The sequence below is a fragment of the Streptomyces sp. NPDC046866 genome, assembly GCF_040704625.1.
GTDB lineage: Bacteria > Actinomycetota > Actinomycetes > Streptomycetales > Streptomycetaceae > Streptomyces.
The window spans coordinates 57,672-111,777 of record NZ_JBEYXN010000007.1; the positions used below are offsets into that span (position 1 = coordinate 57,672).

57 protein-coding genes and 2 pseudogenes (2 of these 59 only partly in view) are annotated in these 54,106 nt (G+C 74.3%); 24 read left to right on the forward strand and 35 right to left on the reverse strand.

Features of this window, described 5'->3' with window-relative positions; translation table 11 throughout:
• A protein-coding gene (locus AB0953_RS13225) for an MFS transporter (RefSeq protein WP_366859548.1) crosses the window boundary here: on the forward strand, positions 1–357 show its end. 873 nt of this gene lie to the left of the window's left edge; the window shows 357 of its 1,230 coding nt (coding positions 874–1,230); the start codon falls outside the window, past its left edge; the stop codon is at positions 355–357.
• 163 nt (positions 358–520) lie between these two features.
• Here AB0953_RS13225 and AB0953_RS13230 read toward each other — a convergent pair whose 3' ends face one another.
• The gene (locus AB0953_RS13230; RefSeq protein ID WP_366859549.1) at positions 521–1,174 is read right to left on the reverse strand and encodes a CE1759 family FMN reductase; all 654 of its coding nucleotides are present in this window, start codon (positions 1,172–1,174) and stop codon (positions 521–523) included.
• Positions 1,171–2,268: an LLM class flavin-dependent oxidoreductase gene (locus AB0953_RS13235; protein WP_366859550.1), complete on the reverse strand. Its 1,098-nt coding sequence runs from the start codon at positions 2,266–2,268 to the stop codon at positions 1,171–1,173. Before AB0953_RS13235 ends, AB0953_RS13230 begins: the two co-directional genes overlap by 4 nt.
• Positions 2,269–2,739: 471 nt before the next feature.
• On the opposite strand from AB0953_RS13235, the gene AB0953_RS13240 reads away from it, so the two are divergent.
• Entirely contained in the window at positions 2,740–3,765 is a 1,026-nt protein-coding gene (locus AB0953_RS13240; RefSeq protein ID WP_366859551.1) for a glycosyl hydrolase, read from the forward strand.
• Positions 3,766–3,775: 10 nt separating this feature from the next.
• On the opposite strand, the gene AB0953_RS13245 is transcribed toward AB0953_RS13240, so the two are convergent.
• Complete coding sequence (locus AB0953_RS13245; RefSeq protein WP_366859552.1) at positions 3,776–4,888, reverse strand: ABC transporter substrate-binding protein; 1,113 nt, start codon at positions 4,886–4,888, stop codon at positions 3,776–3,778.
• A gap of 193 nt (positions 4,889–5,081) precedes the next feature.
• Here AB0953_RS13245 and AB0953_RS13250 point away from each other — a divergent pair, with 193 nt between their 5' ends.
• Positions 5,082–5,981, forward strand: a complete 900-nt coding sequence (locus AB0953_RS13250; protein ID WP_366859553.1) for an NAD-dependent protein deacetylase — start codon at positions 5,082–5,084, stop codon at positions 5,979–5,981.
• Between the two features lie 39 nt (positions 5,982–6,020).
• Here AB0953_RS13250 and AB0953_RS13255 read toward each other — a convergent pair whose 3' ends face one another.
• The 5 genes and pseudogenes from AB0953_RS13255 to AB0953_RS13275 form a co-directional block, all read right to left on the reverse strand.
• Positions 6,021–6,458: a glutaredoxin domain-containing protein gene (locus AB0953_RS13255; RefSeq protein ID WP_366859554.1), complete on the reverse strand. Its 438-nt coding sequence runs from the start codon at positions 6,456–6,458 to the stop codon at positions 6,021–6,023.
• Between the two features lie 111 nt (positions 6,459–6,569).
• Entirely contained in the window at positions 6,570–7,178 is a 609-nt protein-coding gene (locus tag AB0953_RS13260) for a CAP domain-containing protein (protein ID WP_366859555.1), read from the reverse strand.
• A 786-nt stretch (positions 7,179–7,964) separates the two neighbouring features.
• Positions 7,965–8,309, reverse strand: a pseudogene (locus AB0953_RS13265) (GntR family transcriptional regulator); the annotation flags it as partial.
• Between the two features lie 108 nt (positions 8,310–8,417).
• Positions 8,418–8,798, reverse strand: coding sequence for a peptidase inhibitor family I36 protein (locus AB0953_RS13270; protein ID WP_366859556.1), 381 nt, complete (start codon positions 8,796–8,798; stop codon positions 8,418–8,420).
• Positions 8,795–9,409: a hypothetical protein gene (locus AB0953_RS13275; protein ID WP_366859557.1), complete on the reverse strand. Its 615-nt coding sequence runs from the start codon at positions 9,407–9,409 to the stop codon at positions 8,795–8,797. Before AB0953_RS13275 ends, AB0953_RS13270 begins: the two co-directional genes overlap by 4 nt.
• A 170-nt stretch (positions 9,410–9,579) precedes the next feature.
• Here AB0953_RS13275 and AB0953_RS13280 point away from each other — a divergent pair.
• Positions 9,580–9,672: pseudogene (locus tag AB0953_RS13280) on the forward strand (NADP-dependent oxidoreductase); the annotation flags it as partial.
• A 148-nt stretch (positions 9,673–9,820) separates the two neighbouring features.
• Here AB0953_RS13280 and AB0953_RS13285 read toward each other — a convergent pair.
• Positions 9,821–11,452, reverse strand: a complete 1,632-nt coding sequence (locus tag AB0953_RS13285; RefSeq protein WP_366859558.1) for an FAD-binding oxidoreductase — start codon at positions 11,450–11,452, stop codon at positions 9,821–9,823.
• Between the two features lie 67 nt (positions 11,453–11,519).
• Here AB0953_RS13285 and AB0953_RS13290 point away from each other — a divergent pair, with 67 nt between their 5' ends.
• Positions 11,520–12,158 (forward strand): helix-turn-helix domain-containing protein, encoded by a 639-nt coding sequence (locus AB0953_RS13290; protein ID WP_366859559.1) that lies wholly within the window; start codon positions 11,520–11,522, stop codon positions 12,156–12,158.
• A gap of 106 nt (positions 12,159–12,264) precedes the next feature.
• On the opposite strand, the gene AB0953_RS13295 is transcribed toward AB0953_RS13290, so the two are convergent.
• Both AB0953_RS13295 and AB0953_RS13300 read right to left on the reverse strand, forming a co-directional pair.
• A complete protein-coding gene (locus tag AB0953_RS13295) occupies positions 12,265–13,314 on the reverse strand; it encodes a M4 family metallopeptidase (protein WP_366859560.1) in 1,050 nt (349 codons plus the stop codon).
• A 241-nt stretch (positions 13,315–13,555) separates the two neighbouring features.
• Positions 13,556–14,794: a hypothetical protein gene (locus AB0953_RS13300; protein ID WP_366859561.1), complete on the reverse strand. Its 1,239-nt coding sequence runs from the start codon at positions 14,792–14,794 to the stop codon at positions 13,556–13,558.
• A gap of 304 nt (positions 14,795–15,098) precedes the next feature.
• On the opposite strand from AB0953_RS13300, the gene AB0953_RS13305 reads away from it, so the two are divergent.
• Positions 15,099–15,872 carry a maleylpyruvate isomerase family mycothiol-dependent enzyme gene (locus tag AB0953_RS13305; RefSeq protein ID WP_366859562.1) on the forward strand — a complete coding sequence of 258 codons (774 nt, stop codon included), beginning with the start codon at positions 15,099–15,101 and terminating at the stop codon, positions 15,870–15,872.
• A 45-nt stretch (positions 15,873–15,917) separates the two neighbouring features.
• Here AB0953_RS13305 and AB0953_RS13310 read toward each other — a convergent pair whose 3' ends face one another.
• The 5 genes from AB0953_RS13310 to AB0953_RS13330 all read right to left on the reverse strand — a co-directional run bounded on the left by AB0953_RS13310 (position 15,918) and on the right by AB0953_RS13330 (position 19,892).
• Positions 15,918–16,847, reverse strand: coding sequence for a hypothetical protein (locus AB0953_RS13310; protein ID WP_366859563.1), 930 nt, complete (start codon positions 16,845–16,847; stop codon positions 15,918–15,920).
• Positions 16,844–17,671 (reverse strand): hypothetical protein, encoded by an 828-nt coding sequence (locus AB0953_RS13315; protein ID WP_366859564.1) that lies wholly within the window; start codon positions 17,669–17,671, stop codon positions 16,844–16,846. The genes AB0953_RS13310 and AB0953_RS13315 overlap by 4 nt, the downstream gene beginning before the upstream one ends.
• Before the next feature lie 188 nt (positions 17,672–17,859).
• A complete protein-coding gene (locus AB0953_RS13320; RefSeq protein WP_366859565.1) occupies positions 17,860–18,213 on the reverse strand; it encodes a hypothetical protein in 354 nt (117 codons plus the stop codon).
• A gap of 51 nt (positions 18,214–18,264) precedes the next feature.
• Positions 18,265–19,248, reverse strand: coding sequence for a 5'-nucleotidase (locus AB0953_RS13325; protein ID WP_366859566.1), 984 nt, complete (start codon positions 19,246–19,248; stop codon positions 18,265–18,267).
• A 29-nt stretch (positions 19,249–19,277) separates the two neighbouring features.
• The gene (locus AB0953_RS13330; RefSeq protein WP_366859567.1) at positions 19,278–19,892 is read right to left on the reverse strand and encodes a 2'-5' RNA ligase family protein; all 615 of its coding nucleotides are present in this window, start codon (positions 19,890–19,892) and stop codon (positions 19,278–19,280) included.
• Positions 19,893–20,049: 157 nt separating this feature from the next.
• On the opposite strand from AB0953_RS13330, the gene AB0953_RS13335 reads away from it, so the two are divergent.
• Positions 20,050–20,637, forward strand: coding sequence for a GNAT family N-acetyltransferase (locus AB0953_RS13335; RefSeq protein ID WP_366859568.1), 588 nt, complete (start codon positions 20,050–20,052; stop codon positions 20,635–20,637).
• 9 nt (positions 20,638–20,646) lie between these two features.
• Here the strand turns inward: AB0953_RS13335 and AB0953_RS13340 are convergent, their stop codons facing one another.
• A complete protein-coding gene (locus tag AB0953_RS13340; protein WP_366859569.1) occupies positions 20,647–21,534 on the reverse strand; it encodes a methyltransferase domain-containing protein in 888 nt (295 codons plus the stop codon).
• Between the two features lie 156 nt (positions 21,535–21,690).
• Entirely contained in the window at positions 21,691–22,131 is a 441-nt protein-coding gene (locus AB0953_RS13345; protein WP_366859570.1) for a nuclear transport factor 2 family protein, read from the reverse strand.
• Positions 22,132–22,262: 131 nt separating this feature from the next.
• Between AB0953_RS13345 and AB0953_RS13350 the strand changes: the two genes are divergently transcribed.
• Complete coding sequence (locus tag AB0953_RS13350; RefSeq protein ID WP_366859571.1) at positions 22,263–22,838, forward strand: TetR family transcriptional regulator; 576 nt, start codon at positions 22,263–22,265, stop codon at positions 22,836–22,838.
• Positions 22,839–22,863: 25 nt separating this feature from the next.
• Here AB0953_RS13350 and AB0953_RS13355 read toward each other — a convergent pair whose 3' ends face one another.
• Positions 22,864–24,108, reverse strand: a complete 1,245-nt coding sequence (locus AB0953_RS13355) for an enoyl-[acyl-carrier-protein] reductase FabV (protein WP_366859572.1) — start codon at positions 24,106–24,108, stop codon at positions 22,864–22,866.
• A 654-nt stretch (positions 24,109–24,762) separates the two neighbouring features.
• Positions 24,763–25,926 (reverse strand): hypothetical protein, encoded by a 1,164-nt coding sequence (locus AB0953_RS13360; protein WP_366859573.1) that lies wholly within the window; start codon positions 25,924–25,926, stop codon positions 24,763–24,765.
• Between the two features lie 328 nt (positions 25,927–26,254).
• Between AB0953_RS13360 and AB0953_RS13365 the strand changes: the two genes are divergently transcribed.
• Positions 26,255–26,758, forward strand: a complete 504-nt coding sequence (locus AB0953_RS13365; RefSeq protein ID WP_366859574.1) for a C40 family peptidase — start codon at positions 26,255–26,257, stop codon at positions 26,756–26,758.
• Between the two features lie 312 nt (positions 26,759–27,070).
• Positions 27,071–28,141 carry a helix-turn-helix domain-containing protein gene (locus tag AB0953_RS13370; protein WP_366859575.1) on the forward strand — a complete coding sequence of 357 codons (1,071 nt, stop codon included), beginning with the start codon at positions 27,071–27,073 and terminating at the stop codon, positions 28,139–28,141.
• Here the strand turns inward: AB0953_RS13370 and AB0953_RS13375 are convergent.
• Complete coding sequence (locus AB0953_RS13375) at positions 28,130–28,567, reverse strand: hypothetical protein (RefSeq protein ID WP_366859576.1); 438 nt, start codon at positions 28,565–28,567, stop codon at positions 28,130–28,132. The genes AB0953_RS13370 and AB0953_RS13375 overlap by 12 nt on opposite strands.
• A gap of 148 nt (positions 28,568–28,715) precedes the next feature.
• Here AB0953_RS13375 and sigJ point away from each other — a divergent pair, with 148 nt between their 5' ends.
• From sigJ to AB0953_RS13390, 3 genes are all read left to right on the forward strand, one after another.
• The gene (gene sigJ / locus AB0953_RS13380) at positions 28,716–29,666 is read left to right on the forward strand and encodes an RNA polymerase sigma factor SigJ (protein ID WP_366859577.1); all 951 of its coding nucleotides are present in this window, start codon (positions 28,716–28,718) and stop codon (positions 29,664–29,666) included.
• A gap of 110 nt (positions 29,667–29,776) precedes the next feature.
• A complete protein-coding gene (locus AB0953_RS13385) occupies positions 29,777–30,232 on the forward strand; it encodes a hypothetical protein (RefSeq protein ID WP_366859578.1) in 456 nt (151 codons plus the stop codon).
• A gap of 59 nt (positions 30,233–30,291) precedes the next feature.
• Positions 30,292–31,290 carry a glutathione S-transferase C-terminal domain-containing protein gene (locus AB0953_RS13390; RefSeq protein WP_366859579.1) on the forward strand — a complete coding sequence of 333 codons (999 nt, stop codon included), beginning with the start codon at positions 30,292–30,294 and terminating at the stop codon, positions 31,288–31,290.
• Between the two features lie 120 nt (positions 31,291–31,410).
• On the opposite strand, the gene AB0953_RS13395 is transcribed toward AB0953_RS13390, so the two are convergent.
• Positions 31,411–32,619, reverse strand: a complete 1,209-nt coding sequence (locus tag AB0953_RS13395) for an aromatic acid exporter family protein (RefSeq protein ID WP_366859580.1) — start codon at positions 32,617–32,619, stop codon at positions 31,411–31,413.
• Positions 32,620–32,700: 81 nt separating this feature from the next.
• Complete coding sequence (locus tag AB0953_RS13400; RefSeq protein WP_366859581.1) at positions 32,701–33,618, reverse strand: SigB/SigF/SigG family RNA polymerase sigma factor; 918 nt, start codon at positions 33,616–33,618, stop codon at positions 32,701–32,703.
• Between the two features lie 172 nt (positions 33,619–33,790).
• Here AB0953_RS13400 and AB0953_RS13405 point away from each other — a divergent pair, with 172 nt between their 5' ends.
• Together AB0953_RS13405 and AB0953_RS13410 are read left to right on the forward strand one after the other, a co-directional pair.
• On the forward strand, positions 33,791–34,186 hold the full coding sequence (locus AB0953_RS13405; protein WP_366859582.1) for a helix-turn-helix domain-containing protein: 396 nt from the start codon (positions 33,791–33,793) through the stop codon (positions 34,184–34,186).
• 99 nt (positions 34,187–34,285) lie between these two features.
• A complete protein-coding gene (locus tag AB0953_RS13410) occupies positions 34,286–34,498 on the forward strand; it encodes a hypothetical protein (RefSeq protein ID WP_366859583.1) in 213 nt (70 codons plus the stop codon).
• A 153-nt stretch (positions 34,499–34,651) separates the two neighbouring features.
• Here AB0953_RS13410 and AB0953_RS13415 read toward each other — a convergent pair whose 3' ends face one another.
• Together AB0953_RS13415 and AB0953_RS13420 are read right to left on the reverse strand one after the other, a co-directional pair.
• Complete coding sequence (locus tag AB0953_RS13415) at positions 34,652–35,101, reverse strand: DUF2267 domain-containing protein (RefSeq protein WP_366859584.1); 450 nt, start codon at positions 35,099–35,101, stop codon at positions 34,652–34,654.
• 166 nt (positions 35,102–35,267) lie between these two features.
• A complete protein-coding gene (locus tag AB0953_RS13420) occupies positions 35,268–35,696 on the reverse strand; it encodes an Hsp20/alpha crystallin family protein (protein WP_366859585.1) in 429 nt (142 codons plus the stop codon).
• Between the two features lie 183 nt (positions 35,697–35,879).
• Between AB0953_RS13420 and AB0953_RS13425 the strand changes: the two genes are divergently transcribed.
• The 6 genes from AB0953_RS13425 to AB0953_RS13450 all read left to right on the forward strand — a co-directional run bounded on the left by AB0953_RS13425 (position 35,880) and on the right by AB0953_RS13450 (position 41,986).
• On the forward strand, positions 35,880–36,560 hold the full coding sequence (locus AB0953_RS13425; RefSeq protein WP_366859586.1) for a hypothetical protein: 681 nt from the start codon (positions 35,880–35,882) through the stop codon (positions 36,558–36,560).
• Positions 36,561–36,680: 120 nt separating this feature from the next.
• On the forward strand, positions 36,681–37,736 hold the full coding sequence (locus AB0953_RS13430) for an SDR family NAD(P)-dependent oxidoreductase (protein WP_366859587.1): 1,056 nt from the start codon (positions 36,681–36,683) through the stop codon (positions 37,734–37,736).
• Between the two features lie 57 nt (positions 37,737–37,793).
• Positions 37,794–38,240 carry an SRPBCC family protein gene (locus AB0953_RS13435; protein ID WP_366859588.1) on the forward strand — a complete coding sequence of 149 codons (447 nt, stop codon included), beginning with the start codon at positions 37,794–37,796 and terminating at the stop codon, positions 38,238–38,240.
• Positions 38,227–39,858 carry an NAD(P)/FAD-dependent oxidoreductase gene (locus AB0953_RS13440; RefSeq protein WP_366859589.1) on the forward strand — a complete coding sequence of 544 codons (1,632 nt, stop codon included), beginning with the start codon at positions 38,227–38,229 and terminating at the stop codon, positions 39,856–39,858. Before AB0953_RS13435 ends, AB0953_RS13440 begins: the two co-directional genes overlap by 14 nt.
• Positions 39,859–39,867: 9 nt before the next feature.
• Complete coding sequence (locus AB0953_RS13445) at positions 39,868–40,389, forward strand: DUF6098 family protein (protein WP_366859590.1); 522 nt, start codon at positions 39,868–39,870, stop codon at positions 40,387–40,389.
• Positions 40,390–40,522: 133 nt separating this feature from the next.
• Entirely contained in the window at positions 40,523–41,986 is a 1,464-nt protein-coding gene (locus tag AB0953_RS13450) for an ornithine decarboxylase (RefSeq protein WP_366859591.1), read from the forward strand.
• A gap of 74 nt (positions 41,987–42,060) precedes the next feature.
• On the opposite strand, the gene AB0953_RS13455 is transcribed toward AB0953_RS13450, so the two are convergent.
• The 7 genes from AB0953_RS13455 to AB0953_RS13485 form a co-directional block, all read right to left on the reverse strand.
• Positions 42,061–43,482: a M20/M25/M40 family metallo-hydrolase gene (locus tag AB0953_RS13455; protein WP_366859592.1), complete on the reverse strand. Its 1,422-nt coding sequence runs from the start codon at positions 43,480–43,482 to the stop codon at positions 42,061–42,063.
• Positions 43,479–43,889, reverse strand: a complete 411-nt coding sequence (locus AB0953_RS13460) for a hypothetical protein (protein WP_366859593.1) — start codon at positions 43,887–43,889, stop codon at positions 43,479–43,481. The genes AB0953_RS13455 and AB0953_RS13460 overlap by 4 nt, the downstream gene beginning before the upstream one ends.
• A gap of 136 nt (positions 43,890–44,025) precedes the next feature.
• Positions 44,026–44,328 carry a WhiB family transcriptional regulator gene (locus AB0953_RS13465; protein ID WP_366859594.1) on the reverse strand — a complete coding sequence of 101 codons (303 nt, stop codon included), beginning with the start codon at positions 44,326–44,328 and terminating at the stop codon, positions 44,026–44,028.
• 115 nt (positions 44,329–44,443) lie between these two features.
• Positions 44,444–44,974 carry a flavin reductase family protein gene (locus AB0953_RS13470; RefSeq protein ID WP_366859595.1) on the reverse strand — a complete coding sequence of 177 codons (531 nt, stop codon included), beginning with the start codon at positions 44,972–44,974 and terminating at the stop codon, positions 44,444–44,446.
• Between the two features lie 20 nt (positions 44,975–44,994).
• Complete coding sequence (locus tag AB0953_RS13475; protein WP_366859596.1) at positions 44,995–45,561, reverse strand: DUF6328 family protein; 567 nt, start codon at positions 45,559–45,561, stop codon at positions 44,995–44,997.
• A gap of 211 nt (positions 45,562–45,772) precedes the next feature.
• Complete coding sequence (gene glpK / locus AB0953_RS13480) at positions 45,773–47,290, reverse strand: glycerol kinase GlpK (protein ID WP_366859597.1); 1,518 nt, start codon at positions 47,288–47,290, stop codon at positions 45,773–45,775.
• A gap of 72 nt (positions 47,291–47,362) precedes the next feature.
• A complete protein-coding gene (locus AB0953_RS13485) occupies positions 47,363–48,211 on the reverse strand; it encodes an MIP/aquaporin family protein (protein WP_366859598.1) in 849 nt (282 codons plus the stop codon).
• A gap of 194 nt (positions 48,212–48,405) precedes the next feature.
• Between AB0953_RS13485 and AB0953_RS13490 the strand changes: the two genes are divergently transcribed.
• Positions 48,406–48,927, forward strand: a complete 522-nt coding sequence (locus tag AB0953_RS13490; RefSeq protein WP_366859599.1) for an HAD domain-containing protein — start codon at positions 48,406–48,408, stop codon at positions 48,925–48,927.
• A 45-nt stretch (positions 48,928–48,972) separates the two neighbouring features.
• Here the strand turns inward: AB0953_RS13490 and AB0953_RS13495 are convergent, their stop codons facing one another.
• A complete protein-coding gene (locus AB0953_RS13495) occupies positions 48,973–49,752 on the reverse strand; it encodes a M4 family metallopeptidase (protein WP_366859600.1) in 780 nt (259 codons plus the stop codon).
• Positions 49,753–49,875: 123 nt separating this feature from the next.
• On the opposite strand from AB0953_RS13495, the gene AB0953_RS13500 reads away from it, so the two are divergent.
• Both AB0953_RS13500 and AB0953_RS13505 read left to right on the forward strand, forming a co-directional pair.
• Complete coding sequence (locus AB0953_RS13500) at positions 49,876–51,084, forward strand: low temperature requirement protein A (protein WP_366859601.1); 1,209 nt, start codon at positions 49,876–49,878, stop codon at positions 51,082–51,084.
• Between the two features lie 576 nt (positions 51,085–51,660).
• Entirely contained in the window at positions 51,661–52,707 is a 1,047-nt protein-coding gene (locus AB0953_RS13505; protein ID WP_366859602.1) for an alpha/beta hydrolase fold domain-containing protein, read from the forward strand.
• Positions 52,708–52,732: 25 nt separating this feature from the next.
• Here AB0953_RS13505 and AB0953_RS13510 read toward each other — a convergent pair whose 3' ends face one another.
• Both AB0953_RS13510 and AB0953_RS13515 read right to left on the reverse strand, forming a co-directional pair.
• Positions 52,733–53,881: an agmatine deiminase family protein gene (locus AB0953_RS13510; RefSeq protein ID WP_366859603.1), complete on the reverse strand. Its 1,149-nt coding sequence runs from the start codon at positions 53,879–53,881 to the stop codon at positions 52,733–52,735.
• Positions 53,882–54,036: 155 nt separating this feature from the next.
• Positions 54,037–54,106: the final stretch of an APC family permease gene (locus tag AB0953_RS13515; protein WP_366859604.1), read on the reverse strand. The gene runs 1,499 nt beyond the window's last position; only the last 70 of its 1,569 coding nucleotides appear in the window; the start codon falls outside the window, past its right edge; the stop codon is at positions 54,037–54,039.

A 54,106-nucleotide genomic window follows, 5' to 3' on the forward strand; every position in this document is an offset into this window, starting at 1 on the left:
CTCTGGCCCGTCGGCCTGGCCTTCGTCCGGCCGGGCACCGGAGGGCTGCTGCTGGTGATGGGCGTCGAGCTCGGGCTCATCCTCTGCTGCGGGGTCTTCAACCCCGTCCAGGCCACCTGCCGCCTCGAGCGCACCGCGGCCGACCGGGTCGCCCGCGCGCTGTCCGCCTGGGCGGTGACGACCAAGGCCGCGTCCGCGCTCCTGACGGCCGCATGGGGGGTGCTGGGCGGCCTCCTCGGCCCGCGCACGGCCATCGGCCTGGCCGGGGTGCTCGTGCTGGCGACGCCGCTGCTGCTGCCGTGGCGCACCCCCGCCGCCGGGCACCTGGACCCGGAGCCGGCCCGTTCCCGTGCCTGACACCCCGCGGGCGCGGCCGCACCGGCCCCGGGAATCGCCTGCGCGCGGACGGGCCCGCCCGCGGCACGCCGGGGCGCGGTGGTGCGCCGATGGGGCCCGGGCGTCCGGCACCAGAGGGGCGCGGCGCCGCGCCCCTCGGACGCCCTGCCGCCGCACGGCGCGGCTACGGGACCCGGAGCGCCGCCAGCCGTTGTTCGAAGGGCACCACCTCGAAGCCGTCCGCCGGATCCACCGACGTGATCGCCCCCGTCAGCGACCGGGGTGCGATCGCGGCGGCCGTGTCGACGGACAGCGCGGTGTTGTGTGCGGCGGGGGCCATGAAGCGCGCCAGTTCCGCGCCCGCGCGGGCGATCCGCTGCGCCAGCCCCTCCTCGCCCCAGTCCTCCGAGGCCGCGTACACGGCCGTCGGCAGGACGAGGGCGCGCAGGTAGGTGAAGAGCGGTCGCAGGGCGTGTTCGGTGACCAGCGAGTGCCGGGCCGTGCCGCCGGTGGCGCCGAGGAGCACCGGCTTGCCCGTGAGTGCGTCCTTGTCGATGACGTCGAAGAACGACTTGAACAGGCCGCTGTACGAGGCCGCGAACACCGGCGTCACGGCGATCAGGCCGTCCGCGGCCGCCACCGCGTCGAGCGCCGCGGCCAGGCGGGCGGGCGGGAACCCGGTGACGAAGTGCTGGGCGATCTCGGTCGCCAGGTCCCGCAGCTCGATCACCTCGGGCTCGGCGTCCACGTGGGCGAGCGTCGCCGCCGCGAGCCGGTCGGCGAGCAGGCGGGTCGAGGAGGGCGAGCTCAGGCCCGCCGATACGACGACGATCTTCATGCCTGCGCCTTCTCCTTCGGGGTCTGCGCCGCCGCCACGCGGGCGGCGTGCGTGGGCGCGTCCGGCACGCCGGCCGGACGCAGGTTCGCGAACTCCTTGCGCAGCACCGGTACGACCTCCTCGCCGAGCAGGTCCAGCTGCTCCAGGACGGTCTTCAGGGGAAGGCCCGCGTGGTCCATCAGGAACAGCTGGCGCTGGTAGTCGCCGACGTAGTCCCGGAAGGACAGGGTCCGCTCGATGACCTGCTGCGGCGAGCCGACGGTCAGCGGGGTCTGGGAGGTGAACTCCTCCAGGGACGGGCCGTGGCCGTACACCGGCGCGTTGTCGAAGTACGGACGGAACTCGCGCACCGCGTCCTGCGAGTTCCTGCGCATGAACACCTGGCCGCCGAGGCCGACGATGGCCTGCTCGGGGGTGCCGTGCCCGTAGTGGGCGTAGCGCTGCCGGTACAGGTTCACCATCTGCTTGGTGTGGGAGGCCGGCCAGAAGATGTTGTTGTGGAAGAAGCCGTCGCCGTAGTACGCGGCCTGCTCGGCGATCTCCGGCGAGCGGATGGAGCCGTGCCACACGAAGGGCGCGACTCCGTCCAGCGGGCGCGGGGTGGAGGTGAAGGACTGCAGCGGCGTACGGAACTTGCCCTTCCAGGTGACGACGTCCTCGTCCCACAGGCGGCGCAGCAGCGCGTAGTTCTCGATGGCGAGGTCGATGCCGTCGCGGATGTCCTTGCCGAACCAGGGGTAGACCGGGCCGGTGTTGCCGCGGCCCATCATGAGGTCCACGCGGCCGTCGGCCACGTGCTGGAGCATCGCGAAGTCCTCGGCGATCTTCACCGGGTCGTTCGTGGTGATCAGCGTCGTCGACGTGGAGAGGATCAGGTGCTCGGTGCGCGCGGCGATGTAGCCGAGCATCGTCGTCGGCGAGGAGGGGACGAAGGGCGGGTTGTGGTGCTCACCGGTCGCGAAGACGTCGAGGCCGACCTCCTCGGCCTTCTGGGCGATGGCCAGCATCGCCTTGATGCGCTCGTTCTCGCTGGGCGCGCGTCCCGTCGTCGGGTCGGGTGTGACGTCACCGACGGTGAAGATCCCGAACTGCATGGCTCCCCTTCCTAAGTTGTTTAGAATTCAACTATACCCGGGAACGGGAGGTGCGCCCGGGGTATTCCCGCCTGCAGGAACGGGGAGGGGCGCGGCGGCCGACACCCCGGGGCGTCGGCCGCCACTCGCCGATCGGCCACGTCCCGAGGCGGCGGCCGCCTCCGCTCCCCCACGTCTCAGGACAGTGACCTACCAGCCCCTGGCCAGCGGAAACACACCCCCGCCCGCGGTCTGTCACCTCCGTGGCGCGAACCGGCCACACCGGCGCGGGCGTGCGGCCGTGCGGGCCCGCGCCCCGAAGAGGCCGCCCCGCCCGGTGGGCGCCGGGGCGCTGCCGCCCGGTCGGCCCAAGCGGAGGCGGACCGGGTACCGCGAACGGCCCAGCAGCGGGGCACCGGGCGGGCCGCGGGCCGCAGGGGGCACCTAGCGTCGCTGCCGAGCACACCCGTTCCCGAGGCCCGTGGAGACGTCATGCCCGGTAGAGGCCGCTGGATGGCCGGATTCTGCATCGCTGCGGCGGTGGCCGGGCTGCCGGCCGGCGGTTGCGCCCACGCGCCGGCGCCGCACGGGGCGGCCTCCGCAGGCGGCTCCGGCACCGGGACCGCAATCGGCGCCTACCTCCACTACGGCTCGCCCGGCGTCGACCGGATGCGGGAACTCTCGCGCTGGCTCGGCGGCACCGAGCTGCGCGCCGGGCACACGTACCTGCCCGGCGACACGTGGGCGAACATCGAGGGCGCCCCCGATTCCCTGCTCAGCTGGGCGCGGTGGCGCAAGGAGAGGTCCGACCGGCTGTTCGTCCTGAACGTGCCCATGCTGGAGGGCAACGAGGCCGGCGTCCCCGACGAGCGGGTCGCCGAGCTGCTCCGCGCCGGGGCGCAGGGCCGGTACGACCAGCACTTCCGGCGGCTGGCCGAGCGCCTCGTCGGCCTCGGGCTGCCGGACACCGTGATCGTGCTCGGCTGGGAGATGAACGGCTACGACTACACCCACCGGTGCCGGCCCGACCCCGAGAACTGGAAGCGCTACTGGCGGCGCATCGTCGACGCCATGCGCTCCGTGGAGGGCGGCCGGTTCCGCTTCGACTTCGCCCCCGACCGCGGGCCCGACGCGATCCCCTGGACCGCGTGCTACCCGGGGGACGACGTGGTCGACGTCATGGGCATGGACTCCTACGACCAGCCGCCGGGAGACACCTTCGACGAGCAGGTCACCCAGCCGTACGGGCTCCAGCAGCAGGTCGACTTCGCGAAGGCGCACGGCAAGCGGATCTCGTACCCGGAGTGGGGGCTCTTCCGGCACGGCGACAACCCCGAGTACATGCGGCGGATGCTGGCCTGGATCGCCGAGCACAAGCCGCTGTACCACAGCATCACCGACTACTGCCCGCACGGGGTGTGGCAGTGCAGCGAGAACCCGCGCTCCGCCCAGGTGTTCCGGGAGTTCCTGGCGCCCGAGCGGGACAGCCGCCGGACGGCTCCCCGCCCGCGCCCGTGACGGGGCCGGCTCAACCGGTGCGGAGCGTCCGGAAGCGGTCGGGGGCCGCGGGGTCGCGGTCGACGACCCGGACCGGCGGGCCGGCCCACTGCCACACGCCGGTGCCCGGCGGGCGGGAGAAGCGGATGGGCCCGCGAGTGCCTTCGACGGCGACGCGCGGCCAGGCCCCGGCGATGCGCGCCCGGTCCGTGCCGTGGGAGCGCAGCACCTCGGCGAGGACGGCGACGGTGTCGTAGCCCTCGAAGGCGACGAAGGACGGTGCTTCGGCCAGCCGCTCGCGCAGGGCCGCCTCGACCCGTGCGCCGAGCGGGCCCAGGCGCTCGGGCAGATAGCGCAGGAACGGGATGCCGGCGCCTTCTCGGCCCAGCAGCGCGGCCCACTCGGGGAACTCCGGCTGCCCGGCCGGGGCGCCCATCATGATCCCGGCGAGGCGCCGGTCGGCGCGCACGGACCGGACGATCGACACGGCCGGCTCCGGGTGGCCGGTCAGGAGGAGCAGGGCCGTTGCGTGCCGGGCGGCGAGTTCGTCGCACAGGGCCGTGGGGGTGGGCGCGTCCGGGTCGACCTCGATGACGGTGCCGCCGCGCGGGGCGAGGCGGTCCCGCAGGATGCGGGTGCCGGCAGCCCAGTAGACGCCGGCCTGGGCCGCCACGGCGATGCGGCGGTGGCCCGCGGCGAGGAGGAAGTCGGCGTAGGCCTGCCAGCCGCGGGACTGGGCGGGGGCGAGGCGTGCGACCCAGGGCGTCGGCGCTTGGGTGAGCGCGTCGAGCACCGCCGATGAGCAGAGGAACGGCAGGCCGAGTGCATCGGCCCGGGCGGCAGCGGCGCGGGCGACGACGCTGTGGTACTCCCCCGCCAGGGCGGCCACGCCCAGGAGCGCCAGTTCGTCCACGGCCGCGGCGGCCCTCTGCGGATCGGCCGCGGTGTCCCTCACCAGCAGCTCGATCGGCCTCCCGGCGATCCCGCCGGCCTCGTTGGCGTCGCGGACGGCCAGCTCCAGTCCGGCGAGCAGGTGCCGGCCCGCGTCGACCCAGCCGGGGCGGGTCAGCGGAACGAGGGCTCCGATCCGGACGGACGGACCGTCAGTCGGGCCCGGTATCGGGGGCAGTGAGGGCGTCGTCATGGGCTGGCCTCTCCGGGTGGCGATCCGGTCGCCGTTCCCCCGGATTCGCAAGGTGGCAGGTTCGGTGGTACGCGTTCGCCTCCCCCGACTGCAGGGGCGGGCGCACGGGTGATCATGCCGGACCTCGCGCGGGGAGAGCGCACCGGGTTGCCGGTCCCGTGCCGTTGTCCCGTCCGTTCCGTACCCTGGCGGCATGCGCATGCGCCCCACTCTGAGCTGGACCCCCGCCGAGGACCCGATCCCGGGCACCACGGATCCCGGGCCGGTCGCCGATGCGCTCGGCGCCGGCGGCGTGCTGGTGCTCAGCGGCGCGGGAATCTCCACGGAATCGGGTATCCCCGACTACCGGGGCGAGGGCGGGAGCCTGAGCCGGCACACCCCGATGACCTACCAGGACTTCACCGCCAGCGCCCGGGCCCGGCGCAGGTACTGGGCGCGCAGCCACCTCGGCTGGCGTACGTTCGGCCGGGCCCGGCCCAATGCCGGCCACCGGGCCGTGGCCGCGTTCGGACGGCACGGCCTGCTCGCGGGCGTGATCACCCAGAACGTCGACGGCCTGCACCAGGCCGCGGGCAGCGAGGGCGTGGTGGAGCTGCACGGCAGCCTGTCCCGGGTCGTCTGCCTGTCGTGCGGGGCCGTCGGCTCCCGCCGCGAACTGGCCCGGCGGCTGGAGGAGGCCAACGCGGGGTTCGATCCGGTGGCCGCCGCCCTGAACCCGGACGGCGACGCCGACCTCACCGACGAGCAGGTGGGTGGCTTCCGGGTGGTGCCGTGCTCGCACTGCGGAGGCGTCCTCAAGCCGGACGTCGTGTTCTTCGGCGAGGCCGTTCCGCCCCGGAGGGTCGAGCACTGCCGGGACCTGGTCAGCGGAGCGAGCTCCCTGATCGTCCTGGGCTCGTCACTGACGGTGATGTCCGGGCTCCGGTTCGTCCGCCAGGCGGCCCAGGCCGGGAAGCCGGTGCTGATCGTCAACCGGGACCCGACCCGGGGCGACCGGCACGCCCTCACGCGCATCGCGCTCCCGCTGGGGGCGGCCCTCACCGCCGTGGCCGACCGGCTGGGCATCCCGGTGGAGGCCCCTACGGCGGCCTGAGGGCACCCTGGGGCCGTGCGGCGCCGGCCCGCGCTCCTCTCAGGCGGACGGGCAGAGCTGTTCGCGCACCCAGGCGGGGTCGGGGTTCGTGTGCGGCCGGCCCGCCACGACGACGGTCGGCACGGTCTCGTTGTCGTCGTTGGCGGCCCTCACCACCGCCGCTCCGTCCGGGTCGCGCCAGATGTTCACCCAGTGCAACCGGTGGGCACTGCGGCCCAACCGCATGCGCAGCCGCAGGCAGTACGTGCAGCCCGGCCGCCAGTAGACGACGGGGCGGCCGTCGACGGCGCTGCGGCGCTGCGCCTCCAGGGCGCCGATCGACCTGGGGAAGACCAGGGGCGAGTTCACCCCTGCGAGCAGCACGAACACCGGCAGGAGCGCCGCGGCCGTACCGGGGCTCCCCTTGAGGAACTGCCCGGCGGCAACGGCCGAGCCGAACAGGACGAGCAGCACGGGCAGGATCCAGGCGCGCATCATGGTGACGCAGGCTAGCGGTGGGTCGAACTCCCCGTCGAACCGGTCCGCCTCCTTCCGGACTTCCCACGCGTGTGGGGCCCCGGGCGCTCACCCGAGCGCCCGGGGGCGGATTCACTGCTGGCAGCGTCCGAAGTCCACGACGTAGGTACCGGCGCTGGACGAGGCGGCGCCGGCCGGGTCCGCCGAGCCGGGCAGGGCCGCCGCGCCGAAGTCGCGCAGGGAGGACTTGAGGATGATGGCGCGGTGACCGGGGCTGTTCATCCACCAGTTGACGGCGGACTGCGGCGTTCCCGACCCGCCCCATCCGGTGTACGTGATCTCGCTGAACTCCCACGACCGGGGGTTGGGGCAGTATCCGGCCGCCTGGATGCGGGTCTGCGGCGTGGAGCCGGTCTGGGGGTTGCGGTGCGAGTCCTTGCCCGGTCCCCACCACTTCAACCGGACGGCGGCGACGGCATGCTGCTGGGCCGCGTTCGTCAGGGGCTGGTTGACGGTCAGGGCGGGCAGCCCGTGCTGCGCGCGCTGCGCGTTGATCAGGCAGATCACGGCGGCCCGCGCCTGGGCCTCCGTCCCGGCGGTCGGCGCCCGGTTGACGGCGGCCGGATCACAGGCCGCGGCCGGTACCGCGGACGTCGCGTCCGTGGCGGCGGCCGGCGTCGGGGCCGCCATGACCAGGCCGCACAGCAGCGCCGCCGCCGTCGTGAAGGATTTCCGCTTCATGGAACACCCCCGTACGGGTTTGGGTGCAGGCCGAACGACCGGGGTGCCGAACCATCGGGGTGCCGAACGTCGCATGCCCGGATCGGCCGCACGCGGAGGGACTCGGCGCGCAGCCGTCCGCTCGCGCGCCGGAGGACGAGATCATCGTCACCCGATCGGCGCACGTCCGCCCGTCCGAAGGCCGCCCGATTGCTCCACTCGGGTGGCATGACGCCCGCGCAGGGCCCGGAAAGCCCCCCTCGGCTCTCTTCACCTCGACGCCCACGGGCGGGCAGGGCGGTGGGCGGCTCTCCGACCCGCCCGCTGCACCTTGGCTCAGGGCCGTCCGGTGCGCTCCAGGGCGAAGGCGGCCCACAGGGCGGCGGCCGCCAGGGCCAGGACCAGGGACGTTTCGATGAGCTGGGTCGGCCAGTAGTGCGAGGCGGGGTGGAACTCCGCGTACCGGGCCGTGACGTTCATGTCCGCGGGGCAGATCCCCGCGTTCATCGTGCGGGCGAAGCAGGCGTCGTAGGAGAGGCGTTCGCCGGAGCCCGTGAGCAGTCCGGAGTCCGGGACCAGCGCGGACCCCGGGTGCCACGGCGGGGCTTGCGGAGAACGGGACGGTGCGGGTCTGCGTGGGGAGGAAGGACCACCGCAGGGAGCCGAGCAGCAGCACCACCAGAGAGGACCTTCGCGCAGAGCCATGCGCGCGGGCCCGTGGACTGGGTGAGGGCCAGCCGCCAGGTGCCCGTCTCCAGTTCGCGGGCGGTCATCGGGCCCGCCACGTAGGCTCCCACGAGCACCGGCGAAGAGTGCGGCCACGTCGTCCCGGTCCATCCCCGCCTCCCGGGCCCGGCGCGCCCAGTCGGCGAGCTCCCCGCGCAGCGGGGATGCGGCCGGGGCGTTGCCCAGGGACTTCCGGATGAAGGTGCCCAGCCCCCGCCTCGCCTCGACGAGGCCTTCGCGTTCGAGCTCGCGGTAGGCCTTCAGGACGGTGTTGGGGTTGATGGCCGTGGCCTCCACGACCTCGCGGGCGGCGGGCAGTTTGTCGCCGGGCTGCAGGAGTCCCAGGCGCAGGGCGTGTTTGGTCTGTTGAACGATCTGCAGGTACGTGGCGACGCCGCTGTGCCGGTCGATGCGGTACTCCAGCACGACAACCCCACCCTTTCACCAATTGACCAGCGAAAGGGTGGGGTTGGAGGGGTGCATGTCAAGCCCTGGCCGATGGGCGCATGGGCAGCGGCTCAGCGGCTCAGCGGCTCAGCAGCTCATCGCCCAGGTGTGGGAGTCTCCGTCGTCGTTGGCGACGCCGTTGTAGTTGACCTCCTGGCCGGGGGTGAGGCAGATGGTCATGTGGCCGCCCTGGTTTGCGCTGGAGTACACCCTCACGTGGTCCTTGACGCCCGGGCCGGAGATGCCGTGGTTGGCCCAGGAGGAGTCCTCGTCGGCGATCCAGCTCTCCCACCAGCCGTCGTCTCCGGACCAGTTGGCGCGCTGCCCCTTGAAGTCGGCGTGCTCCCAGGCGCAGAACTCGCCGCTGGGGCAGTCCGCCGCACCGGCGGGGCCGGCCGCGGCGAGGCCGCCGGTGAGGAGGAGGAACGCCGCGGCTGCGGTGGCGGTGAACAGCCTGGATTTCGTCATGAGGGAACCTGACCTTTCGTGTGGGGGGTGGGAGGGGTCGAGGGGGTGGGTCGGCCGGCCAGCAGGGCGGCCGCCCGGTGCAGCGCGCGGTCGCGCAGCTGGTCGTAGGCGGTGATCTCCTGGCGGTGCGCGGCCCGGACCTCGGCGAGCCGCGCGGGCTCGAGGCGCGTGCGCAGTTCCTCCAGGCCGCTGGCCCGGATGCAGGGGGTGTCGTGCTCCTGGCACGCCGCCCGGCGGGCGAGGGCGGCCCGGTAGGCCGGGTCCTCCCCGAGCCGGGCCTCGGCCTCGGGGCGCAGGTTGTTGACGGTGGCCTCGGCCCGGAACCAGCGGGCCTGGTCGCCGTAGAGGAAGCGGTGGGCCTCGGCGAGGCAGCCGTCGGTGTGGGTGCGGACGGTGTAGCCGGTGGCGAGGGTCAGAGACAGCTCGGCCGGGGCCGTGCCGAACATCGCCGCCTGCTGCTCCTGGGGGTCCAGCGCGCCCCGGGCCGTCATGCACCGGTCCACGTACATCTGCTGAGCGGCCTTGATCAGGTCGCTCCTGGCCTGCTCCGACCGGGGGAGCGCCGGAGGGGACTGCGCGGTGCAGCCCCAGAGGCACAACACGGTCAGCACGACACCTGTCGCCCTGCGGCCGGAAGCCCGCAACCGGGCAGCGCTGTTCCCCACACCACAGGAAACGATCAAGCATCGAAGAGGGCACGGCCCGCACCGCCGCGGCGCCGGCGGGCGCCGTCCTGCCTGCCTGACGCAGGGTGTCGACGCGGTGTTCGACGCCTCGGAGGGCCGGCGCCCTGCCCGACTCCGTCGACCTGGCCGGTGGCCCCGGACGCGTGATCACGGTCGCCGACATGGACGACGCCGCCCGGCACGGGGTGCGCTTCACCGGCATGGCGGGGCATGGACCCCGCCGACCCGACGCGGGTCCCCGTTCGTGTGCCGGAGCGACGCCAGGACCACGGGACTCGGTCTCGGAACCGGACGCATGGGTCCTCCGGGGGAGGCGCAGCGCCGGCCGGCGCGCGGTCAGTCGATCAGGACGCCCGGGTTGAGGATGTTGCGGGGGTCCAGCGCGTTCTTGGCGGCGCGCAGGGCCCGTGCGAACGGCTCCGGGCGCTGGAGGTCGTAGCCGGGGCGGTGGTCGCGGCCGACGGCGTGGTGGTGGGTGATGGTGGCGCGGTGGCGGTGCAGGACCTCGTTCGCGGCGGCCTTGATCTCGGCCCAGACCTGCACCTCGTCGCCGGGCCGGCCGGCCACGGCCACCGTGAAGTAGGGGGCGGCGCCGTCGGGGTAGACGTGCGTGAGGCGGCAGTTGACGGTGGCGGGGTGTCCGGTGGCCTTCGTGGCGGCGGCGCCGACCTCGGTGCGTACGGCGTCGATCAGGGCGGGGACGGTCTCCCAGGTGGCGGCCGTCTCGAAGGTCTCGACGACGGCGCCCATGCGGGCCAGGCCGTCGCGCAGGTAGGGCATGCGCAGGAACGCCGAGCGCCAGGCGCTGACTGCCCCGTCGGCCTCGTCGCCCCCCTCGGCCCGGGCGCCGTGTTCCGCCGTCGGCGTTCCGCGGCGGGCGCCGTGGGAGCGGGCCAGCTCCACGGCGCTCGCCAGGCGGTCCCCGACGGGGGCGGTGGCGGATTCGAAGCCCAGGACCAGGACCGCGGAGCCGTCCTGCGAGGCGCCGGAGAACAGGGCCTCGCCGGAGTCCAGCAGGCGGCAGTTAGCCGGGGCGAGGTCGGACTGGGCAACGGCCCGCACCGCGTCCAGCGCCTGCCGGAAGTCGGCGAAGGCCACGGAGGCGGAGGCCTTGAAGCGGGGGCGCTCCTGCAGGCGCATCCAGGCCTCGGTGATGACGCCCAACGCCCCTTCGGAGCCCAGGAACAGGCGGTCGGGCGAGGGTCCGGCGCCGGAGGCGGGCAGGCGCCAGGAGGTGCTGACACCGGTCGGCGTGACCACGTTCAGCGCCTGCACGAAGTCGTCGATGTGGGTGCGGACGGTGGCGTAGTGGCCCCCGGCCCGGGTGGCGAGCCAGCCGCCGAGGGTGGAGAACTCGAAGCTCTGCGGGAAGTGGCGCAGGGTGAGTCCGTGGGGCCGCAGCTGCTCCTCCAGTACGGGACCGAGCGCGCCGGCCTGGATACGCGCCGCGCGGCCGGCCGTGTCGACCTCCAGGACCCGGTCCATCGAGGTCAGGTCGAGCGAGAGCACGGCGCGGTGGGCGTCCCCGCGGTACTCCACGCCGCCGACCACCGAGGAGCCGCCGCCGAAGGGGATGACGGCCACGCCGTGCCCGCCGGCCCAGTCCAGCAGGTCGGCCACCTCCCGCTCGCAGGTCGGGCGGGCGACCAGGTCGGGGATCCGGCCGGGACGGCCGCGCAGCGCCCGCATGACGTCGCGGTAGGCCTTGCCCATCGCGTGGGCGGCGCGCGCCTCTGGGGCGGCGGTGACCAGGTGGGCGAGGGCGGCCGGGGGCGCCGCGCCGGGAGGGGGCACGGCGAGGTCCGCGACCCGGGGTACCGGCAGCGGGCGGGAGAGGGTGCCGGGCAGCAGGGCGCCCAGGGCGGCGCATGCGGCGTCGTCCGGGTGGGCGTCGGCGTAGCCCCAACCCCACCATGAGCGGGGGCGGGAGGTACGGCAGTCGAGGGGGTCGGACGGGGCGGCAGGCATGGGTGTGCTCCCAGCGAGTCCAGGCAATTTACCCAACGGGAAATTACCCTAGAGTTATGTTGGGTTCATGACAATGCTTCCCTCCAGGGCCGGCACCAAAGGCGTGCCCCGGGCCGCGCGCGAACGACAGGTCCTGGCCGCAGCCACCGAGGAGTTCGGCCGACGGGGCTACGAAGCCACGACCATGGCCGCCGTCGCCGCCCGCGTGGGCGTCACCAAGCCCCTGCTGCACCACTACTTCGGCAGCAAGCAGGACCTCTACCTCGCCTGCCTCGACCCCGTCGGCGAGCGGCTGCTCGAGGGCATCCGCGCCGCGATGGCCGGGCCCGCCCCGGGCTCCGGGCCCACCCCGCTGCGCGTGCTGCGCGCGCTGTTCACCGCACTGGACGGGCAGCGGCAGGCCTGGTTCGTCCTGTACGACGCCACGCTGCCGCCCGACACCGACGCCGCCCGGCGGGCCGCCTCCTACCGCCGTGCCATCGACGGGCTCGCCGCGGCCGGCACCGCCGAGCTCCTGAACGCGGCCGGATCCGGCGACCCGCTCGACGCCGACGCCCTCGCCCACGCCTGGCGCGGACTGTGCACCGCCCTGGTCCGCTGGTGGGTGAACCACCCCGACGAGTCGCCCGAAGCCATGGTGCAGCGCTGTGCCCGGCTGTTCGCGGCAGGCCGCGCCCTCCTCGCCGGCGACGAAGAGGGCGGGTGAGTGGGAGCCCGCCGCCGCACGGGCCGCCGACCGCCCGGGGAAGGGGGAACCCGCACGGGCAGGCGTACCGCCGCCGGTGCGGGTCCGGTCCCCCGGGCAGCGGGCCTCAGATCCCCGGGATCCGGCGCGCCGCGAAGGCCGCGCGGACCTTCTGCGCGGCGGTCGCGCCGTACATCCGCTCGGCGGTCGCGATCGTCGTACGGGCCGCGTCCGCGAAGCTGGTGTCGGGAGCGAAGCCGAACTGCGCGTTCACGATGATCCGGTCGGCCGTACGGGCGCCGAGCGCACCGCGGACGTCGAACAGGGCGCGGGACCAGATCTCGCCGTCCGCGTGCACTTCGCCGACGCGGTCCTCGTACACCTTGTTCCCGTCGATCCGGCGCAGGCAGTGCGGTGCGGCGCTGTACCCGGTGGAGTCCCAGTCCGCCACGCAGCCCACGTCGGTCTTGCGGGTCCAGCCGTAGCGGGCATCGGCGTGCTCCCCGACCGCGACGGCGAGGTAGTCCCCGAAGGCCTCGCCGATCGCCCCGGCCTCCGGCGAGGCGCCGAAGCCGGGCACGTGGGCCTCGTGCACGGCGTGGCCGTACTCGTGGACGATCACCTCCGCGTCCTCGGCGTCGTCGACCCCGCCCTTGCCGAAGCGGATCTCGTCCTTCTTGTCGGTGAAGAAGGAGTTGTCCGCGCCCCACTGGTTGATGCGGACGGGCTGCACCCGGTCGTTGGCGCCCGGCAGCTCGGTGCCGAACCCGAGGGACTGGAGGTACTCCTGCGCCTCGTTGACCCAGAAGTAGGCCATGACCTGCTCGAACTGGTCGTCGTGCCGGGTGTACCCGGCCGCGTCGCCGACCTTCGCCGACGCGCCGGTGTCCGAGCGGACGGAGGCCCAGCGGCCGTTGAGCCCGCCGCTGCCGTCCAGGTTGCGCAGGGCGGCCAGGGCATAGGCGGAGGCGGGGACGGCGGAGTCGGCGTCCTTGCCGTCGGTGAGCCCCTGGTCTCCCGTGGCCTGCACGGGATTGACCATGAACACCCGGCCCTGGGGCAGGGCGGCGCCGGACGCCGGGCCCGAGGCCTGTGCCGTTGCCGGACCGGCGAGCGAGAAGAGCGCCACGGTGGCGGTGGCCGCGGCGATCATGCCGCGGGGTGTGCGGCGAGTCATAGACATCCTCCTGTGGTGGTGCAGGCATGGTGCGGGCGTGATCCTCGCCCAGGCCCGGCCACTTTGAACAGCCCCTGACAAGAATCGGGGGGCGGTGTGAGCGCAGGTGGGCGTGCATGCGGCTTCTGTTCCGGGCCGGGCACCGGGTGCGGCGGGCCACCCGGGAGCGGGGGCGGTGGCGGCTGCCGCGGGGTGCGTCAGCGTCGGCCGCCGCCTGCCGTAGCCGGAGGCCCGGCGGTGGTCACACCAGCACGCCGGCGAAGAACATCGCCCCCAGGAGGGCGTACTGGATCGCGCAGAACGCCAGCAGGGGCACCTGCACCCACCGGGCCATGCGGCTGACCAGGACGAGGCCGACGAACATCTGCGCATGGTTGCGGTACCACGACATCTCCGCGCCGGCGAGGAACGGCAGCAGGAAGACCGCCACGGTCAGGGTCAGGGCGGCCCATTCCTCGGCGGCGAGGCGGTGGTGCCGGACGAGCAGCACGGCGGCCGTCGCCACCACCAGCAGCGCGAAGGCGGCGTTCAGCCAGAACTCGGGCCTGTGCGCGGCGAGGCCGTGCCCCACCAGCCACGGCAGGTCGCCCTTGGGCCTGTACCAGTCGCTGAACGGGAAGTCGTACGCCTTCCTCATCTCCTCGAGGGGCCGGCGCAGGTCTCCTTGGCCGTAACTGACCGCCTGGATGGTCGCGTAGGCGTCCCAGCGGCCTGTCGCCTGCCACATGAGCCACAGGGCCCAGAGCACGCCGCAGGCCGTGACCGCCGCCGCCGACACGGCCTTCGCGAACCGCAGGGGCCGCGCGTCCCCGCGCCATGCGAAGAACGCGCTCGCCAGGAGCATGACGGCGGCGACGGCACCGACGGGATGGCAGGCGGCCGCAGCGAAGCCGCCCGCGGCGGCGAGCGTCCAGGAGCTGCGCTTCACTCCGACCGTGCAGAGCAGCAGGGCCAGCGTCCCGGTGGCGACGGGGAACATCGCGTGCAGGTAGATGCCGCCGGGGAAGACGGTGCCGATGGCCAGGGTGAGGCCGGTGGCCGGAGTGAGCCGGGCCCCGAGCAGCCACCACAGCACCGCGAACATGCCGAGCAGAGACGCCTCGGCGAGGACGACGGCCGACCACTCGTAGGACAGTCCGGTGGCGGAAGCCGCCCGGACCAGCATGGGGTACCCGGGGAACCAGGCGACGTTGCCGCACACGATGTCGGGGAAGTCCGGGTAGCGCTCCCGGCACCGGAACATCTCATAGCCGGTCCTGGCGATCGACAGGTAGTGCTCGGCGTCCCAGCGGCGGCGGCTGCCCGTGGACCAGTAGGCCACCTCGGACCCGTCGCCCGCCACGGATCCGTACGCGACCAGCCAGGTGACGAGGTTGGCGACCAGCCACGCGGCGACCGGCGGCAGCAGCGCACGCAGCCCGGCACGCCGCCCGGCGCGGCGCGCGGCCCGCAGGGGGTCCGCCCGTGCAGATTCCGGCATCCGGCACCCCGCCCCTCGCCCTCTGATCACCCGCCGTGCTCGCCGGCCACCGGGTACCTTGCCCCGCTGCACGGCCGGTGCGGGCGACGCCGCGCGGACCTGCGCCCTCGATGCACCCGACCGGCCGGGCCCCGTTCTGCCCTCGCACGCGCCGGGACCGGCGGGCGGGGGATGCGGCGGTTGACATCTGCGGCGGGAGCGAATTACCTTGCGGATTACTTAATGGCCTGAACTATCCAGGATCTCAAACAACTGGCGCCCGTGTGCCGCAGTCACGGCTCGGCGCCGGAAGAAGGGCACCAGCATGAACCCCGCCGAGCACGGCGCCGCCGTCGCGGCCGAGACCGAACGGTTCGTCTCCGTGGTGAAGGCGGCGGATCTGTCCACCCCGGTGCCGACCTGCCCGGGCTGGACCCTTGCCGACCTCACGCGGCACACCGGCAGCGTGCACCGCTGGTTCAGCGAGCTGCTGCGCCTGCGCATCCAGCAGCCGCCGACCAGCCGTGACGTGGAGCTCCGCCTGCCGGCGCACTCCGAGGGCTACCCCGACTGGCTGGCCGAGAGCGCTGCCGAGGCCGCGGCGGTGTTCGCCGCCACCGACCTGGAGGCCCCGATGTGGGCCTGGGGTGTCGACCAGCACGCCCGCTTCTGGGTGCGCCGCATGCTCTTCGAGACCCTCGTCCACCGGGCCGACGCAGAACTCGCCCTCGGGCTCCCGCCGCACATCGACCGCGCCCTCGCCGTCGACGGCATCGACGAGTTCCTCACGAACCTGCCGTTCGCCTCCTCCTTCGCGCCCCGGACCGCCCGGCTGCGCGCACCGCACCGGACCATCCGCTTCAGCTCCGCGGACGCGGACCGCGACTGGCTGGTCGGCCTGCGGCCCGACGGCTTCGCCCTGGTGGCCGACGACGCCGAGCACCGCACTGCCGACACCGAAACCGACGCCACGGTCCTGGGTGCGGCCGCGGATCTGCTCCTGCTGCTCTACGGCCGCCTGGACCGCCGGAGCGACGCATTCCAGCTGCTCGGCGACCAGGGGCTGCTCGCACACTGGTTCACCCACTCCGCCTTCTAGGGCCGGTCGGCGCGGCAGCCCCCGCGTCCGTCCTCGCGGCGCTCGTCACACCGTGGTGTCGCCCGGACCCTTCGAGGTCAGCCATTGCGCGAGGGCGCGGGAGATGGCGCCGTCCGCGCGGAGGTCGTAACCCTCGTAGCACGGCATCGAGTTGGCCTCCAGGAAGAACCACTCGCCGGTCGCTTCCTCGATCTTGAAGTCCACCCCGAGGAAGGGCACCCGGGTGGCGGCGACCAGGCGCCGGCACCCCTCCCGTATCCCGGCCGGCACGGTGATCGTGGTGTAGCGGTTGGTGCCGCGGGCCGTGCGGTAGTCGAGTTCGCGGGAGTGGATGAGCTCGCCGAAGGCCTGGCCGCCCACGGCGTGGACGCGTACGTCCGGGCCCGCGATCCGCTCCTGGAAGAGGGTCGGTGACCGGACCAGCCGCGGCAGCAGCCGTTCGTGCTCGGCCCGGAAGAGGGTCGCCCAGGTCTTGGCGGCACTGGCCCCCTTGAAGACGGCGCCGTGCGGGCAGTCGCGGACGAAGGCGAGGGCGGTGCCGGGGTCGTTCGTCAGGCAGGACCGCGGGATCCGCCAGCCGGCGACGGGGGCGAGGCTGACGCAGTGCAGCACCTTGCCGGCGTTGGACGCCTCGCGCAGCGGCGGGTTGAGCACCGGCAGCTCCACCGCCTCCAGCAGACGGCACAGCGCCTGGTACTGGCCGTCGGCGCGGTGGGCCGACCGCGGGTCGGGGGCGGCGGCGCAGACGTTCAACGGCCGCGCCCACACCCCGCGGACCTCGGTGAGGGAGATCTCCGGGCCGCCGCCACCGGTGCGGATACGGGTGTTGCGCAGGTCGTCCAGCGGGATGTGGAGGTCGCCGTACAGGGCGAGGGACGGCAGGTCGACCACGTCGAACCGGGCCCCGGCCCGCGCGAGGGCGCGTATGCCGTGGACGAACGTGGGATCGGCGGCCACGCCGACGCAGAGGATCACGACCGGCCTCCCAGCAGCCCGTTCAGGACGGCCCGGAAGACCCGGTGCTCCAGGTGGGCGAACTGGTGGTGCACGGGATGGCAGGAGATGTCGAGCAGCCGCAGCCGCTCCCCCTCCGGCTGGACCACGACCACGGCGAAGGTGGCGCCGAGCGAGCGCAGCCGGGCCAGGAGGGGCGCGAGTCGGGCGCGGTCCCCTGCGGCGAGCGTGCCGGCCGGATCGGAGAGGTCGAACTGCTCGTCGCCGGCGAGCAGGACGTGGCGGGTCCGCTCCGGGTCGAAGCGGGTGAACCGCAGGACCTCGCTCCCGTTGCCGTGGGGCAGGGCGGCGCCGGCGTGTCCGAGGAAGGCACCGTCGCGTACGCGGCTGACGTGGATGCGCTCACCGGGGGGAGCCGGCGGGGGCGCGGCCGATCCGATCGATGACGGCGGCACGGCCATGCCGGGAAGGGCGGCGGCGGTGAGCGCGTCGAGATGCGGTACGAAGCCGGCGGGCGAGGGGCGGTTGGCCACGGGCCCCGGCCACAGGGCCAGGGCGGACCACCACACGGCGAGGGACTCCGCGTACGCGAACGCCGCCTCGGCGGCGGCCGGAGGGTCGGCGGCGGCGTCCGGCGGCGGCAGGCCCCGGTGGAAGACGCCTCGGACGCGCTCGCCGGCCGCCCTCAGCTCCACCGCGGAGCCGGCGTTCCGGTCGGCCGTCACCGTGACCGCCACGTCATCGAACCCGGTGGGCGCGATCACCCGGTGCCCGCCGGCTTCGGCGAACGAGCCGAACCTGAAGGCCGTTTCGTCATCCGGCGGGGCGAGCACCAGGATCGTCACCGCGTACTCCCGACTCGGCCGCTTCGGCCGCTCTGAGCGCGTGCAGGGCCCGGGCGAGCTGCCAGGCCCTGCGGGCGAGGTCCGTCGTCACGTCGGGGCGGGCCTCGGCGGGCAGGAAGGGGCGCGCGGGCGGGCGGCCGTGCGCCGTCCGGGTGCGGCAGAGGGATGCGTCGTCTGGTGGCGGGGGCTCAGGCACGGTCGGGCACCGCAGTGCGGAGGACCGGTCCCCATTCGCCGGCGTGTGCCGCGGTCGGATGCTCCCCTGCCGAGGCTCCTGCCGCGCGTTCGCTGAACTCGCTGAATTCACTGAATTCGCTGCGCTCGGTGTTCTCGCTGTTCTCGCTGCTTTCGCTCCTTTCGCTTCCTTCGCTCCCCTCCTTCGTCTCGCTGCCTTCGCTGCCCTCTTTCATACGGGTGAGCGCCGGCAGGTCCTCGTCTGCCGGAGCTCCCGGTTCCGCCTGAAGGGCGAGGAAGCGGCGGGCCGCGGCCCGGACCTCACTGGGGAACGACTCGAAGGGCGGTGAGAACGGCGCGTTCGACATGGCTGCCCCCTGGACGCGTCACACGTGTGATGACTCATCGTAGTGCGCCCGCTACGCCTGTCCAGGGGGGACGGGGCCCGCCTGGGGTCCGGATCCCGGTTCGCGGACCGGGGCGTTGGCCACTCCGAAAGGGATGTGCACGCTCGGGGTGGAAGGTGCTGTTCCGTTCAGGTGGGACACCTGGTCGTCGAAGAAGATGTGCGGGTCGAGGGTCTTCATCACCGCCGCCTTGTCTATGCCGCCGAGGAAGAAGGCGTCGTTGACCCGGAGTCCCCACTGCTTGAGGCTGGTCAGCGCCCGCTCGTGGGTGGGGGCGTCCCTGGCGGTGACCAGCGATACGCGCAGGCGCGGGCGGTAGGCGGGTTCCTCCTGCCGCCGGTCCTCCTCCCGGCGCTGGATGCGGTTGATCCCCGCGAGGAAGTCCCGCAACGGGCCCGGGTCGTGGGCGGTGGCGGCGTTGCGGACCTCGTGTGCGCGGAACCGGTCGATGCCGTCGGCCCGGTAGATCCGCTCGGCGGTGTCGTCGGCCAGCACCCCGTCGAAGTCGAAGGCGATGCGCAGTTCGGGGTCGCTCTCGTCGTCGGTGCGCGCCGTGGCGAGGACGTGGCCCGCGGGCAGCCCGGCGGCGACGGCGTCGCGGACGTCGGCGCCGTCGGCGGACAGGAACAGCGACATGTTCAGGGCCGGCATGAAGGGGTGCGGGGCCCGGCCCTGGCTGAAGACCGCCCGGCTGATCGGCAGGCCGTGCGCCGTGATCGAGCGCATGACGCGCAGGCCCGTGTCCGGGTCGTTGCGGGAGAGGATGATGACCTCGACCAGGGGGTCGTACCGGTCGGCGAGGTCGTTCAACGACAGCAGGCGTCTGACGAAGGGGAAGGCCACGCCCGGGGCGAGCACGTCGTCCGCGTGCTCCTCCTGGTACGTGCGGTAGGCCTCCTCCCCGTGCTGCCTGAACACGGCATCGGACTCGGCCAGTTCGAACAGGGCGCTGGAGGCGATGCCCACCACCAGGCGGTCGGACAGCTCGTACTTCATGCCCCATGCCTCTCCCGAACGCGCAGGCGCTACTCGGTTCTCCAGTCGATGGTGCCCGCGCCGAGGGCGATGGCCGCCCGCGGGCGCATCGGGTCGTCCGGGCCCCGCCGGGAGAGCAGGACCACCTCGTGGACCCGGGCCGTCTCGGTGCCCAGGCGGGCGGCGCACGCGGCGGCGAGGGGGACGGGGTCGCGGGTGCGGCCCAGGGAGAGGTGCGGGGTGAACCGCGCGTGCCGGCTGCGGCAGCGGGGGAAGGGCTCGGCCAGCGCCTGTTGCAGCCGGGTCCACGGGGCGGCCCCCGCCGCGGCCGGGTCGAGCCACACCGTGGAGTAGGCGCGGTGCCGGAAGTGCCGTACCCCGCTGAGCCGGATCTCGAACGGCTCCTGCGTGGCGGCGGCCTCGGCGAGCAGCGGGGCGGCCGCCCCGAAGTCCGCCTCGGGCACGAAGCCGAAGACCAGGTTGACGTGCGGGGGCCAGCGCCGGATCTGCGGGTCGTGGACCTGCCGGATGCTCTGGACGGCCTCCCAGAGCCGGGCGGGCGGCATCCATGCCACCGCCGTCCACGGTGTCGGCTCCACGTCCAGCCGCCCGGGGATACGGGGCGGCCCGCCCCGGGCACCGTACGCACCGCTGTCTGCGTCCACACTCCATCATGCCGCCGAGCCGCGCGGGAGCGGCGGAGCCCGCCTCTTCCGGGACTCGACCCGTGCGGGATATACCTGCCCGGGATGCGGGGCGGGCAGGCCCGCGCCGCCCCGCATGCCGACCGACCGCCCCTCGCACACCCCCTCGGGAATCGACATGACCCCTGCGCAGCGCCCCGGTACCCGGCCCGTCGAAGGGCTCGGGCAGGTCCTCCTCCGGCCGGTCGAGCCCGCCCGCGACGCGGAGCTGATCCACGGGTGGGTCAGCGAGGAGCGGGCCCGGTTCTGGGGCATGGCCGGCGCGAGCCGCCGGCTGGTGCAGGAGATCTACGAGGACCTCGACCGGCGGGACACCCACCACGCCTTCCTGGCGCTGCTGGACGGGGTGCCCGCCGCGCTGTTCCAGTCGTACGACTGCACGGCCGACCGCGTGTGCGAGTGCTACACGGCCCGGCCGGGCGACGTGGGCGTCCACCTGCTCATCGGCCCCGCCGCGGGGCCGGCCCGGCCGGGCTTCACCGGGGCCCTGCTGGACGCCTTCCTCGGCCACCTGTTCGCGCTGCCCGGCACCCGCCGCCTCGTCGCCGAACCGGACGCCCGCAACGCCAAGGCCGTGGCCCGCCTGGAACGCGCCGGGTTCGTACGGGGACCGGAGGTCGAGCTTCCCGAGATCGACCTCCCGGAGGTGCGCCTGCCGGCGAAGCGGGCCCGGCTGCTCTTCCTCGACGCACCGCCCCGGCGGTGAGGCCCCGGCTCAGGCGCCCTCAGGCGCCGGCAGCCGGCCCCATACGGTGAGCATTCCGGGCCCCAGTTCCGCCAGCCGGGGCGAGTCCAGGTAGGCGAGGGCCTCGTCGAGGGCCGCCGGCTCCAGGCGGCCGTCGGCCAGCAGCTCCGGCCGCATGCGCTCCAGGGTCTCGGTCCAGAACGCGGCGAGCGGGGAGCCCGGGGTCAGCGGCGGGCACACCAGTTCCGCGGCGACGCCCTCCAGGCCGGCGGCGCGCAGGAGGTGGGGGTAGCCGCGTACGGCGGCGATGTCGGTGCCGATCGTCTCCCCGAGGGTGCGCCACATGGCGTCCAGGGTGCGGCGGTAGGGGGAGGACGCGTCCGAGGGGTCGGGGACGTCCACCGCGTCACTGAGGACCAGGTGCCCGCCGGGGTTGAGCAGCTGTGCGAGGCGGCCCACGAGCTCGCGGCGCTCGGGCAGGTGCATCAGGACGAAGCGGGCGTGGACCAGGTCGAACGTGCCCAGCCCCGGCTCGGCGGCGAGCCGGGTGATGTCGGCCGTCCGCACGTGCAGCCGCGGTCCGGCGAACGGGGCGAGGCGGCCGGTGTCGCGGTCCAGGGCGACCACCTCGTCGGCGCCGGCTTCCTCGGCGAGCCAGCGGGCCACCGTTCCCGTGCCCGCGCCGACGTCCAGGCAGCGCCGGCCGGGTCCGGCGCCGAGGGCGTACAGCCGCTCCCGGGTGAACGGGTCGTAGACGAGCGCGGCATGGTCGATGCGGCCGCCCTCCTGCGGGTGCTCGGGCCGGAAGAGGGCCTCGCCGTACCGGCCGGCAGCGCCCGGTTCCGGTGCGGCAGCGCCCGGTTCCGGGTGCTCGTGCGGGGGCGGCGCGGGCGTGTGCTCCTCGGGTGCTGGCGACACCGCCGACTCCTTCCGCCGCGGGGCCCGGCGGCCCGGCGCTCCCAGGGTGGCGGGTACGGCCGGCGGAGCGCCCGGATTGCGCCGGGCGGGGGCGCGGCGTCCGGGGCCGGCGCCGCCGGGCGGCCCTGCGCAGCACGCAGCCGAGGCCCTCGGCTGCTACGGGGCGTTCAGTGCCGCCACCAGCCGGGGCACGTGGCCGCCGGCCACGATGAGGGCCAGGTGGTCGTGGAAGTCGCGGGTGTGGAGGATCAGGCCGTCACGGACCCGCAGCACCTGGATGTTGGCGGCCTCGACGGTCCGACCGGTGTCCCGGTTGTGCACCTCGTAGTCCCACTCGGCGACGATGACCTCCGGGTCGCCGGTCTCCCGGACCACCACGTTCTTCGCGGTCAGCCGGAACGGCGAGACCGCGGCGACCTGCGCGAACCGCTCGTGCAGGGCGGCCCTCCCCTCGAAGCGGCGGGGGCCGACCGGTTCGAAGACGGTTTCCACCACGGCGTCCTCGGCGTAGAGCCGGGCCAGCTCTGCGAACCGTCCTTCGGTGATGCCCTCCAGCAGCATCCGGAAGACCTCGCGCGGCAACGGGGTTTCAGACATGATCAACCTCCGGCAGGGGGCGGGCGCTAGAATCGGACTAGCGACTCCGTTTCCACGACGATACGGACTGGCAACTCCGGTTGTCCAGGGCATTGCGGTCGCCCTGCCGGGCCGGAAAGGGGCAACAGGGGATGAATGCTGCTCAGCAGCGACCGCTGCGGGCGGACGCGGCGCGCAACCGGGCCAAGCTGCTGGACGCCGCCACGGAGGTGTTCACCACCCGCGGCGTCGGCGTACCCACCGAGGAGATCGCCCGGGCTGCCGGGGTCGGGGTCGGGACGCTCTTCCGGCACTTCCCGACCAAGGAGGCGCTCCTGGAAGCGGTGATGGTGCGCAGGCTGGAGGCCATCGCCGCCCGGACCGCGGAGCTGGCCGCCGGCGCCGAACCGGCCGAGGCCTTCTTCGACGCCTTCCGGCTGGTCGTGGAGCAGTCCGCGGGGAAGAACGAGTTCACCCGGGCACTCGCCGCGGCCGGGGTGGACGCGCACGCATCGCTGCAGGAGTCGAGCGCCGCGATCCGGGCGCAGCTGGCCCGGCTGCTGGCCGGCGCGCAGGAGGCCGGGGCGGTCCGTCCGGAATTGGAACTGACGGAACTGATCGCCCTGTTGGTGGGCACCACCGCGACCATGGAGCAGCTCGGAGCGGACCCGGGCGCCCGGGAGCGGATCTACGGCGTGGTCTTCGACGGGCTGCGGCCGCCGCGCTGACCCCGGTCGGCCTGGGGTCTCGGGATCACCGCCGGGTCCCGGACTCCTGGGGGGTCTGCGCACGGCGGCCCGGGCCGGCCGGCCACGGGACCGTGGTCTGGGCGGGGGCGTCGTAGTCGGTGCCGGGGACGTGCCACCCGTAGAGCCGGCCGACCTGCGCCCGGAACCAGTCGGTGTCGGCCAGTGCGGCCAGGGTTTGGGTGGTTGCGGCGGCCCAGCGTTCGCGGACGGCGGCCTGGACCTCGTCGTCCATCTCCCAGTCGTCCAGGCGGATCCGCTGCTCCGGGTCGAGCCGGAGCGGCACCGCGCCGGTGAGCTGCCGCCACAGGGCGGCGGCCTGCCGGGCGGTGCTCTGGAAGTCGTCGCCGAGCACGGCGCGCAGGAGGCTGGTGTAGAGGGCGATGGACGGGATGGCGGTCGAGGCCTGGGTCACGGCGGCGCCGGCGACCACGGTGTGGGCGCGTCCCCCGAGCGGAGCCAGGTCCTGCTGAAGACGGCGCGCGGTGTCCTCCAGGTGCTGCTTGGCCGCGCCGATGGTGCCCGCCCGGTAGATCGGTGCGGTCAGGTCCGAGCCCACGTAGGAGAGCGCCACCGTGTGGAAGCCGTCGTGGACGAGGCCGCGTTCCGCCAGGGCGTCGACCCACAGCTTCCAGTCGGCGCCGCCCATGACCTGCACGGTGGCGTCGCGCTCCGCGTCGTCTGCAGGCCGGAGCTCCAGTGAGCCGACCCGTGCGGTGCCGTCCTCACCGTCGAACTGCAGGGTCTTGGCCCGGTACGCGGATCCCAGCGGCTTGATCACCGAGTTGTGGACCTCACCGGTGAGGGGGTCGGTGCGGCGGGGAGCGGCGATGCTGTAGACGAGGTGGTCGACCCTGCCGTACCGGGCGGCGAGGTGGTCCAGTGCCTGCTCCTTGGCCCCGGTGGAGAAGGCGTCCGCGTTGAGGAAGGCGAAATCACCGTCCGCACCCGCGAGTTCGGCGGTGCGGGCGGTCCGGTACCAGCCGCCGGAGGCGGTGCGGCGCTCGGTCTCGGGGGCCTCGAAGGCGATACCGAGTCCGCGCACGCCGTGGGTGCGCAGCCCGGTGACGGTGGCGGCGAGGCCGTAGCCGGCGCTGGAGCCGATGATCAGGGCAACCGGTCCCGCTCCGGGCGGGCCCTGGGGTGCGGGGGCGCTCTGCCACAACTCGTCGACGACGGCGGCGCAGCCCCCGGGATGCGCATTGACGTACAGGAAGCCGCGGTTGCCGGGCTGGATCTCGCGGAGGGGCATCGATTTCCTTCGTGCTGTCGGGACATGGCCGGCCGGGACTCCATCCTGCGCCGGTCAACGCACGGGCCGATGTGGCGAGATGCGTCAGGGTCCGCCCGGGAATCTTGTCGATGTCGTTCTATCCGCGCCACGGGCTCCGCGCGGCGATGCCGGCGACGCCGTCGGGCGTCGCGGCCAGGCGCCGCGGCGGGAGCGCTGCCGCGGAGCGGCACCGGAGGGCCTCCCGGTGCCCGTGCGCGCGGTCGCCAACTCACCTTCCCCGCAACCGCATGGGAACCACATTCTGCTTTCCCGGCGTACGCGGTGTCCTGGTCTTCGCCGCCACGGGGCCCAGCCCCTTCGGGGGGCGCCGCCGAGGCCGTCCTGTACCGGACCGTCTTCGAGGAGCCCGATCTCGACGGCGTCCCGGCGGAGCCGGCTCCCCTGCTGGGGTCCTGCCTGGCCAAGGAGCCCGCCGGGCGGCCGCGGGTGGAGGAGGTGCCGGCCCGGCTGGCGGGTCCGGGGACGGGGCGCAGTGGCTTCCGCCGGGTGTCAGCGCGATGGTCGGCGAGCGCAGGGCCGCGACACTGCTGCTCGACTGCCGCGGGCGGGGCGGGCCGTTGACGCGGTCGTGCCGAAGCGCTGGTGCCGCCCCCGGCGGGACCGGCAGGCCGGTCACCGGCCGGCCGGCGGCTCCTGGGGCTGCGGCTGCGGGGTGGGGGCCTGGTCGGTGGCGAGCCCGGCGAGGAGGGCCTCCGCGAGGCCCTCACGGCGCATGCGCTGGTCCACGTACAGCAGGGAGCTCACCAGCTGGGTGAAGCCGATCTGGAACATCTGGCCGACGGCGCCGCCCAGGACCGCGATGAGCAGGCCGCTCACCAGGGCGGTGACCGCCCCGGCCGAGGGGCCGGCCCCCTCGGGCACGCCCTGCAGGGCGGCCACCAGCGTGACCGAGCCCACGAGGTTGAACGGCAGTTGGATCAGCCAGGCGATCGCGCTGCCGAGCAGGCCGGCGAGCACGGTGATGCCGAAGACGCGCCACCAGTCGCCCCGGACGAGTGCGGCCGAGCGGCGCAGCGCGGTGATCGGACCCGCGTCCTCCATGACGACGGCGGCCGGGGCCAGGGCGAACCGGGTGGTCAGCCAGACGGCCGGCGGCAAGGCGGCCAGCAGCAGGACCGGCGGGAGGCCCAGCAGCGCGGTCGCACGGTCGGCGGCGGCCGCGGAGACCATCACCGGTACGGCCACCGCCAGGGCGAGCAGCACCGGGAAGGCGGCGATCACGGCGGTGAGGAACAGGGCGCCGGCCACCGCGGGAGCACGCCGGAGCGTGGCTCGCCACAGGGCGCGGAAGCTCGTGGGGCGGCCCATGACGGCTTCTTTCAGGACCGCCGGACAGAGCGCGGCGAGAACCGCCATGCCCAGCAGGCCGATCAGGCCGAGGAGGACCAGCACCACGCAGGCGGCGACGACCAGCGCAACGACGTCCTCGGCCGCCGGTTCCTCGCCCGGCGGGAGGTCGAAGACGGGCCCGATGTGGCGGTGCACGGCTGCCACGGCGACGCCCACGACGAGGGCCATCACCGGCAGGACGCAGGCTTGAACGGCCAGGATCACTCCGGCCAGTTGCTTCCAGTGGCGGCGGATGGTCGCGAACGAGCCGCTCAGTATCTCGCCGAGGGCCAGGGGGCGCAGCGGAACCACGCCCGGCTGCGGTGCCGTGGGCGGTGGCGGTGGCGGCCAGGCTCCCGGCCCCCACTGCGGGGCGCTGCCCCAGCCGCCCCCGTACTCCCCCGCCCCTGGGAACCCGGTGTCTCCCGGTCCGCTGTCGTGCGTCATGCGCGTGCTCCGTACGTCGTCCCCCGATGGAGGCACAACATAACCCAGGCGATCAGGGGCATGACAGCGATGCCCGGTGGCCGCAAGGCCCCCGGGAAGGGCCCGTCGGGAAGGTGCTCCGGAAGGCCGAACCGGCCTGATCCGCCGAGCACATCATCCTTATTTATCCGGGTCTTTTTACCCAACCGAGATATTTGGCGGCGTGTCCGAAAACCTCCTCCACACATCGGCCGAGAACAATGGGCGGTCGTCGCGACCCAGTACACATGTGACCGAAGAGCAACCTTTCCCGGCCGTTCCTGCACCTGAATGCGGAAGGGGATCACGATTGCCCTGCTCCACGAACGACCAGAGCCAGTCCGCCATGACCCTCAAACCGAGAACGGGCAGAACCCGGCGCACGACCCGCGGTCTCACCGTCTTCCTCATAATCGCCCTCGCCACCGTCTCCACCCCCGCCACACCGGCCGAGGCGGCCTCCACCTACGGCGCGAAAGCGGTCGTCATCGCCGCCTCCAAGAAGGGCGCCCCGTACGCGTACGGCGCCACCGGCCCCAGGAAATTCGACTGCTCGGGCCTCACGCTCTACGCCTTCCGAAAGGCGGGGCGGCCGCTTCCCCGTACTGCCGAGCAGCAATACCGGAGCACCCATCACATTTCGCGCCACCAGCGCGTTCCAGGAGACCTGGTGTTCTTCCTCACCGGCTCCGCCATTGCCCACGTGGGCATTTACGCCGGCCACGACAAGATCTGGCACGCACCCCGACCCGGCACCCGCGTACGGCTGGAACACATCTGGACCCGCAACACCCGCTACAGCCGCGCGGACTGATCGCTGTGCTGACGGGCTGCGGCTTTCCGGTGAATTTCGCAGCGCCCTGCGCGCCCCCGTCACGGCCGTCTCCGGCCCGTTCCCCCGCAAAGGCAGGAGCCCGCGACCCCCGTGCGCGGGCCCCCGCCTCACCTCGCGACAGGCGAGAACGATCAACACGCTAGGGCCGGAAGTCCCGCTCGGCCGGGGGCAGTCGGCGCCAGTCGGGGGACCGCGCGCGCCGCAGCGGGACTTTCGGTGCCTCGTGGGGGACATCCGGCGCCATGCGCCCGCGATCATCTTGAAATCGGATCTGGTCTATGCTCACCCGCTGTGGCCTCGCATGCGCATTCGGGGACGACCTCCTCCGCCCTCACCCGACTGAACCTCAACGCCGCACGCCTGATCGGCATACCCCCGGCCGGCTACGCGCACCTGCTGGGCCTCGCGCCCGAGCACCTCAACGACGACCTGTGCCGCACCCCCACCCTGACGAGCATCCGTATCGCGGAGCTGATGACCGCGCACGCTCCCTGGACCGCGGTGGCCTCGGCCCTCGCCCAGCAGGCGGGCATCGGCAGCCTCGGCGTCTGGGACTACCTGATCACCTCTGCGCCCACACCGCTCGAGGGGATGCGGGACGCCTCGGCGTGCTTCGCCGCCGTCGCCGACGTCGGCACGGACAGCCTCGCGATCAGCGAGGACGGGGACCAGATCACGATCAGCCACGTCAACGACGCGGATCTGGCGTACGAGGCCGCCTGCGCGGTGCACGCCGGCTCGCTGGCCGTCTACAACCAGCGGCTGTGTGCGGCCGCACAGCGTCCGCTGGTACCGCTGCGCGTCGCCCTGGCCGCCGAAGCACCGCGCCGGCACCGCGAGCTGACCGAGCTGTACGGCACCCGCTCCATCGACTTCGAGGCACCGGTCAGCTCGATCACGTTCCTCGCCTCGGAGCTGACCGCGGCCTCGCCCCGCGCCCAGCCCGGTCTGTCGGCCGTGCTGCGCAGACACGCCGAGCAGATGCTCGCCGCATCGGTCCCGCTGCACGACTGGCTGGACCTCTTCCGCACCGCCCTGGCCTCCGTCCACGACGAGACCACTCCGACGCTGCCGGCGGTGGCGCGGCGCATGGCCCTCAGCACCCGGACCCTGCAGCGCCGCCTCGACGAACACGGCACCACGTGGAGCGCCGAGCTCGAGGCCGTGCGCCGCGACCGCATCACCCGGCTGCTGCACGACACCGACCTCGGCATCGACGCCATCGCGGCCCGCAGCGGGTACGCCGACGCCCGGGCCCTGCGCCGTGCGGTCCAGCGCTGGTACGGCACCACACCGGCCGCCCTGCGCCGCGCCGGCCGCCCGCCCGCGGCGGCGCGGGAGCCGTCCGGGTCACGGGGCTGAGGACCGCGCCTGCGTCCGGGCCGCACGGCTGCGGCCGGCGGCGGGCCGCGGGGCGGACAGCGCCCGGCCCAGCGCGAGCAGGCTCAGCCCGAACATGAGGACGCCCAGGGGGACGTGGACGGACGGTATGCGCGCGATGCCGAGCACCACCTGGACGGAGGCGAGGAGGAGGAAGCCGGACGCGTGGGCGACGGGTCGGGGGGACCCGCCGCCCGGCCGCCAGGCCAGGATCGCGGCGAGCACGTACAGCATGGAGGCGCCGTACATCACGCGCGCGCCGACGCCGTGCAGGAGCTCCCCGTGGGCGGAGGACAGCAACAGCCCTGCGGTGACCGCCTGGAAGAAGAGCGAGGCGGTCTGCAGGGCCGTCGCGATCTGCACGAACGTGGGTCGGGTTCGCTGTCGGGCCTTCGGCTGGTCGGTCATGGCACGGGTCCCCTCGTCTGCCTTTGCGGCGTCGGTTCGGCGGTCTCTCGGTGGTCCGACGACGCAGGGCCGCGCAATGTGAGGCGACGTGACGACGATCACCCTGCGACGATCGGGCCGGAAGAACGACGAAGGGAGCGGCGCGCGCATGAACACCCCGTCCGATGCGGTGCAGGAGCGGTCCGAGCCGGACCCCGGCGCGGTCACCGGCGAGCGGAGCCGGCTGACCAACCTCGCGTACCGGCTGCTCGGTTCGCTGGCCGAGGCGGAGGACGCCGTGCAGGAGACCTACGCCCGCTGGTACGCGATGCCGCGGGAGCAGCAGGAGGCCGTCGCATCGCCCGGCGCCTGGCTGACGACCGTGGCCGGCCGGGTCTGCCTCGACCTGCTCGGCTCCGCCCGGGTCCGGCGCGAGCGCTACGTCGGCGAGTGGATACCCGAGCCGCTGCCGGACCGTGCGCAGTGGATCGGCGGGACGGCGGGCGGCGGCAGCCGCGAGCCGGCCGATCCCGCCGACCGGATCACCTTGGACGAGTCGGTGGGCATGGCCTTCCTCGTGGTGCTGGAGTCGATGACACCGGCCGAGCGGGTGGCGTTCGTCCTGCACGACGTCTTCCGCTACCCGTTCGCCGAGGTCGCGGCGATCGTCGGCCGCACTCCGGCGGCCTGCCGGCAGCTGGCGGCCTCGGCCCGCCGCCGGGTACGCGCCGTGCAGGGCCCGGCCGCTACCCCGCCGACCGGGCAGGCCCTGCTCGTGGTGCGGCAGTTCAAGGAGGCGTGGGAGGCCAAGGACATCGGGGCCCTGGTCGCCCTGCTCGACCCCGGTGCCCGCATGGTGGCCGACGGCGGCGGGCTGGTCGGCGCCGTCCTGCGCCCGGTCGAGGGCAGCGAGCGCATCGCCCGGTACCTCGTCCACATCGCCGGCCGGTCCCCGGGGCTGACGCTCCTGGAGAGGACGGTGAACGGCCGGCCGGGCCTGGTCGCCCAGCGGGCCGGCGCCACCGTCACCGTGGCGGCGCTCGACCTCGCCGACGGCCGCATCACGCACATCTGGGCGGTCCGCAACCCGGAGAAGCTCCGTCCCTGGGACCTCGGCTAGGTCGGCGAGGGCGGAGCGAGAGTGCGGCGAGAGGGCCGGGGGTGAGCATGTGCAGGCATTTTCCTCCACCCACCCCTCGGAAAGGGACAGCCCCTATGTTGTCTGTGCGCATGCGCCGACGCCTCACCGCCGCCCTCGTCGGCACGCTCGTCGCGGGGGCGGCCGCCGCCGCTCCGGCCCACGCCAAGGACGGATCGACCCGCTTCGGGGACAACACCGTCTCCATCGGCGCCGTCGCGTACGCCCCCAAGTGGGCCATCACGGTCGACGTCACGTACTCCTGTGAGCCTCCGCAGTCCAAGGGCTGGGAGCCGCATCTGGGCGTGGTCTGGCGGCTCGCCGACAAGCGGGATTCGAACGTCCGCAGCCCCCGCGGCGGAGCCCAGGTCAACTTCCCCCAGCTGACCTGCGACAAGAAGCCGCATACCGTCAAGGTGAACGCGCCCGCGGGGTGGCCGGAGGACAGCCTGCCGTTCGGCAAGGGCGACCCGGTGCAGGTCACGGCCCTGCTGAGCCCGCCTGAGGGCGCTCCGCTGGCCGAGATCGTCAAGGTCTCGACCCTCTGACACCGCGCGGGCGGGCGGGCGACGCGTTCGCGGGAGCGGTTTCGGGGTAGGCGCCGCAGGTGAGCTACGTCACGCGCGGCAAGGAGTACTCCCGGGACAGCCGGTACATCCGCACGCGGATCACCGCCGACGGGAGGGACGGCTTCCCGGTCGAGCCCGGGCGGTACCGGCTGGTGGTCAGCCGGGCCTGCCCGTGGGCGAGCCGGGCGGTGGTCGTCCGGCGCCTCCTCGGGCTGGAGGAGGCGCTGCCGATGGCCATCGCCGGGCCCGTGCACGACGAGCGCAGCTGGACCTTCGACCTCGATCCCGGCGGGCGGGACCCCGTACTCGGCATCGAGCGGCTGCAGGAGGCGTACCTCGCGCGGGACCCCGGATACGACCGGGGCATCACGGTGCCGGCGATCGTGGACGTCCCGACCGGCAAGGTGGTGACCAACGACTTCGTGCAGATCACGCTGGACATGTCGCAGGAGTGGAGCGCCCACCACCGGGCCGGTGCGCCCGATCTGTACCCGGCCCGGCTGCGGCCGGAGATCGACGCGGTGAACGACGTGGTCTACCGGGACGTCAACAACGGCGTCTACCGGGCCGGGTTCGCCGGCTCGCAGGAGGCCTACACCGCCGCGTACGAGCGGCTGTTCGCCCGGCTCGACCGGCTCTCCGCCCGGCTCGCGCACGCCCGGTACCTCGTCGGCGACACGATCACCGAGGCGGACGTGCGGCTCTTCACCACGCTGGTCCGCTTCGACGCCGTGTACCACGGGCACTTCAAGTGCAACCGCCACAAGCTGGCCGAGATGCCGGTGCTCTGGGCGTATGCGCGGGACCTGTTCCAGACGCCCGGCTTCGGCGACACCGTCGACTTCGACCACATCAAGCGCCACTACCACCTCGTGCACGAGGACATCAATCCCACCGGCATCGTGCCGGCCGGGCCCGAGCTCTCGGGCTGGCTTGCCCCGCACGGCCGCGCCGCCCTGGGCGGGCGCCCCTTCGGGGAAGGTACCGCCCCGGGTCCCGTGCCCGCCGGGGAACGGGTTCCGGCCCTGTCCCCCTGAGGCGGACCACGTCCTCGCCGCCACCCCGCCCCGCCGCCGTCCCGCCCGGCCCCGCCGTACCAGCGCGGCGAGGCGCCGTGCGGGGCGGCCGCGGGGCGGTAAGCCCGTCCGGTCGGACCGCTAGCGCGACCGCTCGGGGCCGTCCCGTCCGGTGAGGCGCTCGCGCAGCCGGGCCGGGCGGCGGGTGCGGGTGTGGTGGTCGAGTTCCTCCAGCAGGCGCTGGGAGCGCTTGTCGACGCCCAGTTCGTCGAGCACCCGGTCGATGTCGGTGAGCAGCGCGCCGTGGAACTGCCACTGCTCGGGTTCGACGCGGGCGGAGGCCAGCAGCAGCTCCGCGAGCCGGTCGCGGTGGCTGCGCGCCACGTCCAGCTCGGCGGTCAGCCGGGCCTCCGCCTCCTCCGCGTTGGCGGTGACCTGCGCGGTGATCAGCTGGGCGAAGCTCTCCACGGCCACGGCGGTGTGGCGCAGCACCTCGCGCAGCGCCGCCGCGGTCGGGGCGTCGAAGAGCGGGCGGTCGGGGCGGGCCTTGGCCAGGTCGGTCACGGTCCGGCAGGCCACGCGGAGCACCACCGCGCAGATCTCCAGGGTGTCCAGGCCGGTGCGGAGCACCAGCCGGAAGAGCAGTCCCTCCTTGACCCGCGGGTTGAGCCGGAGGCTGTCCTCGGCCTGCCGGAGGGCGGCGTCGACCTGGGCGATGTCGTTGTCGAGCCGCCGCGCCTCGTGGAGGCGGGCCGCTGCCTGCTCGACCTTGGCCGGGCCGAGGGGCTCCTCCCCGAGGTGGTGGAGCAGGCCGCTCATCCGCCGTGCGAGGTCGGTGATGGCGGCTCCGGCCGGGCCGACCCACAGGGGCGGGGCCACGAGGAGGTTGACCAGCAGGCCGATCACGGCGCCGATGACCGTTTCGAGGACCCGGTCCCATGCGGTGTTCGCCACCTGGGTGACGCCGAGGACCAGCATGGCGCTGATCGCGACCTCGGGGACGAACTCGTCCACGCGCACCAGGTGGCCCACGGCCAGGGAGGCCAGGATCAGCAGGCCGAGGCTCCACCAGGTGAGGCCCACCAGCGCGCTGAAGCCGATGGCGATGAGGACGCCGACGACCACGGAGTTCACCCTGCGGATGCTGGTGGTGAGCGTGGAGTAGAGGGTGACCTGGACGACGAGCAGCGCCGTCAGCGGGGCGGTCAGCGGGCTCGGCTCGCTGCTGAGCCGGAGCGCGACCACGTAGCTGATGACGGCCGCCGCGGTGGAGCGCAGGGCTTGGACGGCGACCGGCTCGCGGCGGCGGCGGACGACCCGGAGGGCGAGGCTGCTGATCATTTCCGGCATGTCCGGGCGCCTTCCCGCGGCGGCGCCGGACGACGCCTGGCGGAGCGTTTCTTTCGCCATTTGCCCGTCCAGACGCCCCGGTCAGCCGTGCAGCTGCTCGCGCAGGTTGCTCAGGGTGCGGGAGAGCAGGCGCGAGACGTGCATCTGGGACAGGCCGATCTCGGCGCCGATCTCCGCCTGGGTCAGCTCCTGGCCGAAACGCAACTCCAGGATGCGGGTGCAGCGTTCGTCCAGATCGGCGAGGAGGGGCGCCAGGGCGTGCCGGTTCTCGACCGCTTCCAGGGCCGGGTCGGCTTCGCCCAGGGTGTCGGCGATGGTGCGCGGGTCCCGGCCGGGCGCGGGCGGCAGGGCGCCGCCCGCGGAGTCACGGGGTGCGTCGAGGGATTGCGCGGAGTACCCGTTGGCGGCGACGAGGCCCTGGCGGACCTCCTCCTCGGGGAGGTCCAGGTACCCGGCGAGTTCCCGCGGGGTGGGGGCGTGGCCCAGTACGGAGGTCAGCTCCTCCGTGGCCTTGGCCAGCTGCGAGCGCAGCTCCTGGAACCGGCGCGGGACCCGGACGGCCCAACTGGTGTCGCGGAAGTGGCGCTTGATCTCACCCGTGATGTACGGCAGGGCGAGCGTGGTGAACTGGGTGTTGCGCTCGGGGTCGTAGCGGTCGATGGCCTTGATCAGGCCGATGATCCCGACCTGGACGATGTCCTCGTTCTCGGGACCGCCGGGGCGGTCGCGGAACGGGCGGGCGGCGAAGTGCACCAGGGAGATGTTCATCTCGATCAGCGTGCTGCGCACGTACCGGTACTCCGGGGTTCCCTCTTCGAGGCTGCGCAGCCGTTCGAAGAACACGCGGGTCAGCTCTCGGGCTTCGCCGGTGGGCAGTTCGGACGGGCAGGGCACGTCCGGCAGCCCGCGGAGTTCGGGGGCGTCCGTGACGCCGCCGCTCCGGGGACCGGTGGGGGTCGTCGTCGTGGTCCGGGCCTCGGCTTCGGCCGTGGAAATCATCGTCTGCGCTCCTTGGGCACGGGGGCTTGCGGTGCGTGGGGCCAATGGTCGCCGTACGGAAGGCGTCCGTCCGGCCCTACAGACCCTGCCGCGATCCGGGACACACGTCAAGCAATACCGGAAAAGAAGTTCAGGATTGGCTTTTCTTGAGTCATGGCTCAAGAATGGCGTCGTGGAGAACGAGCACACGGGTTCCCGCAGGAACCGCTGGACCTTCCTGACGAACCACGCCCGGGTCTTGATCGCCATCGCGCGCGATCCGGGTGTCCGACTGCGCGACATCGCGGCAGTCTGCGGTCTCACCGAGCGCACCGTGCAGGCGATCGTCACGGACCTGGAGGCGGACGGCTACCTCACCCGGACCCGGGACGGCCGGCGCAACCGCTACGTGATCGCCCCCGGCGCGCGCTTCCGCCATCCGGCGGAGGCCGACCACGAGATCGCCGGACTGCTGGCCTACCTCGCCGGCCCGCTGAACACCGTCCCCTCGGGGCATGCCGCCGACGCGGTGGACGAGGCCTTCGGCGACGAGGCCTTCGGCGACGAGGCGCAGGGCGCAACGGTGTAGCCGTCGGGTGCGCCCACCTCGGACCTGTTTCGGCCGGGGCGGGGCGGGTAGCCGCGCCTGCAACCAACCGACGGATCCTCTGACGAGGAGGCAACTGGCATGGGTGGCATAGGCGGTTGCATCACCCTGATCGTGGTGGGGGCCATCCTCACCTTCGCGAGCGACTGGCAGATGGACGGCGTGAACCTCGACGTGGTCGGGCTGATCATGATGGGCGCCGGGCTGCTCGGACTGGGCGTGTACGCGAGCGTCATGCGGCGGCGGCGCGCCGCCGCCCTGCCGATCGTGGACGAGACCCGCGACCGGACCTGACGGCCCCGCACCGCCGCACCACCGGACCGGACGGCCCCGCACCGCCGCAGGCGGCTGCGCAGGGCCGTGAGGGGCCGTACGTACCGGTGGTGGTGGCCCCGCGGCGGCCCGCGGCGGTTCGGGGCGCCCGCGACGCATGGCGGGCGCCCCGCCTCACGCCTCCTGCGCCTCCTGGCGGCGGGTCAGCTCGGCCTGCCCGAACAGCAGGGCGTAACCCTCGGGCAGGGCGCGCAGGACGCGGGAGAGCAGGTCGGGACCGGCCAGGCGGGCGACGACGGACAGCACGGCACCGGTGTCCCAGCGGGCGACGGCCGGACTGATCCCGTTGCGGGCGGCGAGGTCCTTGACGAAGCCCCAGCCGGTGCGGCGGTCCGGGTCGGGGACGGCCCCGGTGAAGGCCAGGGCCGCTTCCAGCGGGAGGCGGGCGGCGAGGTCGGCCCTTACGTCGCCGGTCAGCTCGCGGCCGAGCGCGGCCATGACCCGGCGGACCGTCTCGTCGGCCCGTTCGAGGGTGGGGTAGGCGCCTTCGTAGCGGATGCTCTCCAGCATCCGGTCGTAGGCGGGGACGGGTGCCTGCCGGCGGACGGCGGGCTGGTCGTACATGAAGAGCGGCCTTTCGTCTCGTGGGGGCGGGACAGGAAACGGGACGGGGGCAGGCCGGGGCCGGACGCCCGCAGGCCCCTACGGCACGCACCACCGCCCGCGGTGCGGGACGGTGGTGCGTGGTGGGCGGGCGCTGCGCCGGCGCCGGCGCCGGGACTGCCTCGGATCAGCTGCTGAGCTGCTTGCGGGCGCCGTCCCCGATCGCGATCTTCCGCGGCTTCGCGCGCTCCGCGATCGGGATGCGCAGGGTCAGGACACCTGCGTCGTAGTCGGCGTCGATGTTCTCGGTGTCCAGGGTGTCGGCCAGCATGATCTGCCGCGAGAAGACGCCCAGGGGCCTCTCGGACAGCTCCATCTGGGCCTGGTCCGACTTCGCGACGGGCCGGCGCTCGGCCTTGACCGTCAGCATGTTCCGCTCGACGTCGATGTCGATCGCTTCCTTGGACACGCCCGGCACGTCGAAGGCGATCACGTAGACGTCGCCGTCCCGGTACGCGTCCATCGGCATGGCGGAGGGCTTGGACCAGGTGCCCGGGCCGAGCAGCTGCTGGGTGAGGCGGTCGATCTCACGGAAGGGATCGGTGCGCATCAGCATGGGAGAACACCTCCATCGTCTTGGCTGGGATGCCAGTGCGCTTCAGGTACTCCCGTTGTAACATGTCATCGAAACGATGACAAGCACCGGTGTCACCCTATGGATGACACGTAGCCCGCCGGGATAGGGTGATCCCCCCGATCCGGTGAGCCCGCCGGCCCGCGACCCGACCCGGAGGTGACCGTGACCGACCGCCAGCCGCAGCACCCCGCACCGGCCGGACCGCCCGGCTCGCCGGCGTCCTTCCTGGCCGCCGCAGCCGCCCTCGACGCGATCGACCGGGCCATGCAGAACGCCCAGGACCAGGGGGCGGACCGCCCCGACGACGCCCGGGCGGCCCTGGCGGCCCTGCTGCTGCTCCGGGAGGTGCGCGAGGGCCTCGCGGCCTGGGAAACCGGGCTCATCGAGACGGCCCGCGCGGCCGGGGCCAGCTGGGCGGAGCTGGCAGGGCCCCTCGGCGTCGCCAGCCGGCAGGCGGCCGAGCGCCGCTACCTGCGGCTGCGGCCCGGAGCCGCGGGCAGCACGGGCGAGCAGCGCGTCCAGGCCACCCGCGACCACCGCGCGGCCCAGCGCAGCGTGAACACCTGGGCCCGTGACAACGCCGGCGACCTGCGGCAGCTCGCCGGCCAGGTCAGCGCCCTCACCGGGCTCGACAGCCGCGCCAGCGCATCGGTCGGCGAGGTGCGCGACGCCCTCGCCGGCGACGACGCGGCCGCCCTGCTCGGCCCGCTGGCCGCCGCCGAGCCGCACCTGCGCCCCCGCCATCCCGAGCTCGCCGACCGGATCGACGCCCTGTCCCGGCACACCGACCGGGTCCGGCAGGCCGCCGACCAGCGGCGCCGCGACGGTGACCGCAGGCCGTGACCGGACCGAGCGCGCCGACCGGACCGATCGGGCCGAGCCCGCTGCCGCGCCGTGCCTCCGTGTGACCTCGGTCCGCCGGGGCAGACGCCCGGGGTCCAGTGCGTCAGGGAGGTGGTGGCGATGGCCGGGGCAGCCGGGCCCGGGGTACGGATGCGCGGCGCCGTCGTGGTCGTCACCGGCGCCTCCAGCGGGATCGGGCGGGCCACCGCGCTCGCCTGCGCGGGGCGCGGCGCGCGCGTCGTCCTCGCCGCCCGCAGCGCGGCCGAACTGGAGCGCGTCGCCGCCCAGTGCCGCGAGCGCGGCGGAGAAGCACTCGCGGTGCCCACGGACGTGAGCGACGAGGCGGCCGTGACGGCTCTGGCAGCAGCCGCCACCGCGCGCTTCGGCCGGATCGACGTCTGGGTGAGTGCGGCGGGGGCGGGGATCCTCGGGCGGTTCGACCAGACGCCGCCGCGGGATCTGCAGCGGCTGCTGGAGGTCAACGTCCTCGGCTCGGTGCACGCGGCCCGCGCCGCGGTACCCGTCATGCGCCGGCAGGGCGGGGGCGTCCTCATCGACGTCGCCTCCGTGCTCGGCGCCCGTCTGGAGGCCGCGTACATGGGCGCCTACTCCATGTCCAAAGCCGCGCTCGCGACCTTCGACGAGGTGCTGCGCCAGGAACTCATCCTCCTCGGGGACCGGCGGATCGCCGTCTGCACCGTCCTGCCCACCGGCGTGGACACGCCCTTCTTCCAGCACGCGGCGAACCACACGGGGCGCAGCCTGCGCTCGCTGCCGCCCGTGGCCACGCCCGAGCGGATCGCGCGCAGGATCGTGCGCACGGCCCGCAGGCCGCGCCGCCGGGTGCTGGTGGGGCCGTACGCCCGCACCCTGGCCGCCGCGTGCGCGCTGGCCCCGGGCGTCGTCCGGCGGGCCGCCGCCTGGCACACGGAGCACTCCTACCTCGGCGGCGGTCCTCCCCCGCCGGCGCCCCCGGCCGCCCTCGACGCGCCCTGCGGCCCGAGTGCAGCCGTCCGCGGAGGGCGCCACGGCGGCCCGCGCACCGCGGCCCGCCGGACCGCCGCGGCCGCGGCGGTGCTGCTCGCGGCGCGCAGCGCCCTGCGCCGCCGGACGGGCGGCCGGGCCCTGCGCGCCGCCGGTGCACCGCACGGGCTTGCACCCCGGATCCGGGGGTAGGCGCCGGGTCGCGACCGGGCCCGAGAGGCGGACCCCGCAGCCGTACGGGAGGCAGCCATGGCAGTGCAGCACCGACTGGTACGGTGCCCGCCCGAGCGGGTGTGGGAGGTCCTCGCGGACGGCAACCGGTACGCCTCGTGGGTGGTCGGCACGCATGACGCGCAGCAGGAGGACGACCGCTGGCCGCAGGAGGGCGCCGTGCTGCGCTACCGGCTCAAGCTCGGCCCCTTCACCTACGACGGCCGGACCGTCGTACGGATCCACCGGCCGCCGGAGCGGATCGAGCTGGAGGCGATGGCGGGCGGCCACGCGAGTGCGCGGATCGCCATCGAGGTCCTGCCCTGGGGGGCGGAGACCCTGGTCGTCCTCGACGAACATCCGCTGCGCGGCCGGGGGCTCAGCTTCCACCACGCGGCCATCGACGCCGTCGCGCAGGTGCGCCACCGCGGCATGCTGGCCCGCCTGGCGCGCGAGTGCGAGGACGGCGACGGTGGCCGGTCCTGACGCGGTGGTCATCGGCGCCGGCCCCAACGGGCTGGTGGCGGCCAATCTCCTGGCCGACGCCGGGTGGCAGGTCCTCGTCCTGGAGGCGCAGCCCCGGCCGGGCGGCGCGGTCCGCAGCGACCGGGGCGTGGACCCGGCCTACGTGCACGACGTGTTCAGCGCCTTCTACCCGCTCGCGGCGGCGTCCCCGGTGATCCGGCAGCTGCACCTGGAGGGCCACGGGCTGCGCTGGAGCCGGGCGCCCGCCGCGGTGGCCCATCCCCTGACGGACGGGCGCTGCGCCGTCCTCGCCGCGGACGCAGGGGCCACGGCGGCCTCGCTGGACGCCTTCGCGCCCGGCGACGGGGCGGCCTGGGAGGCGTTGTACGCACTGTGGCAGCGGATCGGCGACGACCTGCTGGACTGCCTGTTCACCCCCTTCCCGCCGGCCCGCGCGGGGCTGCGGCTCGCGGCCCGCCTCGGCTACGCGGAAGGGCTGCGCGTGGCGCGCACCATGGTGCTGCCCGCCCGGCGGCTGGGCGAGGAGCACTTCGGCGGCGAGGGCGGGCGCCTGCTGCTCGCGGGCAACGCCCTCCACGCCGACCTCGGCCCGGAATCGGCCCTGGGGGGCGGCTTCGGCTGGCTGATGTGCATGCTGGGCCAGGCGTACGGCTTCCCCGTGCCCCAGGGGGGTGCGCAGGCGCTGACCGACGCGCTCGTACGGCGGCTCGCGGCACGCGGGGGCGTCCTGCGGTGCGGGCAGGCCGTCACCGGGGTGGAGGTCAGCGGCGGGCGGGCCTCCGCCGTGCGCACCGAGGACGGCACCCGGGTGCCGGTACGGCGGGCCGTGCTGGCCGATGTGCCGGCGCCGCTGCTGTACCGGCGGCTCCTGCCGCAGGACGAGCTGCCCGCGCGGCTGCGGGCGGACCTCGACCGCTTCCAGTGGGACTTCGCCACGGTGAAGGTCGACTGGGCGCTGTCCCGGCCCATCCCCTGGGCGTCGCAGGGCCCGTACACGGCCGGGACCGTGCACCTGGCCGACAGCGTGGACGAACTCACCCTCTTCTCGGCCCAGATCGCCATGCGGCAGGTCCCGCGGACGCCCTTCGCCGTACTGGGGCAGATGACCACGGCGGATGCGAGCCGCTCGCCCTCGGGGACCGAGTCCGCCTGGGCGTACACCCACGTCCCGCAGGAGATCGCCGGCGACGCCGGCGAGGACGGCATCACCGGCCGGTGGGACGAGCGGGAGAAGGAGGCCATCGCCGACCGGGTGGAGGCCCAGGTCGAACGCTACGCGCCGGGGTTCCGCACGGCGATCGCAGCGCGGCGGGTCCTCGCCCCGCCCGACCTCGAGCTGCTCAACACCGCGCTGGTCGGCGGCGCGGTCAACCAGGGCACCACCAACCTGCACCAGCAGCTGGTCTTCCGCCCGGTGCCGGGCACCGGGCGCCCCACCACGCCCGTACGCGGCCTCTACCTCGCCTCGGCGACCGCCCACCCCGGAGGCGGCGTGCACGGCGCCCCGGGCGCCAACGCCGCCCGGACCGCCCTGCGCGCCTCCCGGGCCGTGCCCCGGCTCCGCCGTCGCCGGCCGGCATCCGGCACCGGCAGGCATCCGTCGGCCGGGACGGGGTAGCCGCCGGTCATGAACCATGTCGAGCAGGACCGGAACCGGAGCCGGCACGGGAACCGGAACGGTAACCCCGAGCGGAGCCGGGGCCGCGACGGGAGCGGTGACCTGCCCACGATCGGCTCGCTCGACGAACTCGTGGGGCTGCTGGCCTCCGGCCGCGGCCTGTACGTGCGCTGGTCGATCGGCCCGCACGTGGACCTGCCCGCCCCCTCCAGCCGCGACGACCTGACCGGGGCGCAGATGCCGGGGCTGTCCGCCAATCCGCTGGACGCCGAGCCCTGGTGGGGCGACCGGCCCCTGCGGACCTGGGCGGCCCGCCGGCTGCACGACTACTCGCACCTGCCGCGCGTGAAGGACGGCCGGGTCCGCCCGTGGCTGCTGCGCGGCAGGGAGGCCGGCCGCGGGCCCGACAACGAGCCGCTGGTGCACGAGGTGGAGCCCATCGGCTGGATCGACCCGCAGGTCGTGGCCGAGGCGGACGCCGAGATCACCCGGCAGGCCGGGCGCTGGGGCCCGCTGGACCGGCACGGCTGACGCACGCCCGCGAGCCCCCCGCCCGCGGGCACGTTTCCGGCGGCCGCCGCAGGCAAGAAGCAGGAAACACCGGAGTCCCGCCCCTGCGGGCGGCTCCCCGGCCCGACGCCGCCCACCGGCCAGTGGAGAAGCCATGGACCAATCACGTGCCCCGGTACTCGAAGCGCTGCAGGAGTTCAGGCGCCGCAACGACGTGGTGTACGGGCCGCCCGGCCACAAACAGGGCCGCGGCGCCGACCCCCGGGTGGTGGAGGTCGTCGGTCGCGACGTGTTCCGCTCGGACGTCCTCCTGCTCAACGGCCTCGACGACCGCTCCGAGTCCCAAGGGGTACTGAAGCAGGCCGAGGAGCTGATGGCCGATGCCGTCGGCGCCGAACACGCCTTCTTCTCCACCTGCGGCAGCTCCCTGTCCGTCAAGACGGCCATGCTGGCCGCTGCCGGCCCCGGCGAGAAGCTCCTGCTGTCCCGCAACGCGCACAAGTCCGTGATCTCGGCCGTCGTCGTCAACGGGGTCGAGCCGATCTGGGTCCACCCGAAGTTCGACGGGGAGCGCCATCTGGCGCACCCGCCCGAGCCCGAGGACGTGCGGCGCCGCCTCCAGGAGCACCCGGACGCCAAGGGCATGCTGCTCATCACGCCCACCGACTGGGGCACGTGTGCCGACATCCAGGGCGTCGCCCGGGTCTGCCACGAGTTCGGCGTGCCCCTCATCGTCGACGAGGCGTGGGGCGCCCACCTGCCCTTCCACCCGGACCTGCCGCCCTGGGGCATGGACCACGAGGCGGACCTCGTCGTGACCAGCGTCCACAAGATGGGCGGTGCGATCGAGCAGAGCTCCGTCTTCCACCTCCAGTACGACCGGATCTCCCCGGAGGTCCTCAAGCAGCGCGAGGACCTGCTCGGCACCACCAGCGCCTCGCCCCTCGTCTACGCCACGCTGGACGGATGGCGCCGCCAGATGGCCGAGCACGGGCGGGAGCTGATGGAGGTCGCGATCCACCGGGCGCACCGGATCCGCAAGGAGATCGCGCAGATGCCCGGGCTGCGGGTCATGGACCGCGAGGTCGTCCGGGACGGCCTCGCGGCCGACCTCGACCCGCTCAAGATCGTGATCGACGTGCGGGAGCTGGGAGTGAGCGGGATGCAGGCCTGCGAATGGCTGCGCGCCCGGCGGCACGTCGACGTCGGCGGCTCGGACACCTGCCGGATCAGCGCCTCCATCACGCACGCCGACGACGACCGCACCGAGGAGACCCTGCTGGCCGCCCTGCGGGCGCTGGTCGAGGGCGCGGATTCCATCGAGACCCGGCCGCCGGTGCACCTGCCGGAGCCGGCGGCGCTGGAGCTGGAGCAGGCGATGCGGCCGCGCGACGCGTTCTTCGCCGAGGCCGAGCACGTCCCGGCGGAGCAGGCCTGCGGGCGGATCTCGGCCGAGTCGGTCAGTCCGTACCCGCCGGGGGTGCCGGTGATCGCGCCCGGGGAGGTCATCACCGCCGAGGTGCTGGACTACCTGCGCAGCGGCGTCGAGCACGGCGTGCTCATCTCGGGCGCGGCCGACCCGTCGCTGGGGACGCTGCGCGTCGTCGCCCGCACCTGAGCCTGAGCACGCCGGGCCTGGAGGCGGCAGGGGGGGCAGGGGGCAGGTGGCAGAGCAGCGGCTCGGGTTGCGGCTCAGGGCCCGGGTGGGGCCGGGGAGTTCCCGGAGGAACGGGCGAGCTCCCCCAGGAAGCGGGTCAGGGCACGGATCCCGAGCCGCAGCGCCGCGAGGTCGACGCCCTCGTCGGGGCCGTGCCAGCGGTCGCCGGGCAGGCCCGTGCCGAAGAACAGCACCGGGGCGTCACAGGCGCGGGCCAGCTGGGCCGCGGGGGCGGCCCCGCCGTTGCCGATGGGCCGGGCCGGCGCCCCGTAGGCGTGTCCGACGGCGCGCGTGAGGGCTGCGAGCGCCGGATGGTCCGAGGGCGTCCGGTACGGGTCGGAGATGGTCGGGGAGACGTCCAGGAGGTAGCGGTATCCGGGCCGGCGCCGGGCGTCCAACCAGGCGCGCAGCTGTTCGGCGACCCGGTCGGCGCGTTGGTCGGGCACGAGCCGGAGCAGCAGGTCCGCGCCTGCCTCCGGCGGGACGAGGCCGAGGGAGGGCATGTCGGTGCGGCCTGCGGTGAGGCGGGCCACCTCGGCGGCGGGCCGGGTCCACAGGCGTTCCGGCACGGTGAACCCGGCCTCGCCCTGCGCCGCGAAGGTCCCGGTCTGCTCCAGCCAGGCCGCCGTGTCGAAGGGGAAGTCCGCCAGGGATTCCCGCAGGGCCGGGGCGGGGTCGGCCACCGCGTCGTAGAAACCGGGCAGGGTGATCCGGCCGCTGTCGTCGTGGAGGCCGCCCAGCACCCGGGCCAGTTCGGTGGCCGCGTTGGAGGCGGCCCCGGAGACGGCCCCGCTGTGGATGCCCCGGTCGGCGCCCCGGACCGTGAGGGTGGCGGTGACCGAGCCGCGGACCGTGGTGCAGACGGCCGGCCGGTCCAGGGCCCAGAGCATGGTGTCGGAGACCATGACCACGTCGGCGCCGAGCTCGCCGGGGTGCTCCGCCAGCAGGTCCGCGAGGTGCACGGAGCCGATCTCCTCCTCGCCTTCGATCAGGTACTTCACCGTGACGGCGGGAGCGGCCCGGCCTGACCCCGCACCGGCCGCCAGGTGAGCGCGCAGGGCCCACAGGTGGCACATGACCTGCCCCTTCGCGTCGGAGGCGCCCCGCCCGTACAGCCGGCCGCCACGCCGCACCGGTTGGAACGGCGGGGTCACCCGCCATTCGCGGGGGTCGGCGGCGTGGACGTCGTGGTGGCTGTAGACGAGCAGGACGGGCGCCGCGGGGTCGGCGGCGGGCCAGCAGCCGTAGACCGCGGGCAGGCCCTGCGTCTCCCACACCTCGGCACGGGGCACCCCCAGCCGGCGCATGGCGGCGGTGAGCCAGTGCGCGGACCGCCTCACCTCGGCCGCCCGCTCCGGGTCCGAGGACACCGTGGCCATGGCCACCCACCGGGCCAGGTCCTCCACCGCCTCCGGTCCGAGGGGGTCGGGCCGGGCGGCGGAACCCGGAGCGGTCATGTCCGGCGGCCGCCCGCCCTCCGCTTCCGGCAGGCGGGCGACGCCTTCCACCACGCCGCCAGCCAGGCCGCCTCCTTCGCGGCGTCCATCAGGTATGTGGCGGGGATCCGCCGGCGCGGCACGTAGACCAGGTCGACGGCCAGGAACGTCAGCGCCGTGCCGATGCCGGTGCGGCGGGCGTGGCGCACGCCCTCCGGGCCGGGGTCGGCGAGCAGCATGCTGAGGCCCGCCGAGGCCAGCAGGCCGCCGCTCGTCTTCTGCAGCCAGCCGTCGGCCTTGGGGCCGTAGACCTGCTCGAAGGTGCGCAGCGAGAGCAGCGGCCACAGGCCGCCCACCAGGTTGAACAGGCCCTGTGCGCGTGCCACGTCCACGGGACGGGGGCCGGAGCGGGGACGGGAACGGAGCATGGCCGCCTCCTCTGCGTCGGATGCTCTGCTGTGCGCGTGCCCCCGCAGCGGCCTTCCACACGGGCCCGCGGGCCGGGCCGCGGGCCGGGCGTTCGCGCCGGTGCGGGCGGGTTGCCGCGTGCGCTCCCGCCCGCCGTCACACCGCGCCGGTGCCGGAGTGCTGCGCCGCGGGGCCGAGCAGGGCGCGGCGCTCCTCCTCGGTGTGGCCGCCCCACACCCCGTACGGCTCGCGGGTGCGCAGTGCGTGTTCCAGGCAGGCCCGGCGCACCGGGCAGCGCGCGCAGATCCGCTTGGCCGCCGCGTCGCGGTCCTCGCGTTCCTCGCCGCGCTCGCCGTACGGGTGGAAGAAGGGGCCGGAACCCCACGACCGGCAGGCTGCCCTCTGCTGCCACTGCCAGTGGTGCAGCGCCGCGCCGGGAAGCCGCCTGACGTCACTCATCACGAACCGTCCTTTCCTCGGGAGGTCGCCGGGGTGTGCCCGGCATCGACTGCATCAACCGCGTTGCGTCTGACCGCTGCCCCGCAGCTGAAACGTCCCGGCGGGTGACTGTCCGTCAGGCGGGATGGCCGGCCTCGATGGTGCGCACGTCGCCGAAGCGCAGCGGCGGCGCGGACCGGTCCGTGTCCGGTGCGGCCGTGGACTGCTCGACCGGGGCCAGCAGGAAGGCCTCGTGGTCGCCGCCCTCGACGATCGCCTCGATCCGGCCGGTGAACCAGTCGGCCACGTCCGACAGCACGGGGCAGCCCTCACGGCCGGCCCGCCAGCCGACCCGGGCGAACTTGTCCACGGTGTCGCCGGTCCGGCCTCCGAAGAGCTCCGCCAGCGCGTGCTGGTCGCGGCGCAGCAGGTGCACGGTCAGGTAGCGGGCGCGGCGCGCCACTCTGTGGGTGCGGTTCGAGGTGGACAGCCACACGGCGAAGCGGGGCGGGTCGATCGAGCACTGCGAGGCGAAGCCGACCAGGCAGCCGGCCCGCCGGCCTTCCGCGGCGGCCGTGACCACGTACATCGCACCGTCCAGCGCGGTGGTGAAGGCACCGAGGTCGAGGTCCTGCTCCTGCTCCTGCTCCTGCTCCTGCTGCTGCATGCCCGGCTCCCTCCTCCCTGTCAGACGCCGTGCGGTGACTGCGCGCGGGCCGCCGCCCTGCGCCGCAGTCTGACGGGGAGGACGTACCAGCACAGGCAGAACCACAGCATGACCGTGGCGACGACGACGGGCGCGAGCAGGCGCGGCATGACCACGTCCAGGATGAGCAGGAGGGTGCTGCCGATGGTCAGGGCGAGCAGCACGATGCCGCAGGCCATCATGCGCCCGGCGGCCTCCACCACTTCGTGTTTCAGCCGCAGGCCGCACAGGCAGCGGTGGATCGCGACGGGGGCGATCAGCGCGGCGGTCGAGGACGCCCCGAGCACGAGGGTCACCACGTACAGGACCCGGTCGAATCCGGTCACGGTGTGGAACTGGGAGCTGAACGCGATGCTCAGCAGCAGCCCGAAGAGGATCTGCCCGCCGGTCTGCGCCACGCGGGTCTCCTGGAGGATCTCGGCCCAGCGCCGGTTCACCCGCTCCCGGGCGCCCTCCGGCGGGCCGCTCTCCACGAACGGCCCGGAGGGCGGTGCGCCCCGGCGCGCGGGGCCGGCCGTGACGGATCTGTGGGGCAGTGTGCTGGTCATGGCGTCCTCCCTGGACGCGCAACGTCTACCCGCCCGGGGTCCCCGTATGCGGGCGGCGCGTCGGGGCAAGGCGCGCGGGCATGCCTCCTGTCAACGAGTTGGCGCTCGTCAGTGAAACCGCCGGCCGGCCCGTGGGCCGGCCGGCGGTCGTCCGTCCGGCGGGGGTGCGTGCGGCGGGTGCTCGCGCCCCCGCACGCAGCGGCGGGGGCGGTTACTCGACCTTGGCCCAGTCGAGGGTGCGCTCCACGGCCTTCTTCCAGCCCGCGTACCCCTCCGCCCGCTGCTCCTCGGACCAGCGGGGCTCCCAGCGCTTGGACTCCTGCCAGTGGGTGCGCAGCTCGTCCGTGTCCTGCCAGAAGCCCGTCGCCAGTCCGGCGGCGTAGGCGGCGCCGAGCGCGGTCGTCTCGGCGACGACCGGCCGGCTGACCGGTACGCCGAGGACGTCGGCCTGGATCTGCATGCACAGGTCGTTGGCCGTCACGCCGCCGTCCACCTTCAGCACGTCGAGGTGGACGCCGGAGTCCTGCTCCATGGCCTCCACCACGTCGCGGCTCTGGTAGCAGATGGCTTCCAGGGTGGCCCGCGCCAGGTGGCCGTTGTCGTGGTAGCGGGCGAGGCCGACGATCGCACCGCGGGCGTCGGAGCGCCAGTAGGGGGCGAACAGGCCGGAGAAGGCGGGCACGAAGTAGATGCCGCCGCTGTCCTCGACCGTTGCGGCGAGCCGTTCGGTCTCGGCGGCATCCGTGATGATCTTCAGCTGGTCGCGCAGCCACTGGACCGCCGAGCCGGTGACGGCGATGGAGCCCTCCAGGGCGTAGACCGCCGGCTGGCCCGCGAACTGGTACGCCACGGTCGTGAGCAGGCCGTGCTGCGAGCGGACCAGTTCGGTGCCGGTGTTGAGCACCAGGAAGTTGCCGGTGCCGTAGGTGTTCTTGGCCTCGCCGGGGGCGTAGCAGACCTGGCCGACGGTGGCCGCCTGCTGGTCGCCGAGCACCCCGGTGATGGGGATGGCGGCCCGCAGCGGCCGGGACGTGCGGGCCTGTCCGTACGCCTCGGGGTGGGAGGAGGCGTTGATGGTGGGCAGCATCGCCCGCGGCACGCCGAAGAAGCCGAGGAGCTCGTCGTCCCAGTCGAGGGTCTCCAGGTCCATGAGCATGGTGCGGCTGGCGTTGGTGACGTCGGTGGCGTGGATGCCGCCGTCGGGGCCGCCGGTGAGGTTCCACAGCACCCAGCAGTCGGTGTTGCCGAAGAGCGCGTGGCCCTGCTCGGCGGCCTCGCGGACTCCGTCGACGTTCTCCAGGATCCACTGGATCTTGCCGCCGGAGAAGTAGGTCGCCGGCGGCAGCCCCGCCTTGCGGCGGATCACGTCACCCTGGCCCGAGCGCTCCAGCGCTGCCGCGATGGAGTCGGTACGGGTGTCCTGCCAGACGATGGCGTTGTAGTACGGGCGGCCGGTGCGCGGGTCCCAGACGACGGTCGTCTCCCGCTGGTTGGTGATGCCGATGGCCGCCAGGTCGGTCGCGGAAAGGTTTCCGTGCCGCAGGGCGGTCTGGATCACGGAGTTGGTGCGTTCCCAGATCTCGACCGGGTCGTGCTCGACCCATCCCGAGCGGGGCAGGATCTGGGAGTGCTCCAGCTGGTGTCTGGCCACCTCGCTGCCCGCATGGTCGAAGATCATGAAACGGGTACTGGTGGTCCCCTGGTCCACTGCGCCGACGAAGTCAGCCATGGGTTGCCGCCTCTCTTGCGCCACTGGGCTCCCGGGCCGTTCCGGCCCCTCGAACCCGTCCTGCGGATCGGCTCAGCTCTCGTCCGGTGCCGGCACCCGCCCGGGCGGCTCCGGCTCGGCGGTCGGCAGGAACCGGCCGATGAAGAACTTGTACAGAGCCGCTCCCAGCAGACCGCCGATGAACGGACCGACGATCGGCACCCAGAAGTAGAAGTTCCCGTACTGGTCGCGCCAGGCCCCGCCGTACCCGGTGAGGAAGCTGGCCAGGCGGGGGCCGAAGTCGCGGGCCGGGTTGATGGCGTAACCCGCGTCGGTGCCCCAGGCCATGCCGATCGCCACCACGATGAGGCCGACGATGAACGGGCCGAGGTTGGCGCCGGGGGGTGTGTTGAGCAGGTCCGTCACCGCGAAGATCAGCAGGAGCAGGATCGCGGTGCCGATGACCTGGTCGCGCAGCGCGCCCCATTCGGTGACCGGCAGGTTCGGGTTGCCGTTGGCCGGCAGCGTCGAGAAGACGCCCTGCGTCTTGATGGTGTGGGTGGGGTCGGCCTTCGCCAGTGCCTCCGTGTAGTTCCACCGCACGATGAGGGCGGCCACGAACGCCCCGGCCACCTGGGCCAGTGCGTACGGGGCCACACGGCTCCACGGGAACCCCTTGAACGCCGCCAGCGCGACCGTGACCGCGGGGTTCAGGTGGGCACCGCTCAGCCTGGCGGCGACGTACACGCCGAGGGTGACGCCCAGACCCCAGGCCCAGGCGATGCTGTCGTGGTTTCCTAGGCCGCCCGGCGGATTGGTGAGGGCACCGCCGGCGACCACTTGGGCCACCACGCCGCAGCCGAAGAGGATGAGGATCATGGTTCCGGCGAATTCTGCCGACAGCTCGCCGATCAGCCCGGATCTCTTGAGCCGCTCAGCCATGGGTACCCGCCTTCCGCCGGCCAGCGGCCGGCCGTCGACTGCCCCGAGTCCACTAGCGACATCGTAAGTCCGGCCAGGGAATCGGGCGCGGGCACGGCCCGCCGCCCACCGTGCGCCGCGCCCCGGCCGCCCGCGCCCGGCCCGGACCGCGCACCCCTTGCCGCGTCTCCCCCACGTGCCGCTATCGTGCCGGTGTGACCGGTGCCGGGCGGCCTCCGCTGCTCTTTCTCGACGTGGACGGACCTCTCATCCCCTTCGGCGCGGCCCCGGAGGAGTACCGGGTGCACCCGACGGGAGTGGCAGAGCCCGACGCCCGGGCGAATCCGCTGCTGGCCAGGATCGATCCCGGGCACGGGCCGCGGCTGGCGGCGCTGGGGTGCGAGGTGGTCTGGGCGACCACCTGGATGGCGGACGCGAACGCCTGTGTCGCCCCGCGCCTCGGACTGCCGCCGCTGCCCGTGGTGGCCTGGCCGGAGCCGTCCGCCCTCGACGAGCAGGACCAGCGGGCCGGCCTGCACTGGAAGACCCGCACCCTCGTGGAACGGGCGGCCGGGCGGCCCTTCGTCTGGGTCGACGACGAGGTCACCGACGCCGACCGCGCCTGGGTCGGGTCCCATCATCCGGCGGATGCGCTGCTGCACCGGGTCGATCCGCGGCGCGGGCTGACGGACGGGGACTACGGCGCGATCGGGTCCTGGCTGGCGGGCCTGCGGTGAGCGCCCTCCCGGGGCTTGGGCCCCCGGGAGGGATGCGCTGCGCCGTCAGCGGTCGATGCCGACCGTGCTCCAGGCCTTGGCCACCGCGTCCGCCGGCTCGTCCAGGTCGCGGGCGGCGCCGAGCGTCGCGAAGCGGAAGGCCGAGAGGTTCGTGGTCCTGGAGGCGTACCCCATCAGCGCCTTGTACCAGATGCGGCCGGCCCGCTCCCAGGCGTGGCCGCCCAGCTCGGTGGCGACCAGGTAGAACGCGTGGTTCGCGATGCCCGCGTTGGCGTGGACGCCGCCGTCCGCGCCGGAGGTCTCGTCGTACGCGTCCATGTGGGCGCGCTGCCCGAAGCGGAGGGGGTCCGCGAGGGCACCCCAGTCCGCTTCCCGCACCGTCTGCTTCAGGCCGTACTGCTTGGCCAGGAGGCCGAAGACCTGCCCCATCGAGACGGCGAGCGCTCCGGGCTGGCCGTAGGACTCCAGCTCGGCGGTGTGCTGGATGATGCCGGCGGTGAACTGCGCGGCGACCGCGTCCACGGCCGGCGCCCCCTCGCCCAGGAGGATGCGGGACCCCTGCCACCGCGCGGCACCCGGCTCCGGGTCTGCGGTGCGCAGGACGGCCTCCACCGCCCCGCCCCTGCCGTCGATCGCGTTGCGGCCGTAGACGGTGCGGAAGAACTCCCACGCGGCGCCGAGGGTGTCGAACGCGCCGTCCGCCAGTGCGTCGCCGCTCGGATCCCCTCCCTCCGCGCGCACCAGCACCGGGCTGTCGGGGTCGGTCCGGCCGTCGAAGACCCTGCGGACCGGACGTACGGATGCACTCTCAGTCGTGATCGCCATGCCCGCAGGATCCAACGCCGTGCCACGGAGCCCGCAGTTCCGGAGCCGGGATCAGTCAAGTCCCGCCGCCGTACGGGGCGTTCCCGCTGGACAGACCCGCCGTGGAGTTGGTGGAGTGGCCGAATGTCGCAGCCCCAACCCGACGCCGAGCGCCGCGTCACCACTCTCGAACTCTTCTTCGACCTCGTCTTCGTCTTCACGGTCACCCAGCTGACCGTGATGCTCGCCCATGACCTGTCCTTCGCCACGGCCGGCCACGTCGCGCTGGTCTTCACCGTGCTGTTCTGGATGTACGGCGCCTACGCCTACCTCACCAACCAGGTGCCTCCGGACCGGCCCTCGCGCAGGCTGCTGCTCCTGCTCGGCATGGGCGGGTTCCTGCTGTGCGCCCTGGCGATCCCGGACGCCTTCACCGACACCGGCGCCGGCATCGCGTTCGGGCTCAGCTACCTGCTGGTGGTCCTGGTCCACAGCGCCCTGTACACCCGCAGCCACGGCCGCGACGTCATCTGGTACGCGATACCCAACTCCCTCGCCGCCCTGGCGGTCACGGCGGCGGGGCCGGCCGAGTCGTTCGAGGCCGACGGGCTGTGGGCGCTCGCACTGCTGCTGCAGTTCGTGACGCCGCGCCTCGCCCAGTACGGCCCGGGGCGCCGCGACGGCCGCACCGCCGCCCAACTGCGCAGCCAGCTCGGCGGGCTCGACCCCGGGCACTTCGTCGAACGCCACGGGCTGCTGCTCATCATCGCGTTCGGCGAGTCCGTCATCGCCATCGGCATCGGCGTCGGCGACCTGCCGCTGTCGGCCGGGGTGGTGGGCGGCACGTTCCTGTCCCTGGCCCTGGCGGCCGCCCTGTGGTGGTCGTACTTCGTACGGGACGAGCACCGGGCCGAGCGCGCCTTCCGCGACACCGCCCCGCCGGACCGCTTCGCGCTGGCGATGAACGCCTTCTACTACGCGTTCCTGCCGATGCTCCTGGGCATCGCCTGCCTGGCGGCCGGGGTGAAGAAGGTGCTCGGACACCTCGCAGACCCCCTGGCCACCGCCCCCGCCCTGGCCCTGGCCGGCGGGGTCGCGCTGTTCCTCGCCGGGGAGGTGGCCTTCGGCGCCGTCCTGCGGCTGACCCCGCTCGGCTGGCGGGCGGCCGCGGTGCCGCTCTGCCTGGCCACCGTGGCGGTCGGGCACGCGGTGTCCGGGCTGGCCCAACTCCTTTCGCTGGTCGCCGTGGTGGTGGCGATGCTGCTGGCGGAGGACCGCCTGGCCGCCGGCAGCCGGTCCGGACGGCCCTCCCCTGCCGTACGGAGCCTGCCGGCCGGCGATCCGGCGCCGTGAACGCAGGGGTGGCCGCCGCATCCCGCGCCGCGGCCACCCGCGCCCGGCGACGGTCACGGCCGTCCCGAGCACGACCCCGCCCGGCGGGGCGGGCGTCGCTGGACCTCGTCCTGCGGGGCGGGTGCCTGAGGATCGGCGCCCTCACCGCACCGCCAGCCCCCCCGTCCTCCGGGGTGGTGCCGTCCAGGAGGGCGGCCCGGGCCAGGAGTTCGGGGCGGCTGATGGCCTCGGCGCGGCGCCTGGTGCCGCCGGGGAACGGGACCTCGGCCAGGGGGATGCCCCGGTCTCGGTGGAGCGCGCGGACGAGGTCCCCCTCGTGGTCGACGAAGTCGCCGCTCCGGCCCGCGCGGGTGACGATGCCGGGCCGGTCAGGTGGTTGTCGGCGAACGGGAGCGGCAGATCGGGGACGTGGACGATGGCGTCCGCGCCGGCGCCGCCCCGCACGAATGCGGCGGTGTCGGTGCTCACGGAGGTGGTGGTCCTCGCTCCTCTCGCTCCGCACGGGGAGCCAAGCAGCCGACCGGGCGGGTGCGAGGAGGGGCTGCCTCCTCGGACGAGTGGTGATTGACTGCTCCCATGGATGCCGTGCGCGGTGGTGCGCCCCCTCTCGACCCCGAACTGGCGGCGGCCCTGGCCGCCTTGGGAGGCCCGGCGCGGGAGCCGCTCACCCCGGGGAACCTCGCGGCCCGGCAGGAGCGGGACGCCGCGGTCCGGCCGAGGCCGACGGTGCGGGAGCTCGCGGCCGACGGCCGCTTCGAGGTGGAGGAGCTGCGCGTGCCGGGACCGCCGGGCGGCCCGGAGGTCACGCTCGTCAGTGCGCGGCCCGCCGGGCACGCCCGGCCCCTTCCGCTGCTGTACTACATGCACGGCGGCGGGATGATCACGGGCAATGCGTGGTCGGTGATGCCGCAGCTGCTGCGCACCTGGGCCCTCCCGCTGGAGCTGGCCGTCGTCTCGGTCGAGTACCGGTTGGCGCCCCGCGCGCAGTACCCCGGCCCCTTGGAGGACTGCTGGGCCGGGCTCGTGTGGACCGCCGGGCACGCGGCCGAACTGGGCATCGACGCCGACCGGATCGTCGTCGGCGGGAAGAGCGCCGGCGGCGGGCTCGCCGCAGCGCTCGCCCTGCTGACGCGCGACCGCGGCGGGCCCGCGCCGATCGGGCAACTGCTCCTGTGCCCGATGCTCGACGACCGCAACGACACGTTCTCCGGCCGCCAGATGGCCGGCGTCGACACCTGGGACCGGACCTCCAACGCGACGGCCTGGCAGGCGCTGCTGGGCGACCGGTACGGCGCTGCGGACCTGCCGCCCTATGCGGCCCCCGCCCGGGCGAAGGATCTGTCCGGGCTGCCGCCGGCCTATGTCGAGGTCGGGTCGGCGGAGACCTTCCGGGACGAGGACGTGGCCTACGCCAACGCCATCTGGCAGGCCGGGGGCGAGGCCGAACTGCACGTGTGGCCGGGGGCCTTCCACGGCTTCGACACCCTCGCCCCCACGGCGTCCCTCAGCCAGGACGCCCGCGAGGCCCGCACCCGATGGCTCCGGCGTCTGCTCGCCCGGCCCGCGGGCGCCGTCGGACGGCCGGCGACGGTGCAGGTGACCGCCGGTGGGGGGCCCGATTGAGGGCCCCGCCACCGCGGTCGGCCGGTCAGGCCGTGGCCGGGACGTGCTGGGTGATGCAGTGGACTCCGCCGCCGCCCCAGGCCAGGGTGCGGGCCGGAACGCCGACGATCTCCCGTCCCGGGAAGAGGGCGGCGAGACGGGCCAGCGCGAGGGCGTCGTCGGCCACTGCGGCCGTCGGCACGACCACGCTGCCGCGCGTCAGGTAGTAGTTGGTGTAGCTGAAGGTCTCCACCAGGGCCCCGTTGACGCGGAACTGCGGCTGCTGCTCGAGCTCGGCGATCCGGAAGGGCCGGCCGCAGGCGTCCGTCGCCGACTGGAGCACCGCCTTGTTGGCGGCCATCCGGGCGTGGTTGGGGTGCGCGGGGTCGGGCTGGGTGTGCAGGAGGACCTGCGCCGGGCCGAGGTAGGCGGCGACGAGGTCGACGTGGCCGTTGGTGATGACGTCGTTGTTCAGGCCGTACGGGAGCCAGACGACCTTGCTCGCTCCGTACGCGGCGAGCAGCGCGGACTCGATCTGGGCGCGGCTCAGCCCGGGGTTGCGGTTGGGGTTGAGCAGACACTCCTCGGTGGTGATGAGGGTGCCCGCCCCGTCGGTGATCACCGATCCGCCTTCGAGGACGAGGTCCACGTCCCGGCGCGGCACGCCCAGGTGGTCGCAGACGCCGACGGGCAGCAGGTCGTCCTTGTCGTAGGGGTACTTGTTGCCCCAGCCGTTGAAGCGGAAGTCGAGCCCGGTGAGGCCGGTGCGGTCGCCGTCGAGGGCGAAGACGGGACCGGTGTCACGGGCCCAGCAGTCGTTGACGGGGTATTCGATGACCGTCACGTCGCTGCCGCACTGCCGGCGGGCGTCGTCGGCGGTGCCGGGCTCGGCGACCATCAGGACGGGCTCGAAGCGGGCGATGGCCTTGGCTATGGCGGCGACCTCCGCCTGTACGGCCTTGAGCAGTCCGCCCCAGCCGACGTTGCGGTCCCAGGCCCAGGCCATCACGCACCCGGAGTGCGGTGCCCACTCGGCGGGGACGGTCAGGGCTCCGGTGGCGGTGGCCGTTGCGGCCGCCGCCCGGCCGGGGGTTCCGGTGGTGAGGAAGAGTCCGGCGGCGGCGGTCAGGGCGGTGGTGCAGAAGGTGCGGCGCGAGGTGCGGGAGGGCGGGCGGGGCGTGCTGGACTGGGACATGGTGCATTCCTCCGTGGCGTGTGGCGGTGCTCGCCGGTCGCTGCCCGGTTGCACCGTGCTCGGTGCTCGGTGCTCGGTGCTCGGTGCTCGGTGCTCGGGCGGAGCCGGTCGGACGGGTGAACTGCAGCGTGGGGGGTGGCCGCGGGGGTCCGCCGTCAGGGCGCTTCCGCCGGACGGGCCGCCGCAGGGGCGGGCACTCCGGCCGGCGGCGCGTCGGGGCCGTCG

Bases quoted from the DNA above. Each gene is read 5' to 3' on its own strand.
- AB0953_RS13245 (WP_366859552.1), bottom strand. From the start codon at position 4,888: ATGACGACGCCCTCACTGCCCCCGATACCGGGCCCGACTGACGGTCCG.
- AB0953_RS13455 (WP_366859592.1), bottom strand. From the start codon at position 43,482: ATGACCGCTCCGGGTTCCGCCGCCCGGCCCGACCCCCTCGGACCGGAG.
- glpK (WP_366859597.1), bottom strand. From the start codon at position 47,290: ATGGCTGACTTCGTCGGCGCAGTGGACCAGGGGACCACCAGTACCCGT.
- AB0953_RS13415 (WP_366859584.1), bottom strand. From the start codon at position 35,101: ATGTACGACCAGCCCGCCGTCCGCCGGCAGGCACCCGTCCCCGCCTAC.
- AB0953_RS13400 (WP_366859581.1), bottom strand. From the start codon at position 33,618: ATGATTTCCACGGCCGAAGCCGAGGCCCGGACCACGACGACGACCCCC.
- AB0953_RS13270 (WP_366859556.1), bottom strand. From the start codon at position 8,798: ATGACGAAATCCAGGCTGTTCACCGCCACCGCAGCCGCGGCGTTCCTC.
- AB0953_RS13475 (WP_366859596.1), bottom strand. From the start codon at position 45,561: ATGACCAGCACACTGCCCCACAGATCCGTCACGGCCGGCCCCGCGCGC.
- AB0953_RS13420 (WP_366859585.1), bottom strand. From the start codon at position 35,696: ATGCTGATGCGCACCGATCCCTTCCGTGAGATCGACCGCCTCACCCAG.
- AB0953_RS13410 (WP_366859583.1), top strand. From the start codon at position 34,286: ATGGGTGGCATAGGCGGTTGCATCACCCTGATCGTGGTGGGGGCCATC.
- AB0953_RS13465 (WP_366859594.1), bottom strand. From the start codon at position 44,328: ATGAGTGACGTCAGGCGGCTTCCCGGCGCGGCGCTGCACCACTGGCAG.
- AB0953_RS13460 (WP_366859593.1), bottom strand. From the start codon at position 43,889: ATGCTCCGTTCCCGTCCCCGCTCCGGCCCCCGTCCCGTGGACGTGGCA.
- AB0953_RS13260 (WP_366859555.1), bottom strand. From the start codon at position 7,178: ATGAAGCGGAAATCCTTCACGACGGCGGCGGCGCTGCTGTGCGGCCTG.
- AB0953_RS13300 (WP_366859561.1), bottom strand. From the start codon at position 14,794: ATGCCGGAATCTGCACGGGCGGACCCCCTGCGGGCCGCGCGCCGCGCC.
- AB0953_RS13360 (WP_366859573.1), bottom strand. From the start codon at position 25,926: ATGACGCACGACAGCGGACCGGGAGACACCGGGTTCCCAGGGGCGGGG.
- AB0953_RS13320 (WP_366859565.1), bottom strand. From the start codon at position 18,213: ATGTCGAACGCGCCGTTCTCACCGCCCTTCGAGTCGTTCCCCAGTGAG.
- AB0953_RS13255 (WP_366859554.1), bottom strand. From the start codon at position 6,458: ATGATGCGCGCCTGGATCCTGCCCGTGCTGCTCGTCCTGTTCGGCTCG.
- AB0953_RS13375 (WP_366859576.1), bottom strand. From the start codon at position 28,567: ATGACCGACCAGCCGAAGGCCCGACAGCGAACCCGACCCACGTTCGTG.
- AB0953_RS13470 (WP_366859595.1), bottom strand. From the start codon at position 44,974: ATGCAGCAGCAGGAGCAGGAGCAGGAGCAGGAGCAGGACCTCGACCTC.
- AB0953_RS13385 (WP_366859578.1), top strand. From the start codon at position 29,777: ATGCGCCGACGCCTCACCGCCGCCCTCGTCGGCACGCTCGTCGCGGGG.
- AB0953_RS13235 (WP_366859550.1), bottom strand. From the start codon at position 2,268: ATGCAGTTCGGGATCTTCACCGTCGGTGACGTCACACCCGACCCGACG.
- AB0953_RS13395 (WP_366859580.1), bottom strand. From the start codon at position 32,619: ATGCCGGAAATGATCAGCAGCCTCGCCCTCCGGGTCGTCCGCCGCCGC.
- AB0953_RS13290 (WP_366859559.1), top strand. From the start codon at position 11,520: ATGACAATGCTTCCCTCCAGGGCCGGCACCAAAGGCGTGCCCCGGGCC.
- sigJ (WP_366859577.1), top strand. From the start codon at position 28,716: ATGAACACCCCGTCCGATGCGGTGCAGGAGCGGTCCGAGCCGGACCCC.
- AB0953_RS13250 (WP_366859553.1), top strand. From the start codon at position 5,082: ATGCGCATGCGCCCCACTCTGAGCTGGACCCCCGCCGAGGACCCGATC.
- AB0953_RS13435 (WP_366859588.1), top strand. From the start codon at position 37,794: ATGGCAGTGCAGCACCGACTGGTACGGTGCCCGCCCGAGCGGGTGTGG.
- AB0953_RS13305 (WP_366859562.1), top strand. From the start codon at position 15,099: ATGAACCCCGCCGAGCACGGCGCCGCCGTCGCGGCCGAGACCGAACGG.
- AB0953_RS13505 (WP_366859602.1), top strand. From the start codon at position 51,661: ATGGATGCCGTGCGCGGTGGTGCGCCCCCTCTCGACCCCGAACTGGCG.
- AB0953_RS13430 (WP_366859587.1), top strand. From the start codon at position 36,681: ATGGCCGGGGCAGCCGGGCCCGGGGTACGGATGCGCGGCGCCGTCGTG.
- AB0953_RS13285 (WP_366859558.1), bottom strand. From the start codon at position 11,452: ATGCCTGCCGCCCCGTCCGACCCCCTCGACTGCCGTACCTCCCGCCCC.
- AB0953_RS13335 (WP_366859568.1), top strand. From the start codon at position 20,050: ATGACCCCTGCGCAGCGCCCCGGTACCCGGCCCGTCGAAGGGCTCGGG.
- AB0953_RS13500 (WP_366859601.1), top strand. From the start codon at position 49,876: ATGTCGCAGCCCCAACCCGACGCCGAGCGCCGCGTCACCACTCTCGAA.
- AB0953_RS13450 (WP_366859591.1), top strand. From the start codon at position 40,523: ATGGACCAATCACGTGCCCCGGTACTCGAAGCGCTGCAGGAGTTCAGG.
- AB0953_RS13485 (WP_366859598.1), bottom strand. From the start codon at position 48,211: ATGGCTGAGCGGCTCAAGAGATCCGGGCTGATCGGCGAGCTGTCGGCA.
- AB0953_RS13295 (WP_366859560.1), bottom strand. From the start codon at position 13,314: ATGACTCGCCGCACACCCCGCGGCATGATCGCCGCGGCCACCGCCACC.
- AB0953_RS13510 (WP_366859603.1), bottom strand. From the start codon at position 53,881: ATGTCCCAGTCCAGCACGCCCCGCCCGCCCTCCCGCACCTCGCGCCGC.
- AB0953_RS13345 (WP_366859570.1), bottom strand. From the start codon at position 22,131: ATGTCTGAAACCCCGTTGCCGCGCGAGGTCTTCCGGATGCTGCTGGAG.
- AB0953_RS13325 (WP_366859566.1), bottom strand. From the start codon at position 19,248: ATGAAGTACGAGCTGTCCGACCGCCTGGTGGTGGGCATCGCCTCCAGC.
- AB0953_RS13240 (WP_366859551.1), top strand. From the start codon at position 2,740: ATGCCCGGTAGAGGCCGCTGGATGGCCGGATTCTGCATCGCTGCGGCG.
- AB0953_RS13355 (WP_366859572.1), bottom strand. From the start codon at position 24,108: ATGCCCCTCCGCGAGATCCAGCCCGGCAACCGCGGCTTCCTGTACGTC.
- AB0953_RS13230 (WP_366859549.1), bottom strand. From the start codon at position 1,174: ATGAAGATCGTCGTCGTATCGGCGGGCCTGAGCTCGCCCTCCTCGACC.
- AB0953_RS13495 (WP_366859600.1), bottom strand. From the start codon at position 49,752: ATGGCGATCACGACTGAGAGTGCATCCGTACGTCCGGTCCGCAGGGTC.
- AB0953_RS13350 (WP_366859571.1), top strand. From the start codon at position 22,263: ATGAATGCTGCTCAGCAGCGACCGCTGCGGGCGGACGCGGCGCGCAAC.
- AB0953_RS13445 (WP_366859590.1), top strand. From the start codon at position 39,868: ATGAACCATGTCGAGCAGGACCGGAACCGGAGCCGGCACGGGAACCGG.